The sequence below is a fragment of the Enterococcus raffinosus genome (assembly GCF_019175485.1).
GTDB lineage: Bacteria > Bacillota > Bacilli > Lactobacillales > Enterococcaceae > Enterococcus_A > Enterococcus_A raffinosus.
This window is the reverse complement of sequence record NZ_CP072888.1, coordinates 1,038,699-1,096,369: the sequence shown is the minus strand read 5'-3', so window position 1 is coordinate 1,096,369 and position 57,671 is coordinate 1,038,699. Positions and strand designations below refer to the sequence as shown.

Here is a 57,671-nt window from a genome sequence, read left to right as displayed (position 1 = left end):
CCTTAACTAGTAGACCCATTGCACCAGCTTTCTTCCATTCTTCTTCTCCGCCAACAATGCTTTTATCTGCAACGGATACCCGTAACCGAGTCATACAAGCATCTACATCCGTGATGTTTTTCGCACCACCTAAAAGGTTAATAATTTTCACAATTTGAGAATCGGCAGAAACAGAACCGTCTGCTGTTCCTGTACTTTCTTCTTCAGTATCTACTTCGTAATTCCCATTTCTTCCTGGTGTAGCATAGTTGAATTTTTTGATCATAAAATTAGCAAAGAAATAAGTAAATACACCGAATACGATACTAGTCAATACAAAATTCAGTAGGTCTCCGCCTAGTCCCGCTTTCAACGTCATCGGTACCCGAGTCAGCAGTTCAATGTTACCGAATGAATGGACACGTAAATTAATGACATCCGCCATTGCAAAAGCCGCCCCTTGAATCACTGCATAGCACGCATACAGCGGTACCGCGACAAACATAAACATAAACTCTAGCGGTTCAGTTACTCCTGTTAAGAAGACAGCGACTGCTGCTGAAAGAAACATAGATTTGTATTTTTTCTTTTTGTCTGGATCAACATTACGATACATAGCAATCGTTAATCCCATCAGAATGCCGCTCGAACCGATCATTTGTCCAACTTTGAAACGCGCTGGTGTCCACTGAGTTAATACTTCTTGATATTGAGACATGTCACCACTGTTTTTCAAGTTAACTAAGTCCGTTGCCCAAGCTAACCATAAAGGATCTTGCCCGAACACTTGACTTCCAGCTTGTGCGCCAGTCAAGATATCGTAGGTTCCACCCAATTGTGTATAGTTCATTGGAATCGTCAGCATGTGGTGCAAACCAAATGGCAAGAGCAAACGTTCCAATGTACCGTAAAGGAAAGGCGCTAAGATTGGCGCTGTTTCCTGTGAATTTGCAATCCACTTACCAAAATCATTAATTCCTGTTTGAATCACAGGCCATACAAGTGCCAAAACTAACGCAACTATTACTGATCGTAAGATAACTACAAAAGGAACGAAGCGTTTTCCATTAAAGAAAGTCAAAACTTCTGGCAGCTTACGGAAATTGTAATACTTATTATAAGCTGTTGCACCCACGAACCCGGCAATAATACCGACAAATACTCCCATATTTAATGCAGGAGCCTCCAAGACACTTGTGAAATAACCATCTACCATTATTTTTTGTCCAAACAATGTATGAGTTACTGCACTCGGATCTGCAAGCATATCTGAGGAAATCCCAAAAATCGCACCGGTGATTCTATTAATCAAAATGAATGATAGCCCTGCCGCAAATGCACCACCAGCTCGCTCTTTCGCCCAACTTCCGCCAATTGCCAAGGCAAACAACAGATGTAAATTTCCAATGATTGCCCAACCAATATTCTCTACTACTCCACCTGTCGTAACTAACCATCCGAGATTCTCATTAATCAAAGGTAAGGATTTCCCTATACTAATCATTAACCCTGCTGCCGGCATTACTGCAATTACCACCATTAGGGCCTTCCCGAACTTCTGCCAAAACTCAAAACTAAAAATCTTTTTTATTCCCTTCATCTTTGCTCCTCCTACTTTTTTTCTGTTGCTTACAACAACGCAATCGGTTTCGTTGATTCATATTATATACTTTTGCTTTTGATTTGTAAACTCTTTCAACGAAAAATATTAAAAATCACAAAAACCTTTTCAAATAGCCTTATTGCATTAAGCAAATTAACGCTTGACTTGCGCAACCGATTGCGTTTATTATAGTATTAAGAAATGAATGATGCAAGTAAAGTTTTTAGTTACAATAGAAAAAAGAGCTATCTAAAGTACCTCTATCAAAAAATTAACTAAACGACTATCCATACAAGCATCAAATCTATTAATAGGAAATAAGGAGGACTATCATGAAAAAAGTACAACGTCTTTTTGAGATTGACCCTTGGAAAATTCGCACGACTAAGTTAGATAAAGAAAACCGACGTCTACAGGAATCTCTAACAAGTATCGGAAATGGGTATATGGGGATGCGCGGGAATTTTGAGGAAAGCTACACAGGAGATCATCATCAAGGAACCTACCTAGCAGGCATCTGGTATCCTGATAAAACACGTGTTGGTTGGTGGAAAAATGGGTATCCTGAATATTTCGGGAAAGTCATCAACGCGCTTGATTTTATTCAAATGAAACTGTTTATAAACGAGCAAGAGATTGATCTGGCTACAAATGACATTGAAGATTTTGATTTAGAGCTTGATATGAAAAATGGTGTGCTCTCTCGTACTTTTGTTGTAGCTGTTGATGAAGTGAAAGTTCGCTTTACTTTTGAACGATTTTTAAGTGTTGTTAAGCAAGAATTAGCAGTTATTCGACTTACAGCAGAAACTTTGGTTGGCGATGCACAATTAAAAGTTGTTTCTAAATTAGATAGTAATGTTCAAAACGAAGACAGTAATTACGAAGAAATGTTCTGGTTAGAAAAAGAACGTGGGCATCAGGAAGAGATCAGCTTTTTAACGACACAAACGATTCCAAACAATTTCGGCATTGAGCAATTCTCAGTGACCGGTGCAATGAAACATATTGGCTCCGTACCTGGGCTGCAACAGGACGATTTATTAGAAGTAGCAGAAACGTTTACCTTTGATTTAAAAGAGGAACATCCTATCCAATTAGAAAAACGTGTGGTTGTTTTAACTAGTCGGGATATTCCTGAATCGGAACAAGCTCTAAAAGCCATCGACTTATTGACAGAATACGATGCTTCTTTTGAAGATTTATTGGCTGAGCAAAATGCTACTTGGGCAAATCGTTGGGCGCTAGCGGATGTCTTAATCGACGGAGACGATGAAGCTCAACAAGGGATTCGCTTCAATATTTTCCAATTGTTCGCTACTTATTATGGAGAAGATGAACGCTTGAATATCGGACCAAAAGGTTTTACAGGAGAAAAATACGGCGGTGCTACTTATTGGGATACAGAAGCCTACGCAGTCCCTATGTATCTTGGAATTTCTGAGCCAAACGTCACTAAAAATTTATTGAAATATCGACATAACCAATTACCACAGGCTCAGCACAACGCGCGGCAGCAAGGATTAAAAGGCGCATTATACCCAATGGTTACCTTTACGGGTGTAGAGTGCCATAATGAATGGGAAATTACTTTTGAGGAAATCCATCGAAATGGAGCAATCGCTCATGCCATTTATAACTATACAACCTATACCGGCGATGAAAGCTATATTCAAAAGGAAGGTTTAGAAGTCTTAACTGAAATCTCACGTTTCTGGGCGGACCGCGTGCATTATTCAAAACGTCAACAAAAATACATGATTCATGGTGTAACAGGGCCAAACGAATACGAGAACAATATTAACAATAACTGGTATACAAATTATCTAGCGACTTGGGTTCTTTCTTATACTTTGGAAAATTACAAAAAATTCCAAACGTTGGCAACTGTTACAATCTCATCAGAAGAACAGGCGAAATGGCAAGACATTATCGACCATATGTACTTCCCAACTGATGAAGAGTTAGGTATTTTCGTTCAACATGATACGTTCTTAGACAAGGACTTAATGCCTACTTCTGAACTTGATCCAGCAGATCGGCCCCTGAATCAAAATTGGTCTTGGGATAAAATTTTACGTTCTTGCTTCATTAAACAGGCAGATGTTTTGCAAGGTATCTACTTCTTCAGTGATCAATTTACACAAGAAGAAAAACGAAAGAACTTTGAATTTTATGAACCTATGACAGTTCACGAGTCTTCCCTTTCCCCTTCAATTCACGCTATTTTAGCGGCTGAATTGGGGCTAACGGACAAATCAATGGAGATGTACCAACGTACCGCTCGTTTAGATTTAGACAACTACAACAACGATACGGATGACGGTCTTCATATTACTTCTATGACCGGCAGCTGGTTAGCGATTGTACAAGGATTCGCTCAAATGAAAACAAATACTGGAAACCTTAGCTTCGCACCAGTATTACCAACTAACTGGGAACAATACGCTTTCCATATCAATTACCGCGGACGCTTATTAGCGATAGCAGTGAATCAAAAAGAAATGCGAATCGACTTGAAAGATGGACCAGCATTAGATATGATGCTTTATGGAAAAGAAATTTCCTTAAGCAGCTCAATAAGCGTTCCCTTAGAACAGGAGGAACAGCATGTTTAAAGGAGTTTTATTTGATTTAGACGGCGTCATTACTGATACGGCCGAATATCATTACCTCGCATGGAAGAAATTAGCCGATGACCTAGGAATCTCGATTGATCGCGAATTCAACGAGAAGCTAAAAGGCGTCAGTCGCGAAGATTCTTTACGCCTGATTCTAGCTCACGGAAATCGCGAAAACGATTTTACCGAAGTTGAATTCAATCATTTAGCAAAGATGAAAAACGACAACTACGTGGAAATGATTCAAGCTGTCTCACCGAAGGATGTTTATCCAGGTATTTTAGAATTGTTGAAGGCTCTAAAGAAGGCTAACATTAAAATAGCTCTAGCATCGGCTAGTAAAAATGGACCGTTTCTTTTGAAGCAAATGGCACTTACAGAATACTTTGACGGCATTGCCGATCCAGCAGCAGTAAAAGCTGGGAAACCAGCGCCAGATATTTTTATATTAGCTGCGCAAGTCGTAGGTCTATCCCCTGAAGAATGTCTCGGAATTGAAGATGCGCAGGCAGGTATCACTGCAATTAAAGCGAGTGGTGCTATCCCAGTGGGTGTCGGAAATCCTGAGCAACTAGGAGAGGATATCCCCTTAGTAGATTCTACTGACAAATTAACTTTAGAATTTTTAGAAGAACAGTGGCATAGATAGCCACTTAGGAAGGAGAGAAAGATGGTATTTACAGTTAAAGATGTCGCAAAAAAAGCAAAGGTCTCTCCTTCTACTGTTTCTCGTGTAATAAATGATCACCCTAGTATCTCTGATGATACAAAACAGAAAGTGCGAAAGATCATGGATGAGATGGGATATTTTCCCAATATCACAGCTCGAAATCTTGGAAAACAACGGGCCAATTCTGTGGGGGTGATTTTACCGCCCCTTGACTCACGGGAACGGTTAGGCAACCCCTTCTATTTAGAAATATTGACTGCTGTAAATGAAACAGCCGCAGAATTCCAAGTGACAACAGCAGTCGCCTCTGCTGACAATAGCCAAACGTTATTAGAAAATGTCACGCGAATGCATCGGCAAAAACAGGTGGATGGCTTTATCCTCACCTATTCTGAAAAGAAAGATCCTGTGGCAGAGTATCTGTATAGCAATCAAGTTCCCTTCACATTGATTGGGCGTCCAGCAAAAAGAGAAGCTGACATCGTTTATGTTGATAATGACAATCAGCTATTAGGGAAGCAGGCTACGGAGCACTTAATTGAAAAAGGGCACAAAAATATCTTGTTCGTATCAAACGTGAATCAAGAAGTCATTTTCTTTGAACGTTATTTCGGTTATCAAGAGGCTATGATGCTGCAAGGGTTGCCTACTCATCCACCGTTGACGATGCTTCAGCCAGAAGATTACACAGATTTCCCTGAAGTCATCAAGGAAACGGGTGCGACAGCCTTAGTTGTTATCGATGATATCTTTGCTTTAAGAATGATCCAATTAGCAACACTGCATGGCTATAAAGTACCGGACGATCTATCCGTTATCAGCTTCAACAATTCAATATTCGCAACACTTGTTCACCCTTATCTGACAACGATTGATATCGATATTTCTGATCTTGGTCGTCTAGGGACACAAAAATTAATGGAACAAATTGACCAGAAACAATCTAGCGGCGTCCAATTAGTCGTACCGCATCATCTTATCCAACGAGAAACTGTCCGTACGATTTAAATTATCCTTAAATACGACCTGTCCAACTTGTGACAGGTCGTTATTTTTTATATACTAGCAAAAAATCAGAAGGAAAATGGTATAGATGATTCTACTTTTAGGTATACTGCTGGTGCTCTTTCTGATCTATTGCCGTTACGCAACCTACCAATTGATCGAAAAGCACTTTCAACTCATAAGAAATGAACAATTGACAATTAAACCCGGAAAAAAAGTTGGCTTAACTATCGCACAAATCAGCGACAGCCACTTCTCACCGTTTTATTCTCCGAAACGGTTTGATAAAATTATCAATAAGTTGAATCAGACACAGCCTGATATTGTATTATTTACCGGTGATTTGATCGAAAACTATCGTTATTGGCAAACTCGCGATTGTACAGCTATTAGTCAACAACTAGCAAAAATCAATGCCCCAAAAGGAAAATTCGCAATTTTAGGAAACCATGATTATCGTTCCGATGGACAATCAGCGGTAGGTCAAATGCTGAAAGATGGCGGATTTGTCCTGTTGAAAAATCAGAGCTTACAAGTAGATCAACTTAGTCTGACAGGAATCGATGATGGGCAAGAAGGACATCCTGACTATGATACGCTTCCTAAAGAGGCAGCTTTCTCTATCTTAATGGTTCATGAACCTGATCAAGTCAGACACTTGCCTCAGCTCGATCGTTTCGATCTAATTTTATCTGGTCACAGTCATGGTGGACAGATTCGTTTTCCAATTAAACCTTATAAAAATTTGGGGTCGAAACTCTACGATCAAGGTATTTATATGCTGACACCTCAAACAGGGCTAGTCGTCAATACTGGATTGGGGACGACAGGACCTCCTTTACGCTTTCGAGTAACGCCAGAAATCCTGTATTTCCATCTATAAAAAAGAGTTTGGAAGCTTTTCTACTCAGAAAGTCTTCCAAACTCTTTTTCATGCGCGAATTCTTTGTTTAAGATACGGGACTATGATCGGCACCAAGGAAACAAAAACAATCAGCAGCATAATTAATGAAAAATGATCGCTGACAATCGGGATATTTCCTAAAAAGTAGCCCGCTACACTGACAACCGTTCCCCAGACAATCGCACCAAAAATATTGAAGCTAGAAAAAGTCCTCCAATTCATTTTACTCGAACCAGCAATAAACGGGATGAACGTACGTACAAATGGCATAAATCGTCCTAAGAAAATCGTCCACTTTCCTCGTTCATTAAAAAAGTTTTCAGCCTCTCGCACTTTGTCCTCTTTGATAAAACGAGATATCGGGCTATGATATAACGCCCTAACACCTAATGTATGACCAATCCAGTAATTCATCATATCTCCTAAAATCGCTGCAATCACACAAATTCCAATCACATAGGGTAGATGAAGAACGTTTCCTCCTAAAGCAGTTAATGCCCCTGCCGCAAATAAGAAAGAATCTCCAGGCAAGAATGGAAAAATAACGACACCCGTTTCAATAAAAACAATTGCAAATAAAATGGGGTAAATCCCAAGACCGTATTGATGAACTAAAGACACCATGTGCGCATCAATATGCAAAATAAAATCAACTAAAGCCATACATCCTACTCCTTCTGACATGTTTCCATTCTTATCATACGACTTTTTTAGAAAAAGGAAAGAAGGACCCATTGTTTTATAGAAAAAATAAAATTATACGGAAAATGGTATAATAGTAAAAAAGAGGAAAAGGAGTATTTTATGAGCGTTCTTTCTCACATGAAAAGCATGCAGAAGGAAATGTCTGCAGCCGAAAAAAAAATCTACTGCTTCATTCGTGATAACAGTGAAAAAGCCGCCAGCATGACAGCGAATGAAATCGCAGAAGCTTCAGGAGCCAGCGCGCCTACCGTTGTGCGCTTCTCAAAAAAAATGGGCTTTAATAGCCTAACTGATTTCAAGATTGAACTTTCTGCTGAAACGATGCAGGAACGTAGCAATAATACGTATAGTGATGTGGATCATGATGAATCCTTCCATAGCTTGAAAAATAAATTAGCAAGTAATGCTCGCTACACAATCGATGAGACGACCGCCTTGTTTAACGAAGAGGAATTTCTTGAAGCCTGCACATTACTTGAAGAAAAAGAATTCTGTTATGTCTTGGGAATCGGAGCATCTAACTTAGCAGCAACCGATATTGTTCAAAAATGGAGCCGCTTAGGAAAAAATATTATTAGTGAGCCGGATTATAACACGATCCTACCACAGCTTGTTTTACACCAAAAAGAAGCCGTTATTTGGTTGGTTTCAAATTCTGGCTTAACTTCTGAATTGATCGCATTAGCTGAGACCGCGAAAGATTTAGGCATTCCAATCATTACGTTGACTCAGTTTGGACAAAACCCGTTGGCAAAACTTTCCGATGTTTGCCTTCAAACTTCTCGACCTACCGAAGCGACTTATCGAAGCGCTGCGACGGACTCGATTTTAGCGCAATTTATTACAATCGATTTATTGTTTTATGTCTATATCAGCCGTAACAAGGAAAATGCGGAGAAAATTTATACGACCCGCGCGATTGTCCAAGAATATCGAAAAAAATATTTTTAAAAATACCCTGAAAGGAGACAACTCCTTTCAGGGTATTTTGCTTAATACTGTATCCAAATATTGACTGTTACAATCGACTCTTCTGTGATCTTTTCTTTTTTTCTAACCACCGCTTTAAGAGGAAGCAAATAAGTGTCCTGCTTCGTATCGAACCAAATAGCTGTTTGCCACTCTGTCTTCCCAATTTTTGCCGTCACTTTCATCCTTCCCCATCCCTCTTCTAAAGATTTGAATGCCTCTCGGATAGCTGACGAAAGATTTTTAGGAAGCGAGACCATCGTCCAACCAGTCATCTGAGGTGACGAAGAATAATAATAAACACTTGAGGAAAACTCATAATTGATCCCTTTATTATCCATATCTTCTCCTCCTGATCCATTTTAATTAATTGTAGCATAGAGTAATCGTTGGAAACTCTTAAAGTCTTATATTGCAAAAAAGAGCAGATCAAAAGGATCTGCTCAGTATACTCTTTATTTTGTCGTTGCCTTAAAGACTTCTTCTGAAGCACTAACAGCACCAGTTTTTTCAAGTACATGCGTTTCTACATCATTCATATTAGTGATTAGTACCATCATAGATGTGCCTTTACCAGCCTCTTTAATTGCTGATAAGTCTACAGAAGCAAGCTGTGTTTCAGGCGTAACCTGTTGCCCTTCTTTTACTAGCACTTCAAAAGGCTTCCCGTCAAGTTCTACCGTATTGATTCCCATATGAAGCAGAACTTCTAATCCACTAGCAGTTGTGATGCCAATCGCGTGTTTTGTTGGAAAAATAGTTGAGATTTTTCCAGCTACTGGAGCAAAAATCGCTCCATCTGTTGGCTCAACAAAGTAGCCTTCCCCCATCATTTTATCCGCAAAAACCGGATCCGCCGCTTCTTCTAGCGGATGAACAGAACCATTAGCAACTGAGGTGAAAACAGTTGTTTCATGTGCTGATACTGTTGTATTGTTTGCTGATTCTTTTGAATCGATGATTGTTTCCTCAGCCAACTTTTGTTCTGCTAATTTATCTTTAGGGATACCAAAGAAGTACGTTGCAACAAAACCGCCAACATATGCAGCTAACAAGCCAAGCACATACCCCCACCAGCGTCCATCAGCAATTAATGGGATCAAGGCAACACCAGAAGGGCCAATAGCGATCGCACCAATGCCGCCTAATGCGCCAAGCACGCCACCACCGATACCACCGCCGATACACGCAGTAATAAATGGACGACCTAATGGCAATGTAACCCCATAGATCAATGGTTCACCGATACCTAAGATACCAACAGGCAGCGCTCCTTTGATCATTTCAGTCAATTCTTTGTCCTTACGAAGTTTCATCCATAATGCGAAAGCGGCACCCACTTGTCCAGCACCAGCCATTGCTAGGATTGGTAACAATAGTGTTTTACCTGTTTCCCCGATCATTTGGATATGAATCGGTGTCAAAATCTGATGCAAGCCAAACATAACCATCGGCAGGAACAACGCTCCTAAAACAAAGCCAGAGAACGCTCCACCTACTGATAATACCCAGTTGATTCCACCGACCATTCCATTAGAAATGAAACCTGCTAGCGGCATAATCAAGAAGATTTCCAGTAAGCCTATTACTAACAAGGAGAGCATTGGAGTGATAATAATATCTACCGCATCCGGAATAATTTGATGTAATTTCTTTTCAACGATTGATAGTAACCAAACGGCGAAGATAACACCGATAATCCCGCCTTGCCCAGCAGCTAAGGCATCACCAGTGAATAAATTTTTAATCGGCGCTTCCGGGTTCATTCCCGTTAACAATACCACCGCACCAATTACTCCACCAAGCGTCGGGTTAGCACCAAATACTTGTGCCGAATTTACCCCTGTAAAAATGACCAAATACGTAAACATCCCATTTTTTAAGATGTTCATTACATCGATGATTTGTTGCCAATTCGCTGCATCAATCGTGCCCGCAGTCACCAAGTTCGTTAGGATCGCTGCGATACCAGCGACTAATCCAGACCCAACGAATGCCGGGATCATCGGAACAAAAATATTTGAGATATCTTTTAAAATAGCTTTAAATGGAGAATTTTTTTGTTTTGCTTTTTGTGCGGCTTTCATTTCAGCAGCCTTAGCATTCACTTTGTCCTTCCCAGAACCGTGAGGTAATTCCTCTCCTAGACCAACTCCAGCGATATCCACCATTTCTTTCGCAACCTTGTTCACTTTACCAGGACCAATGATTACCTGAAGTTGTTCATCATCAACAACGCCAAGGACACCAGGGATACTCTTTAATTTTGCCTGATCGACTTTACTATCATCGCGAACACTCATGCGCACTCGCGTCATACAATGGACTACGCTCTGAACGTTCTCCATCCCACCGGCACCTTCATAGATCTCTTTAGCAATTTGATTTAAGCTTAATTCTTCTTTCGCCATAGTTCTTCCCTCCTAAATTGTCTTTTTAACAAATCCATCGGCTTGGATTAATTTTTCAGCTGCTTCGTCTTTCGTACTGTTCGTCAAAATCATCACGATTGCCAATTTAACATTTTGTTCAGCCTCTTCAAAGTAATGAGCTGCAGTTTCATAATCTGCGTCTGTGGCTTGCATGATAATTCGTTTTGAACGTTCAACAAGTTTTTCATTGGTTGGTTTTACATCCACCATTAAATTGTTATAAACTTTTCCGATTCCAATCATACTGATAGTAGAAATCATATTCAGAATCAATTTTTGAGCTGTCCCTGACTTCAAACGAGTTGAACCGGTTAGGAACTCTGGTCCGCAATCAACTTCGATTGGCAGTGCCGCATGCTTGCTGATTTCGGCTCCTTTATTACATGAAATCGTTCCAGTTGCTGCACCGATTGAACGAGCATAATCCAATCCACCTATGACGTAAGGAGTACGACCACTTGCTGCAATACCGATCACCATATCATTTTCGTTTAATTTTAGATCTTTCAAATCTTGCGCACCTAATTCTGCATCGTCCTCAGCGCCTTCCACCGCGACAGTCATCGCTTGTTCGCCGCCTGCAATCAAACCAACCACCATTTCAGGTTCAACACCAAACGTTGGTACACATTCCGCAGCATCTAAAACACCTAAGCGACCGCTTGTACCCGCGCCCATATAAATCAATCGTCCACCATTTTTAAACGCGGTGATCGTTGCTTCAACTACTTTTTCAATTTGCGGCAATTGTTCTGCTACCGCATCTGGAACCTTATGGTCTTCTTGGTTCATTAGCTTAACTGCTTCTGCTACACTCATTTCATCTAAACCAAAAGTTGTTTCATTACGTCGTTCTGTTGTTAAGTTTTCTAAATTAATCATTCTTTCTCCACACTCTCTAAGCTAAATTTCTGTCCTGCTTTAATATGTTCTATCAAAGCTTGATCCTTTTTCGTTATTCGTCCAACGACATTTACCTTTTCATCTGCCGCTAGCTTTCGTTTTACTATTTGAATTTCCCCCATGTAACGCAAGTAGTTCGCATTATCAATGGTTACGCTCCCGACAGTTCGTTCTTGTGCCGGCAATGGGCGAACGTGAGGAATTTTCTTAAACCGAGCCTCCGCACTACGTACCACATCACGCGCCTCGTCTTGACGATTGATATGAGCTCCTAAGACGTACTCAATTTGCTCATCATATGCTTCGACACTTAGTTTTAAACTTTTTTCTTTAATATAGAAAGAAAATTGCTCCAGTACTTCTTCGGATAACCCGCTGTCGCCGATATAAACTTTGTCGGTATCATTTAATAGATCTAACGCTGCTGCTAACGGGTGCATCCCACGATGTTCTTCCAGCGTCGGCAGACCTTTGAATAGCGGGCCTCTAAATTTTTTATCTCCCGGAACAAATCCTTGAATTGTAAACCCCTGTGAACGCAACCAGAGATTTTTTGTATGATACCAATTTTTATCTAGCCCAGTTTCAGGTCGTGGATAATAATTGTGCCACGCTTCTAAATGATCGAAATCCGCTCCTGCTTTTCGTAATTCCTGAATGTCCATTTCCGTAATCGTTGATGCATTTAAAGCAATTGATATCTCTTGAGATAGTTCAGCAATCTGCTGGTTGCTGATATGATAATCCATTCGTAGTCCGGTAACACCAATCTCAATAAGTTCCTTTATTTGATGAAAAGAAAAACCGGCACGAGTCAGAGCATCACCTGAAATATCCACCATTAAATCTAATTGATATTTTTTGGCAATATCACCTAAATCAGTCAAGCGCTTTCGATAATGCGAGGCATCATCTTCAGGAATATGTAACGAAGTAAAAATACCTGAAAAACCTGTTTGTGCCATCTCTGCTATATATTGTTTTGTTTCATTGGTTAGGCTTTCATTTAGAAAAATTGAAAATCCAAACATGGGCTTCCTCCTATCTCATGGCAATCACTAGCATTTAAAGTAAAGAATTTTTCTAAGATACTCTCATTCTTATAAAAGTAAAAATTAAACGGTTCGTTAATGAAAACCATTTCAACTTTACGAGATGATTATAAACGCATCCACGACAAAATGCAACACTATTTCATAATTATTTTATTTTATATGAAATATCATTTCTTGCAAGAGCACATAACCCGCCTTTTTAGGCTTTTTTATGTATACTGTCTATGGAACTTGAAAGGGGAAATCTCACTATGAAAATCGCAATTGCTGGAGCGGGTGCAATGGGGAGTCGCATCGGATTAATGCTCCATCAAGCAAACAATGAGGTAATACTAATCGATCGCTGGCCGGATCATATTCAGGCTATACGTGAAAAAGGATTGATCGGAGAGTTTGAGGATCATGAAGTCGTCGCTCATCTACCCATCTACTCACCAGAGGAAATCGTGGAAGATCATGCAAATGTTGACCTAGTTATCGCATTGACTAAATCTATGCAGCTTGAATCAATGTTTCAAGATATCCAACCGATTATTGGTAAGGATACTTTCGTCTTTTGTCTATTGAATGGGCTGGGTCACGAAGAGACACTATCAAAGTTCGTACCAAAAGAAAATATTATTTTTGGTACCACAACTTGGACTGCTGGACTTGCTGGACCGGGACACGCAAAATTAGTTGGCACTGGAAGTATAGAGATGGAGAATTTAGCCTCTGAAGGAAAGTCCTTCACATTGGAAGTGTTAAACGTCTTCCAAAAAGCTGGATTAAATCCTATTTATAGTACCAATGTTCGATATTCCATTTGGAAGAAAGCTTGTATTAATGGGACACTTAATGGTTTGTGTACAATCCTAGATTGCAACATCGCTGACTTCGGCGCATTAACCGGAGCCAAGAATTTAATTGAAACAATTGTTGAAGAATTTGCTTCAGTTGCCAAAATGGAAGGAATCGAATTGGATCAGCCGCAGGTTATTCGCGCTATTGAAGCAACTTATGATGTTAAAACTCAGGGATTGCATTTTCCATCAATGTATCAGGATTTGATCCGCAATCATCGAAAAACAGAAATTGACTATATCAATGGAGCTGTTTGGCAAAAAGGGAGAAAACATCAAATTGAAACACCTTACTGTGCCTTTTTAACCCAACTCATTCATGCAAAGGAAGAATTATTGAATGCAAAATAAAAAAAGCGCCTAGGCGCTTTTTTTATTTACGGATGAATAATTACTTTCTTCCAATAAAGAATGAAACTACTGCAACAACAATAACTGCACCAATAATAGAAGGAACTAGTGCCATACCTGCTAAGCTAGGCCCCCATGAGCCAAGTAACGCTTGACCAATTGCAGAACCGACTAAACCAGCAACAATGTTTGCAATCCAGCCCATTGAACCGCCTTTTTTTGTAATTGCACCTGCAATCACACCGATTAATGCACCAATGATTAAAGTCCATAACCAACCCATTCTTCTCTCCCTCTTTCTATATAAAATAATTACATTATTATGTTACAAATAAGCTTCAAATTTTCCCATTAATCTGCTCAAAGATTGTCGGAAATTTTCTTTTTTAAAGCTAAAAACATTGAAATGAAGAGCTTTTTTGCCTATGATAGTCCAACTCCAAAAATTTCTCATAAAAAGAAAATCCTGAAGTAAAAAAACATCTTTTTACTAGTAAAAAAGAATTTTTATCTCACATGGTTAACATTTTTTATTTTTTAGCTCTTTTTAATCACATAGTAAGAATTTTTTTATTAAAATAACAGAACACTAGCTGATTATAGTGATTTAGTGAAAAAGGAATGAAAAATTTTTCACTAAAATTGAATTGTCAGAACATTCTGCTATTATTGACAAATAATTATCAGAATATTTCAAATCTACAAATTATTCTCTCAATTTAGAAACGAGGCAGCTTTATGGAAAATAAATTACAAAAACAAATGACTTCACGCCACATTATGATGCTCGCGCTTGGCGGTGCAATCGGTGCGGGATTGTTCAAAGGAAGCGGTGAAGCAATCGGCATCGCCGGTCCTTCTGTCATCTTGGCCTTCTTACTTGGAGGCTTAGTACTCTTCATTGTAATGAATGGTTTAGGTCGCTTAGTTTTAAACAGCGACAATGTTCAAGGCTTATCTGGTATTATTAAACCCTTTCTTGGTGATCGTACAGCAGATTTTATTGACTGGTTATACTGGTCTTTATGGATGGTTAATATTATTGCTGAGGCGGTAGCCGCCGCTAGTTTCATGCAACTATGGTTTCCCAACGTCCCTTCATGGATTTTCGTGTTGATCCTAGCGATACTTACGACAATGATTAATTTGTATTCCGTACGATTGTTTGCCGAGACTGAATACTGGCTAGCATTTATCAAAATAGCGGTCATTATCATTTTGATCGTCTTTAGCGCCTATCTAGTCGCGCATGAGGTCTTTAATATTGGCTTCGTTGATACGATTTCTCGTATGAATAGTCATGGAGGATTCACTCCTCATGGTCTTCATGGTTTAGTAAGCTCTCTTTTAGTTGTTATATATTCCTATGGCGGTTCTGAGTTGATCGCCATTACAGTGAGTGAAACGGAAGATCCAAAAACGGCGATTCCTAAAGCAATCAAAGGAGTTATGGGACGCATCATTTCATTTTATATCGTACCAATGACCTTACTGCTGATTATTTATCGTTGGGACACTTTATCAGCAACAACGGTTAGTCCGTTTGTCATGGTTTTTCAAAAAATGCATATCCCTTTTGCAACTGATATCGTGAATTTTGTTATTGTGCTGGCATTGTTTTCTTCAATTAACTCTGGTGTGTATGCTTCATCCAGAACGTTATACTTCCGTGTTAAAGACAATGACGGTTTTACGTCTAAACTAGCAGCACTGAACAAACACCAAGTGCCACAAAGAGCCGTTTTATTTTGCACAGGCACACTTTATCTAGGCGTTATCCTTTCATATTTCTTAGGGAACAAGCTGTTTAATTATTTAGTGGGCTCGTTGTCCTATTCTGTTCTATTGACTTGGTTATTAATCAGTATAGCGGCTTTTGTATTAGCCTTAAAAAAAGGAACATGGTCAGAACGCTTCTTCAGCGGATTAGTCATTTTAGTTTTAGGATTGATCTTCATCGGAATCCTTATGAACAACCCAATCGGTGTAACACTTTTCACTGCCTGCATCTATTTAGTTATTCTATTCAGCTACCGTAAGAAACAAACCAATCCTGTTTCAGAACAAATTTAAACGAGCAACGCATCAATCCACGGATGATTGATGCGTTTTTTCACGGAAAGCAAGCTTTACATTTGTGAGATTATCTTTTATACTATAAATGAGATGTAAAGCTTACTTTCCTTTTGGAGGTTACCAATGAAAAATCGACTAGAAGAAATTCGTAAAGAAAGAGGCATTAAACAGGAAGATTTAGCGACTGCTTTAGAAGTTTCGCGACAAACAATCGGCTCTTTGGAAAACGACCGTTATAATCCATCCATTGTATTGGCATTTAAGATCGCCAAGTTTTTTGATATGACAATTGAAGATATTTTTATTTATGAGGAGGAGTAAAATGAAGAACAAAAAGGATCTACTTATTGCACTATTCGGAGTACTGTTGATTTTAGCAGGTTTTTATTTGATCAAAGCAATCGAAGATCCTCAAAATGTCATGAGGTCATTGCCATACCTTTGCATCGGTATAGGTTGCGGCGTATTTGGAAATGGTTTTGGTGAATTTATTAGCAAGAAATCAATGGAAAACGACCCACAACTGGCAAAGCAAATTGAAATTGATACTAAAGATGAACGGAATGTTATGATTGGTAATATGGCGAAAGCAAAAGGCTTTGATATGATGCTCTATGTTTACTCTGCCCTGTTGCTCACATTTGCGCTAATGGGGATATCTTTCAATGTTCTCATCCCACTAGTTGTTGCCTATTTATTTGTCATTGGTTATTCTATTTATCATCGAGGGAAGATTGAGAAAGTACACTAAAAATAAAAAAGGCGATCCCAATAAACCAAACTTTATGAAGTTTGATCATTGTGGATCGCTTTTTTAATATTATTTTTCTTCGCTACCCATAAACTTAGCAACAAAAGCTGCAATGACTGCACCTAGAGTTGGTGCTAAAAGGTAAACCCAGTAATGTGATAGAGCACTACCGCCAGCAAAAAGTGCGGGCCCTAAACTACGTGCAGCATTCAATGAACCACCTGTCAAATTCAATGCAACGATAATCAAGAAAGCTAATGTAATCCCAATAGCTAACGGAGCCATTTGAGCGTTACCGTATTTCGCACTCGTTACCATCAAGATAACAAACACGAATAAGAAGGTGATCAATGTTTCTACACCAAAGGCTTGAGCTGCACTAATATTTGGAAAATCCGTTTGACCAAAACCGTCGCTAGGTAATTTTAGCGCATGAACATAACTATATAAAATTGCTGAAGCTACAATTGAACCTAACGCTTGGGCGATGATATAAAAAATACCATCCTTCACAGCTAAACGCTTGTTAATCATCATAGCGATAGATACGCCAGGATTGAAGTTCCCTCCAGAAATACCACCTACTGCATACGCCATGATTGTAATCGCCAATCCAAATGCTAACCCAATGGTTAATACGCCGCCTTTAGCAATAACGACTGTACCAGTTCCAAGAAAAACAAGCATAAAGGTACCTATGAATTCTGCTAAATATTTTTTCATTTTCATTCCACATCCTTTACAAAATAGTTGAGAGTTTAGTTTATTTAACTCTTTATTTTTTGTAAAGCAATAAGTAATCCGTCTTATTTTCTTCTCTTTTTCACTAAATCCCAAAAATATTTTTTATAATAAAGAACGTTATTTCACTGATAGTTCTTGTACTTACATTTCATTACATAAATTGTTGAAAAGAAAAACCCCTCAAAATTTGAGGAGTTTCTAAACTATACCAATACTACTTCTACATCGATGTTACCACGAGTGGCTTTTGAGTATGGGCAGAATTCATGAGCTTCTTCTACAATTTTTTGCGCTTCTTCTTTTTCAACACCTGGCAATGAAGTTTCTAAGATCACTCCGATTTGATAACCGCCATCATCAAGCTGATATAAAGAAACTCTTGCTTTTACTTCCGCATCAGATTCAATATTATGCTCTTTTAACATATGGTGAACTGCACCGTTAAAACATGAAGCGTAACCCGCTGCAAACAATTGTTCTGGGTTCGTTCCTTCTGCATGAATTGAAGGTGGTTCGATCTTCATTTTCATGCTTCCGTTCGGCGCTTGTACATCACCCGTACGTCCGCCATGGTTGATCATCGCTGTTTCATACATTTTCTTCAAATTCAATCAGTCCTTTTCTACTTCTTGATTAATAGTCTACGCGTTATTCATTATCTATACAAAGATATTGCTCATTAAAGAAAATTTTTTGACGTCTTATATCGAATTTCATCCACTTTCAAGCAGTTTGTGCAAACGATTACAAATTCATGTTTTTTTGCTATAATCTAGTATGAAGGGGGGATTGTCTTTGAAAAAAATTTTTGTAGCATTTTTAGTTACAGCTTTCTTGCTAGTTGGATGTTCTCGTGATTCATCGCAACAAACGAACGAATCCTCAAGTAGTGATCCAGTTTCTGAAGAAAGTTCAACATCAATTAGCCAAGAATCATCCAGTATTGATCAGACGTCTGAATCATCTGCATCCAAACATTCAACAAATCATTCAACAGTCTCTGAGTCCACTTCCTCAACGGCACAGCAAACAGTTGACACTGTATCCAGCAGTGAATTTGGCGGTTACGCAACCTTTTACTTCACTGGTATGAATGTTCCGGATTCCATCAATATAAATACTAATACAAGTCAGGTCACTTTTAACGTAGATACGCCTAGTGAAGCAGTTTACAATTTGACAATGCAAAATAATCCTGTTAAATCGATTCGTGTTTTTTCAGCAAATACAAATGATATTAGAACCGTTAAAGTAAGTACTACCTTGACTGTTGGGCAACAGCAGTCTGGTGCCATCAATTCAAATAATCAATCTGGAGTTTTGTATCTGTTTCATAATAAACAAGGCGGGCTATCTTTAGCCACTCCGAATTATGCGGGAAATGTAACTGAAGAACAAAGTGATGTTATGATCGAGGTTTTACAATAAAGTAAATAATAGAATTCATCCGGGCCCAACTTATCGGCTCGGATTTTTTGACTTCTAAACAAAAAAACAGGGATCTGAATTCAGATCCCTGTCGTAATAATCAATAGTGATTATTTTAATGTGTTGATAAATCAGGTACCTAGTAGCCTCTGATGCTGATTAAAATGGGATTTCTAGAATTTTCTGATTAATGAAAAATTCTGATATAGTCCCATAAAATCTACAAAGTATGGTCAAAAAGATAGTCAAAAAATCGCCAGTATGTCAAAATTAAATCTAAAGCTTTAAAATAACCCTAGAATACAGGGAGCTTGATTAATACTGTAAATGATTACTTACCAAAAATCCCTATTTCTCGGTAATGGTAAATCAGCTTCACCATCAATCTCACCTGCAAATGTATATCCATCATGTATTCTATAACCGTAAGATTGATAACCTAATGACCTAGCACAATTATCAAAATCATCCTGATTGACGGGTATTCCTTCATGACAGATATACTCTGTCAAATCTCTTGATCCATATTTGACCCTCTTTTTACTAACGTCAAACAATTGATATAGATATGGATTAATTATAAAACTTTTATCTCCTGTTTCATTGTCAATTTCGAAAACACCTAGAATATTGTGTGGAAAGATACCATCTTTGATAATTATCTCTGAATGTATATCTTGATACCAATCAACGTCTAACATTCCTAATTTTTCAGAGAGTTTCTTTGTTAAAATGTAGTTTGCCACATTAGTTTTTCGAATAAACCCCATAATTATATATGAATATCTACTTCCATTTCGGCTTTGTGCAAAATTAAGTGCTTTTTTATACCCATCTCTTCCGTATGCTGCAGATACAAATGGACTTCTACATTTATTATCCCATCGACCACCTATGTTATGAACTAAATTCAACAAAAACATATAGATACCCACAATATCTTCTTTTATATAAGGAGAGATTGTTTCAATCTCAATACTTCCAAAACCATTTTTTCTTAATATTGAATTGATTAACTCAAGTAACTCATTTATATCATCCATGCACGGTTCTCTGTTGAAATATGGTTCGATTCCTTCACTTAGAACATTCTCTCTTATTATCATTAAAATTAATATCAGGAGTAAATCCTCTAAAAAAAGAGATCGTATCTAATTCGTCCTTGTATAAATCTCTCGAACTACCAAAATAACCATACCTTTGTTTCCCTAAATGAATATTGTTGAAAACACTGTGAATTCTAGATACTACTCTAGAGTCTACATTGGTAATTTTATATTCACCTTCAAAATCCAATTCCACTGTTTTTAAAGATGCTTGACGTAAAAACCATAACAAAGTTCATTCCCCCTTTTAAAAAAATTACTAAACTGTACTAAATCCACATCTTTTTCGTGTTTTTAAAATATTTCTTTTGATTATCCTATTAGACTTTCCATTCACACGTCTAATTTTCTCTTTTGGTTTATATTTTAACAGAAAAAGTGACTCGAAGAACCCATATGACAGAATAGCCTTCTTAGCCATTATTTCGTTGACTTCAGAATCATCAACAAATCCGTGTAGAAACAAATTTCTATTTAACGGATATTCACCCTGCTTATTTTTATACTCCATACCTTTAACAAACCTATCAAAAAGATGGATTTTTTGATCAATAGTAATTTTAGAGACCAAATTATCAAGATAGTCACTTTCTTCTTTAAGTACATTCATGTAATAATCATATCCACCTTTTCCAACCTTCAATTTGGAATACTGTATCTTGGAATTCTCATTTTGTTGCATTTGTTTTATTCGATTTTCGATTCTCTCAAGACAATATATTACAGTCAATTTATACATTTGAGCATCCAAAAGATAGTCTATTTGTTTTAACTCATTGTATGTTTTCAAAGATTTAGGAATGAGGTCATTTAAATCATACCCATGCTCATCTCTATAATAATCTAACAACTCCACCGCTGTGCTATCTGCTTCTGAAGCCGATTCAAACTCAAAAATAATAGGTAGATCTTCCAATAAAAAAATTGGAAAATACCAATCATATTGAAGGAAACGTGAGAGTTTTCTTTTCTCTGACTCCTTCATGTTTTTTGCCAAGCTTTCAAAATCTATAGATAATAATGTCCTCGTAATAGATGCTGTAATAACTTTCATTTGTTCTATAACTGGATCAATAGATACTTTAAAGTTCTTAACCATTTTTCCAGCTGCAGAAATGATTTCATCAAATCTATGAAAATTTGGGATTTGAAAACTCTGTGAAAAATTATTAATCCTTTCAATACTTCTCAAAATATCAGGACTTACTTTAGGTATTTCAATTTTTTTGAGCTCATGTAAATTTTCGATTTTAACCATGTCATTGTTCTTAGTTTGCCAACTATCCAGCATTAGAGATGAAATAACATCACCAATAATTTCGATTTTCTCCTGATATCCTTCAACTGAACTTATTAATATTTCATCGAGAGGAAAATTTTTAACATCGTGGATACTTTCTACCCCTTTTTTGATAATTAATAGTTCATATTTCTTACATGCATCTTTTTTATTTATGACTATTCTTACTGTAAGATTTAGATTATCATTTAAATCTACTTGATTTAAATATTCTTGAAATGAATTAAGCTTTTCTTTTATGTCTTGCAAGGAATCTTCATTCATGTATTCTTTTTGAAGGTATTTTACAGTGTCTGATTTTATTAATTTTATAGAAAGAGAGTTCATCAAAGCATCTTTCAATAGTATAGTCATAAACGAGTTTCTCCTTTATCTTATAAAGTTTTTTCTAAGTTATCGAAATAGAAAAAATTCGTATAGGCCTTACCCCAGATATTGAACTTCATAATTAAATTTATGTTATTAGAACGTTCAACTAAATCAATGATTCTGTTAAGCGTATCTTTTTGCAATCGCCACGCACTTTTTTGCTTAATCGCTTGAATTTGTATATCCAAATATTTATCAACATTTTTTTCAATATCTAAGAAGTAATGGTTTATTAACATTCCAATACTACTCACTTGCAACCCAAATTCCTCTTTCCCAATGATTTGTAAAGCCTCATCTTCATTTAATAGAACGTTTTCATAATCAATAGCCGCTTGAATGTTACTTTCGTCAAATCGAATGATACTATTTATTTTGGAGGCAATCTTACCGATGTCATTACGTCTCAATTTTTTTGTTGCCAAAACAATTCTTCTGTATGTGTTTGTTAACGTCCTCTTTTGTTCTTCTGTTTCTTCGTTCAAAAATAACTCATCATCATTCAGTAAACCCAATCTTCCAAAATGTTTACTATTCAATTTTTTTGAAAATATGTTTTCAATCCAATTTTTCTGGGTTTTTTCAATAAAAATATTCTGATATTCCTTTAATATTTCAAGCAAATCTAAACTGGCCAAAAACGCAATAGAAGAGATGCTTATTTGATAGTTAATATTTGGGTAGTAAGAAAGTTCATCACCAACATAGTATATAATACTAGTGTCATTAAAAATTTGAAAATAGAATTCAAACATTTCTTCTTCAGAAACCATATGGGAGTAAACAAACGGTGCGTGAAACTGATTATAGAAATTCTTGATTTCATTATATTGCTCAGTTCTATCAAATTCTTTTAATACTTTGGTGAGCTCGTCTAAAATATTTCCCTCTAAATCCAAAGTAATTGAAGTAAGTGGTTTTCCACTACCAATTCCTCCACTTTCTCGCTTCATTACTCTGTGTATAATAAAAACTGAGAGCGGTTTTTCTTCTATTAGAACAACTGATTCATCTTCGAATTCCACATAATCACCAACAGAAATTCCTTGCACCATCAATTTAAAATCTGAATCAGTTTCCTGAAATTCTAGATTATCAAAATTATGGATATTCCATTTACTAGGCACCAAAACAAACTCTCGATACCCTTCTTCAGTTTTAAACTTAAACCACTTAAGCTCAACATCAAGATAAGTATCTAAAGATGTATCTTCCTTAATTTCAATTAAGGCGCTCTGAATTATAGAAAGATTCAATTGCCTATTATTAAACTGATTTTTTAAAACATATTTCTCGAGTATTTGAAATCCTCTTTTTACATCTAAAGCAAATTTTATTTGCGCTAGAGCGGCATTTACTTCAAAATTTGTATTGTCAGATTTCATACCTTGTTCAACTATTAAATCTATATCTACAGAGTCGCCCATAACTATTTTAGCAATCAATACTTGTATTAAGTACTCATCGAACTTCTCATTTCTAATTTTATAAAGTTTCAAAGTCGCTCTATATTGATCCGTTCTATTATATGCTTCAGCCTTATATGCAAGCATTTTTTTTGAAAGCTCAGTATCAGAATAGTCTTCCAATACTTCCAAACACCTTTCGCTTTTATCGTTAAACAGATATAAAGCTGCTATTATTTCATCTGCAATCGGTTTATTGACTTTACGCATATCAAAATATAAATTTTCTGCTAACACCAACTCATTATTTTGCAGTAGAAATGCAGCAATGTCATCTATCTTTCTTTCATCTGGATACTCGTTAAATCGATTTTTAAAAAATTCAAAGGAACTTCCATAATTCTTATAGCCAAGTTTTTTTCGAGTATTTTCCAAATCGATCAAAAGAGGAAAATCTAACTGATACTTACTTACCAAAAATTGAATGAAATTCTCGAAATCCTTCTCATTAATATCTTGGTAGTCTCTTGCACTTTTTAAATACATATATGTCATAAATCCGAATAATCTCTCATTACCCTCACTATCATTTGAACAAATGAAAGAACTTATAAACTCAAATACATCTTTAGGAGAAGGATTTCGAATCAACAATAAAATTTTAAACATTATTACATTATTATTTTGAATGTCACTTGGTAACAGATTTATATAATTCAATGCTTCGTCATACTTGCCTAACAAAAAAAGAGCTCTGATTTTCCATTCACGAAGATACTGAATGTTATAATCTTTTTCTTTGTTGGATAGTGAATCATTTATAATTTTTAGTCCTTCTTCTGGATTAAGTAGAATTTTTATTTCAAAAAATAATTCTTCCAATGCAGGCATTTCAATGTGTTCTAACTTTTCTACTTTTCTTCTTAATAACTCAATTTCATTCAGCAATAAATTAAGTTTATTAATACTTGCCTCAGTTCGCTCTTGAGAAATGAAAAATACTTCACTTCCTATCAACGTAAACCTTGAGAATAATTCTTTATATTTAAGTTCCACCATGAATGATTCCTCACTAAGTTGATAGAATATTTCAGACGCGGCTTCGGAATTACCGATATATAAAAAATATTCTGCTCTCAAATATTTCCAATCCCTATTATCCTCTAGATTAGAAAATAGAATCTCATGAAATTGATTTATATCCTTTTTTATCAAGTAATATTTCCCTTTATATAAATTCCGTTCCTCACTAGATAAAGTTGTTTTCGTTAACAGCTTCTCTAAATCATTATTATCCAAATTTGCCTCTAGGAGTGCTCTCTCGTATAATTTTTTTATTTTTTCTTGGGGATCACCTATGCTTTTCAATACTTCTCTAGCTGACTCAAATTGCCCATTCATAGCTAAATATCTTACTTTAATTAACAAAGCTAAGTATCTAGTTTCTTCCGGTAAAACTTCGAGTAACCCTAGCCTCACAATTTTTCCATAATTTTCAGCAATAGTAAAAGTATCTAACAGAATATTTTGAGATAAAACTTCTATCATTCTTTTTTTTAACTCGACATTAAATTGTGAACTAGGATTCTTATATTCATATAATTCAACTTTTTTTCTTGATTCTTCGACAACGTTTTTGTCAAAATCATTTTGAAATACTTCAATTGAAGAACCTTTTTTTAAAAAAGTATCTAGTTTCGCATCTTTAAACCCGTACACCTTTCGTCTGATTGCAATTTTTCTAAACCTCTCATCTAAATCTACTTCAGGAGTCAACTCTTCTAATTTAATAACTTTAGTATTATTTCCATTATTCTGTAATTCATTCAAAATTTTTTCTAAATTTTCTGCATCTAAGAAACTAGAAAACACTTTAGTTTCGTGAGAATTTTCTTTTAGAATTTCAACAAGAAAAACAACTACACCATCTTCGTGTAGAAAATTTTTAAAAGTTTCCTTATCGAAATCATAATAATTAGCTACTGATTCTGAAAATTCACTTACCTCCGTGCCTTTCACCTGAACAGGTATACTACTTAAATATGATGATTTAGTAATTTCTTCATTTGAAAAAAGAATTGCATTTCCATCAAATGAAATTCCTTTATCACCAGATGCAAGATTAGGATCAATTTTCTTAGAATGGTTTAGAAACAATTCATTTACTGTACTTACTGCCTTCTTTTCTACTCGTGTATTACTCATTTTTTATTCACTTCCTAATAACTCATTATTATTAATTATCAAACCACTCATAAACTTCATCAACCGACTTCTCTGAATACAATTTCATCAACGCTGGTCGCATAGATTGAAATATCTCAATTAATTCTCTACCACCAAAAAAAGCGGAAAAACGCTTATCTGTCATCATTTGAGATATATTAGATATCATCTTCACCGTCTCCTCGTCATCATCAAGTACATTGATTAATTTTCCGATCAAGTACTCTTCGGAAAATTCAATCGTTCCTTTTCTTTCTAAATTGGTGATCCAACTATTTACCATCTCGGCAATTCTATCTTTCTCACCGAACTTTATTTCGCCACTCATTTCAATATAACCATTTATATCAGAAATAATAATTACCACTGCTTCTTCTTTTTCTTTGTCGGTCAGCCCTATCAATTTTTCTGATTTAGTAACTTGTTCATTAACAATATCAGATACATAGCAAGTCATAATTCTCGGCAAAATATCCGCAAAACAGTCATCAATAAATTCTTCTTCTGGATAACCGACTTCATTTTCCCAGCCTGGATTTTTAAAATCGCCAGTGAAGAATTCTTCCTTGATCTGGTTCACCACTTCTGGATAGCCTTTGATCAATTCACCCTGACCTTTTAAGGTAAGATAATCCGCAATATATTCCTCTATACCTCCAAAGTAAAACCAGCCCACCGATCGTCCACTGATTTTTGAAATTTTCTCGATCACTTCGATTGGAGCTAAGTTATACCCTTGGACATACGAACTGATCGTTGGCTTCTTTAATCCTAAACGGCTGCCAAACTCAGTAAACGAAATGTTCATTTCATCTTTGATCTGTTTCAGCCGTGCGCCAACTTTCTCTTTATTCGGTTGTAGTAATCCAAACATTTCTATCTCCTCCTATATGATTTCATATACAGCATAACACACGTATATCAATTCGTATATATTTTTTTACAAAAACTATTGACTACGTATATCAAAACGTATATTAATTCGTATATCAGGAAGGGAAATATTTATGCCAATCAAAATCAGTGATCTCATCTTACCAAGAGAAAAACTAGAAAAAGAATACCGACTCGTCAATGTCGCAAGATGGCAAAAGGAGGGTGAAGCCTTAGGATGGAGCTACGAATGTGTCTTATCCAAACTTCGCTACGAAAAAATCAATGTCAAAGTAGCTAGTGAACATCCAGTCTTAACTAAAAAAGAACTTGAAGCGGACAGTGAACGATTTGTTTCGTTTGAAAATCTGATCGTTTCACCTTGGGGTCGAGCCAATGGACAATTTGTAAACTATGGACTCTCAGCGAACGCCGACTCTGCAAAGTTAATCAATCAAAAAACGAATAACAACGCCAATAACCAAGTTAACAAGCCTGCTAGCTAAATTTCCTGCTTGTTTGTTGGGTGGTTTCGAAATGGGCGGCTGGCCCCAGCCAAAGCCGTTCATTTCGATAAAACCGCACAATAAATAAGCAGGCTAGCAGGGCGGCGCAGCCGTTCTGCTCCTTTACTTGATCTATAGGACAACATCTGTCGAAAGATGGATTTGTTCTCGCTCATTGAAAACTGAATAAAAAAGTAAGGAGCGATGATGATTGCTGAAATCTTACAATCAAAAAATCATTGAAACTCCTACGTATATCGAAATTTGGGAATATGAAAAACCAGTCATTTACAAAATCGATGAAAAGATAGCCTTTGAATATGAACATGAATCTCCTGAATGGATCAAAAAATTAGAAAAGAAAAAACGAAATAGAAAATTTGATGACTTATCTGCAAAAGAACAATATGACAGTCTAAAACGAAAATCAAAACATTATCGGAACATGCGCTTTGAAATTGCACGATTAGTTGACGAAAACTTTGATAAAAACACAAAATTCTTAACACTCACCTTTAAAGAAAACATCCAAGACATTGCTACTACGAATGATGAATTCAAGAAATTTATAAAACGATTAAACTACCAAATTTATAAAACGAAAAAATCCCGAATCAAATATCTCGCAACGTGGGAAAAGCAACAACGCGGAGCGATCCACTATCACATCATCCTGTTCTCCTTTCCTTTCGTTCCCCATGAACGATTGATGGAGATTTGGGGACATGGATTGGTTTGGATCAATAAAATCGATGTGGACGCTGCCGAAAATCGAGGAAGATATGTCAGTAGGTATTTTGATAAAGATTTGGATATCAAAGAGCATAAGAAAAAAGCCTTTTTCAAATCTCAAAATCTGAAACTTCCGAGAGAAACGAAAAGACTGACAGAGAAAAAAATCAACAAAGAGGATTTCGATGTGCTGTTCTCAACGAACTACATTCGCAAAACACCTAAATTTTTAACAGTACTGAGTGAAGAAAATCGTTTTGAACAAGTCGTCGAATTCGAAGAGTCAAAGGTAACCTATATAAAAATTAAGAAAGACAAGAAACCAATTGCTGATTGAATTCATCATTCGTGGTAGCAACGTTCTTGTATATGAGGTGTGTGATGAAAGTAGATATTCCAATTGAGTACGATGACATTCTCATCGAGATTGTCACTCAAAATGTGATTCAAGCATTACAAAAATCAAAAAAGCTTGATTCTAAGCTTGATGAACTTCCACCTTATCCAAATAGAAAACAAGTTAAAAGAGTTCTAAAAATCGGAGATGAACGATTAAATCAATGGATTCATAGAGGTTTAAAAGTGATCCCATTCGGTAAAGAAGTACGATTTGACCGTGACGATATTCAAGAATTCTTAAGCAGATTAAAAATTTAAGCCTTGATTGTCTTCATAAAGCTGTCTATGATTACGACAAGAAAGGAGAAAAATATCCTTTGATATACTGGCGAATTACAAAGGAGAAATTATGATAAAAAAATATCAAAAGAAAAATGGCGATACTGCCTATATGTTCAAAGCCTATCTAGGGATTGATCCCCTAACTGGTAAGAAAATGTCCACGACTCGACGTGGATTCAAATCATCACAAGAAGCGAAAATTGCGTTAGCACGATTAAAAGTTGACGTAAAAGACAATAAATATACACCCGAGAAAAATTATACATTCACTCAGATCAAAGATTTATGGATCAGGCAGTATAAACATACTGTCAAGGAAAGCACCTATCAACGAGTGAAATTTCTCTTTGATAAAAATATCTCAGAAAAATTTGGTGACAAACGGATTTCCAAATACACCGTTCCTTATTGTCAAAATACCATCAATGAATGGAAAGAAAACTATGCGACTCATCGAGCTTTAAAATCTTATGTATCTAAAGTGTTCGACTTTGCGATCAAAATGAATGTTTTAACGGATAACCCAATGACCTATGTTTCCTTCTCTACAGGAAAAAATAGTCTTGAAACTAAAAAAGAAGTTTATTTGGAAGCAGATGAGTTAAAGAAATTTCTTACCTACTGTGAAAATGACTCTTTTCCCTTAACTTTTCCATTCTTTAGACTACTTGCTTTTACAGGAATAAGAAAAGGTGAAGCCTTAGCGCTAACTTGGAATGATGTAGATTTTAAAGATAGGCAGCTCACCATCAATAAAACGGCCGCCTTAGACGAGAAAAATAAAGTTGTCGCCACTTCACCAAAAACTCCAAGCTCTAACCGAACGATTTCATTAGATCAACGGACTGTCGATATATTAAGACAATGGAGAAAAGATCAAAGAAAATATTTATTAGCATATGGTCAAAATGCAATGCAACCAAATCAATTAGTCTTCGCGTCAAAAAATAATAACTATATCGCGTTAACAAGATTCAACAACGTTTTAACTAGAATTTGTAACAATCATGACTTCCCTCGCTTAAAGATTCATGGGTTTAGGCACACACATTGCAGTTTGCTTTTCGAAGCCGGCTTATCTGTCAAAGAAGTTCAGGATCGATTGGGTCACAGCGATGTGCAAACCACACTAAATATCTACACCCATGTTACCAAGAAACAAAAAGACATAGTGGCAGAAAAGTTCTCAAATTACGTCAACTTTTAAGGGGGTGGCCAAAAGTATGGTCAAAAAAACAAAAAAAGAGCTAGAACCCTTATCTGACAAGGATTCTAGCCCATAACAATCAAAAGTGATTATTTTAATGTTACAGATGCGCCAACTTCTTCTAAAGCAGCTTTAAGTGCTTCAGCGTCTTCTTTAGATACATCTTCTTTAACTGGTGCAGGAGCGCCATCAACTACAGCTTTAGCTTCTTTCAAGCCAAGACCAGTTGCTTCACGAACTGCTTTGATAACTTTAACTTTTTGGTCACCTACAGCTGTTAATTCAACTGTAAATTCAGTTTGTTCTTCAGCAGCGCCAGCAGCAGCTCCGCCAGCAACAGCAGCTACAGGAGCAGCAGCAGTTACGCCAAATTCGTCTTCGATAGCTTTAACTAAGTCGTTTAATTCTAAGATTGTCGCGCCTTTAAGTTCTTCGACAATGTTTTCAATGTTCAATGCCATTTTAAATTTCCTCCGTTTAGGTAAGTTTTTTTGTTTTATATTTTATGCAGCGATTAAGCTACTTCTTCTTCTTTTTCTGCGACTGCTTTCACAGCGTAAGCCACGTTGCGGACTGGCGCTTGAAGGACAGATAATAGCATAGAAAGAAGTCCATCGCGGTTCGGTAGTTTTGCAAGAGCAGTAATTTCTTCGATAGAAGCTACTTTTCCTTCAATAATCCCGCCTTTGATTTCTAGTTTGTCAGCTGTTTTAGCGAATTCATCGATAATTTTAGCTGGGGCAACTACATCCTCATTACTAAATGCAACAGCAGTAGGTCCTGAGAATACTTCTTCTAATCCGTTCAAACCAGCTTTTTCAGCTGCACGAACCAAGATAGAATTTTTGATAACTTTCATTTCAACGTTAGCGTCGCGTAATTGTTTACGTAATTCAGTCACTTGTTCTACTGTTAAACCACGGTAATCAACGATAACGGCTGAAGCTGCTGCGCTGAATTTTTCAGTGACTTCATCAACGATAGCGGCTTTTTTAGCGATTGCTACTTCACTCATTATATATTTCACCTCCTGATTTTGATGGAAGAGCATTTTTTGCTGAAAGCAAAAAAATACCCTATGCCACCGTAGACATAGAGGGACTATTGAATGTTCTCAATAAACGTCCTCGGTAGGAAATTAAGACTTGCGTCACCTACTGTCTTCGGTACAATTAATATTTAACCTTGACTAACTTACCATAGATAAGCTAGTCAGGTCAAGCTTTTTCTAAAATTAATTAGATAGCAGTTTGTTCAACATGGATACCAGGTCCAAATGTTGTAGTCATTGAAATGTTTTTGATGTATTGACCTTTAGCAGTCGCAGGTTTTGCTTTCACTAAAGTTTCGTTGATTGTGTTAAAGTTTTCAATCAATTTCGCATCGTCGAATGATACTTTACCGATTGGCACATGAACGTTACCAGCTTTATCAACACGGTAAGTTACTTTACCAGCTTTAACTTCTTCAACAGCTTTTGTAACATCCATTGTTACAGTACCAGTTTTAGGGTTAGGCATTAAACCTTTTGGTCCAAGCACACGACCTAATTTACCAACTGTAGCCATCATGTCAGGTGTCGCTACAACAACGTCAAAGTCGAACCATCCACCTTGGATTTTTGCAACCATGTCGTCATCACCAACGAAATCAGCGCCGGCAGCTTCTGCTTCTTTTGCTTTTTCGCCTTTAGCGAATACTAAAACAGTTTGAGTTTTACCAGTTCCGTTTGGAAGCACAACTGCTCCACGGATTTGTTGGTCTGCTTTTTTAGGGTCTACGTTCAATTTGTAAGCAACTTCAACCGTTGCGTCAAATTTCGCGAAGTTAATTTCTTTTGCTAGTGCTACTGCTTCCGCAACTGGGTAAGCTTTAGTAGTATCAACTTTTTTTAATGCATCTTGCATTTTTTTGCTCTTTTTAGCCATTTTGTTTCCTCCTTGATGTGGTTATAACGGTAGAACCTCCCACGTGTTCCGTATCTTTAGATAGGGAGCCAACTGAGAAGCTACTTTCTTGGGTTCATCGAAAATTATTCGACAGTGATACCCATGCTTCGTGCAGTTCCTTCAACCATGCGCATTGCTGACTCAACGTTAGCTGCGTTTAGGTCTTGCATTTTCAATTCAGCGATTTCTTTTACTTGATCGCTAGTAACTTTTGCAACTTTGTTTTTGTTTGGTTCGCCAGAACCTTTTTCAATTTTCGCTGCTTTTTTCAACAATACTGCAGCTGGCGGTGTTTTTGTGATGAATGTAAATGAACGGTCTTCATATACAGAGATCACAACTGGAATGATCAAACCTGCTTGATCAGCTGTACGAGCATTGAATTCTTTTGTGAATCCCATGATATTGATACCCGCTTGACCTAGTGCAGGACCTACTGGGGGAGCTGGTGTTGCTTTCCCTGCAGGAATTTGCAGTTTAACTAATTTTTCTACTTTCTTTGCCACGAGACATACCTCCTTGAGTCCGTGATGTGGTTAATTGGAGATCAAAATTTCTCCTCCCACTTAAAACAGTGTGCACAAGACACACTTTGGTATCATAGCAGATTATTTATTTGAATGCAAGACTGATTTCTTACTGTTGCAATTTTTTGACAATAATAAAACGCTTCACAATCTCTTTAACTACTATGAGAATAACAAAATAAATTATTAATCTTACTATTTTCAGAAAGCGTATATGTTACACTATGGTCGAATTGATGAGGATTTTCATCGGATAAACTAGGGAGGTTTAAAATAATGGAAGTATTAAAATATCGAAGTGTTTTTGACATTATTGGTCCGGTAATGGTTGGACCAAGTAGTTCTCATACTGCTGGCGCTGCGCGAATCGGAAAAGTTTGCCGAATGATTTTTGGTGAACGCCCAGATTCAGTGGAATTCGACTTATATGAATCATTTGCTAAAACATATCGCGGACATGGAACAGATATCGCTTTAGTCGGCGGCATTTTAGGAATGGAACCAGACGATCCTCGTTTATCCGATTCATTGAAAATCGCTCATGAACAAGGAATGGAAGTTCTCTTTGTCCCCAAAAAAGAAATCGCTGATCATCCAAATACTGTCACCTTACGTATGATTAAGGGGGATCTTGAAATGTCTGTAACAGGTGTTTCGATCGGCGGCGGAAATATCCAGATCACCGAAATGAATGGCTACAGCATTTCACTTGGCATGGGAAATCCAACGTATATCATTATCAATAAGGATGTTCCTGGTCTACTCTCACGTGTCTCTACAATTTTTATGAAGCATGGCTTGAATATTGGTAAAGTAACGATGACTCGCAAAACCAGAGGCGAAAACGGGATCGTACTATTAGAAATCGACGACACCCCTGATGATCCAGAAGGCTTAAGACAAGAAATCAAACGTGAAGACGATGTCTTAAGCGTGACCTATTTTAAATAGCTTTTACTAGATGTGAATACTCATTTTTACTATCGATTATATGGATAGGTATTATTAAGGAGGAATTGTCATGTTTTACTCAATCCAAGAGCTTGTGGAACAAGCAAAGGATTATTCAAGCGTCGGTGAATTGATGATCGCGACTGAAATGGAATTAACTGATCGTACACGTGAAGAAATCATTGCGTTGATGGAACGCAATTTAGAAGTAATGGAAAGTTCTATTGAAGAAGGCATTCAAGGAGTCACTTCTGTAACAAAAATCACTGGTGGCGATGCTAAGCGTATGAATGAGTACATTGAGAGCGGCAAATTTATGAGTGGTGAAACTATCTTGAAGGCGGTTCGCAATGGGATTGCAGTCAATGAAGTCAACGCGAAAATGGGTCTCGTATGCGCCACTCCTACTGCAGGCAGCGCCGGTGTATTACCTGGTGTGTTGATGGCCGCACGTGAAAAATTAAATTTATCCCATGAGGAGCAAATTGATTTTCTGTTTACAGCAGGTGCTTTTGGATTAGTCATGGCGAACAATGCCTCTATTTCCGGTGCTGAAGGCGGCTGTCAAGCAGAGGTCGGTTCTGCCAGCGCTATGTCAGCAGCTGCTTTGGTTACTGCAAATGGCGGGACCCCGGAAATGGCGGCAAACGCATTAGCAATTACTTTGAAAAATGTCATGGGGCTCATCTGTGATCCTGTGGCGGGCTTAGTGGAAGTTCCTTGTGTGAAGCGAAACGCGATGGGGGCTTCTCAAGCATTTATTTCAGCCGATATGGCATTAGCAGGAATTCGCAGTGTCATTCCACCAGATGAAGTTGTTGAGGCGATGTACAAAGTTGGGCGAGCAATGCCTCAAATCTTCAAGGAAACTGCCGAAGGCGGCTTAGCGACAACGCCAACAGGCTTGCGTTTACAACGCCAAGTCTTTGGTGAACCTGAAAAAGCGACTGTTTAAATCCAGCAAAAAGCAGCTGACATGAAAATCAGCTGCTTTTTCTTATTTCATCAGACCTTCATGGATTTTTTCCAAATTCCATTTCATCATGCCATAGTAGCTATCTCCTGTTTCTCCCTTTTTCGCTAGGGAATCAGTAAATAGATCACTATAAATCGGCAGATCAACTTCTTTGGCTAAACGTTCCATACTACGCTTATCAACACTTGTCTCCACAAATAATGAGGGAACTTTTGACGCTCTCACCTTCTCAACGATTTGTTTCATTTGTTCAGGTGTTCCTTGACTTTCTGTGTTGATCTCCCAAATATATGCAGCAGTCAGCCCATAGGCTTTAGAAAAGTATTTAAAGGCTCCTTCGCTGGTAACCAACAGATTTTTCTCTGCTGGAATATCCGCAAATGCTTCTTTTGCCCGGCTATCTAACTCTTCCAGCTTTTTAATATAGTTATCAGCATTTTTCTTATAGACTTCTCGATGCTCTGGATCTTTTTCACTTAAAACCGTTTCAATCTGCTTCACGTATAAAATACCATTCGAAATATCCAGCCATGCATGGGGATCTTCCTGTTTGCTGTTTCCAGTTAAATGAATGGGTTCAACCTCTTTACTCACTGCAAAATAATCTTCATTCTCTTTTTTCTTAGCTGTCTCCATTAGCTTGTCAAACCAGCCATTTCCGGTTTCTAGGTTTAGACCATTAAAAAAAACAACGTCTGCTTCACTAGCTTTTTTGATGTCTTCAGGCAGGGGTTCATACTCATGAGGGTCTGTCCCTACTGGAACAATGCTGTGCACCTTCACTTCATCTCCGGCAACTTCTTTCACCATATCCGCAATAATCGAATTTGTGGCAACAACCTCTAACTTTTTTGATTCATCTTTGGCCGTTGTATTACTTCCTTTTGTTCCACAGCCTGCAAGCATTAATAAACCAATGATTCCCGCGAAAACTATTTTTTTATACTTCATTCACTTTCTTCCTTTCATAATTTGTAATCGTCCGAAATTTAAATTTGACTCTACTTTCCGCTTGGAAATGCCGTACGTGCATCCTTTCGCAATTGTTGAATCAATCCTTTAGAAGGTGAAAACAGGAAGGACGCAATAAAGAATACCGCCGCTGTTAATACAATCGTTGCACCAGAGGGAAGGTTGTAACTATAACTGAAATACAAACCGATGATCGCGCTCATGACGCCAAAAAGGGTTGATAGTCCAACCATCACGGATAGCTTGTTGGTCAACTGATAGGCCGTCGCTGCTGGTGTAATCAGCATAGCGATAACTAAAATTGTCCCCACCGTTTGCAACGAAGTCACGGCTACTAATGTCAACAGGAACATCAAGCCATAATTAATCAAACTGATATTCCAGCCGTAGGATTGTGCCATCGTTGGCGCAAAGGAGGTCAATTTTAATTGTTTATAAAATAGCAAGACCGCTAACAGAACCACCGCCATGACAACAGCCGTCAAGTGCATATCTGAATCACGAACTGCCAGAACATTCCCAAAGAGAATATGGTACAAATCGGTGGCGCTTCGAGCAAAAGAAATCAAAATGATTCCCAGAGCAAAGAATGAACTGAAGACAATTCCAATTGCCGTATCATTTTTCAATCGGCTGTGTTTCCCGACAAAACCGATTAACGCGGCTGAAAATAATCCAAAAAATGTCGCGCCGATAATATAGCTGCTCCCCAACATGTATGAAATCGCTACTCCTGGCAGCACTGCATGAGAGATCGCATCCCCCATTAATGACATTCCACGTAAAATGATGAACGAACCGATCACTCCCGCGGATATTCCTACCATAATCGAAGTGATCAATGCATTCTGTAAAAACTGATACTCAATTAATCCTTGAAAAAAATCATGTAGCAAAGTCAGCGCCTCCAATCTTTAACATCTGCGTAATTTCATTTCCATACGTCTTTTCCATATTTTTTGTTGTATACGTTTGATCAACAGGACCAGCGGCTATCAACCCTTTATTCAACAAAATAACTTCGTCGAAATAATCCGTGACCTTGTGCAAATCATGATGAACAATGACAATTGATTTTCCTTCATCACGCAGTTTCTTCAATAACTCGATAATAATTTTTTCACTTGTCGCATCGATACCGGCAAAAGGTTCGTCCAGTAAAATCCATTCTGCTTGCTGTGCCAATGCCCGCGCGATGAATACACGTTGAAGTTGACCGCCTGACAGCTCGCTGATTTGGCGGTCAGCGAACTTAGTTAAGCCGACTTTTTCAAGACATTCCAATGTAAATGCTTTCTCTTTTTTCCCAGGTCGCTGAAACATTTTTAAACGAGGATATGTACCAAACAGTACTACCCCAAACACATCTATCGGAAAACTCAAATCAATATCTTGCCGCTGCTCGACATATGCAATTTTTTGTCTCTGTTTACTTAACGGCTCTTCACCATAAAATATCCTTCCTGATTGTGTTTTTATAAGCTGCAGTATCCCCTTCATCAAGGTGGATTTTCCCGCACCGTTAGGACCAACGATGCCCGTTAGTTTTCCAGCAGACAACTGAAGGCTTACCTGCTGCAAGGCGATTTTCCCACGGTAAGCAACGGATAAATCTTCTACGCGAATCGTTTTCATAGATACCCCTCTTTTCTAATTTTAGGCAAACCTAAACTTTTGTTTAATCATAAACTAAAAAAAAGGAGTAAGCAAGATAAACGCAAAAAAAAGCTTTACCAAGAAATTCTTTTTCTCGGTAAAGCCTATATATACTAGTTATTTTGCATCATTTAGACGCGTATTTTTTACTTCATCAATCGTTTTTGTTCCTGCAAGCTGCATCGTGATTGATAATTCTTTGTTTAAATGTTCGAACACAGAGGTTACTCCTTCAGCACCTCCAAGATTTAACCCATAAATTACTGGGCGACCAATGGCAACTAAATCTGCACCACTAGCAAGGGCCTTGAAGACATGCTCACCGCGACGTACGCCACTATCGAAAACGATTGGCACTCGTTTGTTTACAACGCCTGCAATTAATGGCAATACATCGAAGGATGCTGGTCCACCATCTAATTGACGGCCGCCGTGATTTGAAATCCAAATACCGTCCGCACCAGCTGCAATTGCTACTTCAGCATCTTCTGGGGATTGAATGCCTTTGACGAAAACAGGTAAGTTCGTCAAGTCTTTGATTTTCTTAATATCTTCAGGAACTAATCCTTGTTTTGCTGCCGCATAAATTTCTGCGATTCCTTTGCCTTCACCGTCACCGCTGGCACTTTTTGCGCTATATGCTGCTAGGTTAGGCATTGGTAGAGGAAATTGGAAATTATTAATAATATCTTCTTCACGGTATCCACCAAGTGTAGAATCCGCCGTTAATATAATTGCTTTCGCTCCTGCTTGAACAGCTTTTTCTAAAATGAATTCGTTAAAGCCGTCATCTTTACTCATATATAATTGGAAAAATTGTGGCGCATCTTCAATTGTTGTATTGGCATAAGTGCTGATTGAAAAGATTGAACCAGCTGCCGCAACACCTTTAGCGGTATCTGCTTCCCCTTTTTCATGAGCCAAACCTTGTGCAGCAGATGGCGCTTGGATAATTGGTGTTGCCAAATCAATATCCCAAAGTTTCGTATGAAGATCCGCATGATCAATTCCACGTAATACTCTTGGCATGATCGTTTTATTATTAAATGAAGAAGTGTTTTCTTTCATTGTCCATTCGTCTTCAGAACCACCGCGAATATAGCCGAAAGCACCTTTTTCCATGCGTTCTTTTACGCGACCTTCTAATGAGGCAATATTTATAATGTCAATTGGATGTTCTTCGTTACTTGCTTGATAAGTCATGATAACTCCTTCTTTCTTTTGAATACATGAGTTATCATAATACTCTTACAAAAAGTAAGCAAGAAACTTGTCTTCCTATTTCCATAAAAATTCTGAAACAACTTTATCAACGCCAGCATTCTCATGCAATTGACTATGTTGAGCATTTGGTCCAGTAAAAATCTGATAGCTAACTGGATTACCATGAGCTTTCAGTAAAGAATAGGTTGCTAATGCGCTAGTTAATGGTACCGTCCCATCTGAAGTCTCATTCTCGCTCAATTTTCCGGCCAACAATAATATTGGCAATGAACTTGGCACATGACTGATTCCGTTGCTGTAATCCACATACCGACTAGCTTGCGGAGAAGGACCATTGTTCAGTAAATCATCGATGGACTGATTCTCTGCCGTATCGTTAAAATCATTGAAGGGCGCTCCAATAGAAACAAACTTATCAATCTTCGCTGCATCCGTCGGTTGTCCATACGTCGTTAAATAGCGCAAAGAACTTACGCCCCCCATCGAGTGCCCCACTAAATTGACCTGATCGATTCCTTGCTGCTTTAAGTATCTTAAAACACTATAGATCCAATCAGTTTGATTCCATTCATTGTCTTTGTTAGCGGCAAACAACACTTGGATACTCGGGTTATTTTTTTTATGGCTTAATTGTCCATCAACGTTTAAGGACCCGTCTGACTGGACAGTAATCAGCATTTCTCTTTTCGTTTCTCCTTCATTAGATAAACGCTGAATCATTCCGCCAAAGGAATTGATCGTCCCGCCATACCCGTGAATAAAGACAGTCGGTACTGTGCTTTTAACAACGTCCTTCTCATGAACGGTCGCTGTAGCTTGCGATTTCCCCGTCTTTTCTGTTTGCTTTGTTTCACCAGAACCGCAACCGACAAGCACCAAAATTGTCGCCGCAGCAACTAAACTGAGTAATATTTTTTTCAACCTTATAGCTCCATTTCCGTTTCTAGATTAAAGTAATGGCCATCACTTTTCGTTTCTTATCTTCTACTATAGGCACATCTTGTCGTTATCTCAATAAAAAGAGTCAAAAGTTTAAGAACCTTGTCCGTGAGTTTAATTATTGTCAAAAAAAGCCGAGACCTCTTGTCTCAGCTTAATTTGCTAGTTAAATTTTATCGATTTGGTCGAAGTCTAACTCGGTACTCGTTTCACGACCGAACATATCAATGTTAGCTTTGATTTTATCGCGCTCTTCATCAATCTCAGTAATAACACCTTCCAGTCCAGCAAAGGCTCCTTCGATGATTTTTACTGTTTCGCCTACTTCTACTTCAAGATCGTGCTGGCGAGTACTCATACCTAACGAGCGTAGGATATGATTGATTTCCTCAGGCATCAATGGCGCTGGCTTACTTCCGGCACCGTGTGAACCGACGAAGCCAGTCACACCTGGTGTATTACGAACCACATACCAAGAATCATCCGTCATGACCATTTCTACTAACACGTATCCAGGGAAAGTCTTATGGACGATTTCTTTTTCTTTACCGCCTTTAACTTCTGTTTCTGTTTCTTCTGGGACAACTACACGGAAAATATAGTCTTCCATCCGCATACTTTGTGCACGTGATTCTAAGTTTGCTTTTACTTTGTTCTCATAGCCGGAATAAGTATGCAGCACATACCATTGTTTTTCAAAAGATTCCATTTTCGCCATCGGCTCCTCGTTCTAAAATAAAAAAACCTCAGTAGTACCAAGGTTTTTTCTCTCAAACAGTATAACATGCTTTTTTTGAATTGGCTACTAGCGAATGATCAAATTGATCAATGCTTGAATCGCTGTATCCATGATGAAAAACATCAAAGCAAAAATGATTGCTGTTTCGATTACAACAAGCGAATCATGACGTAATTGTTTTTTTGAGGGCCATGAAACAAGTTTCATTTCCTCTCTAACACTGCGTAAAAAGTTCAATTGATTATCCTCCTAGTCAATTAATTATTTGGTTTCTTTATGTATCGTATACTGATTACAATGTTTACAAAACTTATTGATCTCTAAACGCTCCCCGCGTTTGCCTTCACTCACTGATTTTGTGTAGTTTCTTGAACCACAAACCGTGCAGGCCAGAGCCGCTTTCTTTGTTGCCATAGCGATCTACTCCTAATTCTTATTAATAGATTCATTTTTCTGTAGAAATGAGTCTGATTTTCATGCCTTATTTTTTAAATGTTTACTATTACAGATGGAAACTCGAAAAGTCACAGATTAACATTATCATCTATCTTTTTTTCTGTCAATCTTTCATTAAGAGCCGTGCCCCTTCAATTTGAATTGTTTCTAAAATGAATTTCTTTCTCTAGTAGAATATGATAATATGATGAAAGAATGAATAGCTTTATTGGAGGGTTATTGGATGTTATTAAAAAGTCTCGTTTATCCGAAAGATAATTTGACGACGATCAATGAATCAACGACATTACAAGAGGCGCTGGATATTTTAGAAGGCACCGGTTTCCGTTGTGTACCGATTCTAGATGAGAGCAATCAAATTTTCCGAGGCAATATCTACAAGATGCACATTTACCGGCACAAAGCAAATGGCGGCGACATGGATTTACCAGTCACTCACTTGCTGAAAAACGCAACAAAATTTATCTCTTTAGATACTTCCTTTTTTAAAATCTTTTTTACGATTAAAGAATTGCCATATATTACTGTTTTAGATGAGGATCACCATTTTTATGGTATCTTGACCCACAGTACATTATTGAACATGCTTTCCCAATCCTGGAATATTCAAACTGGCAGCTATGTCATCACTGTTGTTTCTACAGGAAAACGCGGTGATTTAGCAGCGATGTCTAAGATTATCTCTAAGTTTACGACCATCGCCAGCTGTATTACGCTTGATGTTGGTCAAGAATTTAAAGGACGTCGGACCTTGTTCACCTTGCCCGCTGGGGTCGATGAAAATAAACTAAATCATATCATTGATCATCTGGAACGAAAACACTTTGAGATTCAAGAAGTAGAATCCTTAACGATGCAAGACTAGATTAATTAAAAATGGTGACCCTAGTTTTAGGATCACCATTTTTTATATTTGCTTTGCGAAATGCAAACGGTTATTCAAATAATACATAATCGGTGCTGAAACAGTCATAATGATTGCTTCACTTAAGGCAGTCCAGCCGTAAGTTGGCCAAAAAGGCCATTGAGCGGTCAAATTCAGCATCAATGCAATGAGAAACATACTTGCACTAAAGAACAGAACGTTTAATGCTAAACGGATCTTCGTATTCTTTACGACATTCTGTAAAATCGCCGTTAAAGATAGAGCCAATAACGTTTGCCCTCCTCCGAAGACCACATCGAGCCAGCCCATACCAAAAATCGCATTATAGACGACGACTCCGCCAAAGATTCCCCATAGATATTTTCGATTAAATACGACCAAGTGATTCAAGCTTTCTGAGATACGAAACTGAATCGCGCCAGATGCTACCGGCGAAACTAAAACCGTCAGAGCCAAATAAAGCGCCATAATGATGCCATTCGTCACCACGACATTGACTCGCTTTCTTTCTACCATATTCATAATTTTCCTTCTTTCTCCGAGTTTTTTTAAAGCGGGATGGTTGATGAACCGCTGTAAACCTTATACAGCATACGTTGTTTCAGAATGTAAGTCAACTCTCGATTTTTATCGAAGGGCTTTACATTGAATTTTTCAAGCTTCCGATGATACACTCTTCATAGAAATGGCGTTTAAGTAGGAGGGGATTCATCATGATCGGTATAGACAGTGAATTAGAACAGCTGTATTTACAGGCAGAAAAAGAAGGGCAAGCAATTATCAAGGAACGCTGGACTCCTGGAAATTACGGTTGCTGCAGTACTCGCGCCCCATTAGTAGAAAAATATAAAATCGAAAACACGGAGAATCAATTGCTCTTTTCGATATGGGGAACGCTCGTCGTTACATTTGATAAGAGTATGCAAACGATAACTGTTAACAACGACTATCTCGCTTCAAACTACGAGAAAAAAATTATTGATTGGTTTATCCAGAAAGCTAAGAAAAACTAAAAAACAGCAGATTTCTTTCCCTTTTCCTTGTGAATAGCGATTTTTTCATTGTCTTGATTAATGAAAAATGATTCAATTTTCTACAGTTCCTTTCGTTACTCTGTTATAATCAATTTTTGAAAGGATCGAGAACATGAATTTTCATTATCATATATTAATTAATCCCGCAGCCGGCAGCGGCAATGCGGCAAAAACTGCAAAGAAAATCATCCAACTGCTAGATGACGGTGATTATACATACACGCCTTATTATACGGAAAAGCCAGGCGATGAAAGAGAAATTGTTGAACGACTCGTTGCGTTACTGAGCCCTTGGTCAAAAGACTGCGAGAAGGAACATATCGATCATTCGTTTCATCTGTTAGTCGTCATCGGCGGTGACGGGACATTGCATCAAGTTGTCAATCAATTTTACGCTATGGATATCCAGCGTCCAGTCAGCTATATTCCCGCAGGCTCAGGAAATGATTTTGCTCGCGGAATCGGCTTGTCACGTGATCCGGAAAAGGCCTTTGAGCAAATTACTTCTGCTTTACAGCCGCAACCAATCAACGTCTTTCATTACGAAGAAAAAATTCGTGAAGAACAGGGGATTATTTTGAATAATGTGGGAATCGGCTTAGATGCCTTGATCGTTGCGACGACAAATGCCTCTACTTCAAAAAAAGTATTGAATAAATACCACCTTGGATCAGCTTCTTATGCGTTGTACCTAGTAAAAGCAATCTTTACTCAAAAAACGTTTCCGATTCTTGTTGAATTGAACGGACAAAGCTTGAGTTTCCAGCGGACCTTTCTATGTACCACTACAAACATCCCTTATTTTGGTGGTGGGGTAGCTATTGCACCTATGGCTGATCCAAAGAAAGATGCGATCGATCTTGTGGTGGTTGAGAAGCCGAATCTGCCTGCAATTTTGCGCTTTTTACTTCAGCTTTTGCGGAAGAAGCATACAACGAACAAACACTATCAGCATTTTACCAGCAGTAAAATTCGAATCGTTTCTGTCGTTCCGCAGCATGGTCAAGCAGATGGTGAAGATATGGGGGAACGTTCCTTTGATATGAACTTCTCCACGGCAACCCAATATATCTGGTATGCCGACAAAAGGACTGAAAAATAAATCCGTAGATTTATTTTTCAGTCCTTTTTTGCTTACATAAACATTGCTGGCGTAACACCCTCCATCCCGATCATCGGGTCGATGGTTTGGGCAGCAATTAATTTTGGTGTTAATGTAGCGGGTTCATTCTTCGCTGCTTTTTGTTTTTCCTCTACAGCTTCAAAGGGCTCTACCTTAGGCTGTACTGGTGCTACGTCCACACCCTTCATGATCCGTTCGATCAGAGTGGTTTTTCGCACGGCGGACTCTCGGTTGACACAGGCTTGAAAAGCCTCTTCTTCCCCTAATAAGATCAACAAATCCTTGCTGCGTGTCACTGCGGTATAAAGTAAGTTTCGTTGCAGCATTCGAGAATATTGTTTTACCATGGGCAACAACACCATTTTAAATTCGCTACCTTGCGCCTTATGAATCGAACAGCAGTAGGAAAGTTTGATCTTGTTCCATTCTGTACGCTTGTAGCTAACTTCATTACTGTCAAACTGGATGACCAGTTCATCTACTTTATCATCCGATTCTTTCGCAGGAATAATTCCAACTATGATTCCCATGTCACCATTGAAGACGTTGAGCTCTGGATTGTTGACTAACTGAAGAACCTTGTCACCGATCCGATAAACTACATCGTTCCATTGAACCTCTTTTTTCCGTCCATCATTGGGATTGAAAATCTCCTGCATCATCTTATTGATCGCATCGATCCCAGCAGGACCACGATACATTGGCGCTAAAACTTGAACGTCTTGGGCCGTGAATCCTTTTTTCTTCGCTCGTTCAACCACCTGTTTAACAACTTCTTCCATTTGAAACGCATGGCAAGCAATGAAAGAGCGGTCCTGTTGGTTTTTTCTAAAATTCTGCGGCAACTTGCCATCTTTGATCTCATGAGCTAGTGGAATAATAGAAGAACCGTCTCCTTGACGATAAATATCCGTCAATTCCATCTTTGGGATGTCTGCAATTTGCAGCAAATCGTGGAAAACTTGTCCCGGACCAACAGATGGCAATTGGTCCTTATCTCCCACCAAAATCACCTGCATGTTATTAGGGATTGCCTTTAACAGCGTATTTGCCAACCATGTATCTACCATTGACATTTCATCCACTATCAACAAGCCGCCATCAAGTTCTTTGGCATCAATATCTGGCGTATCATCATTGGCATTCAAGCCCAATAAACGATGGATCGTACTTGCTGGCAGACCAGTCGTTTCATTCATACGTTTCGCTGCACGACCTGTCGGTGCCGCTAAAAGAATTGGAAAAACTGCGTTCGTATAATCTTTTGGGTCCAAAGACAAATCATTTAATTCAGCGAATAGCTTAACGATCCCGTTAATTACCGTTGTTTTCCCTGTTCCGGGTCCCCCTGTTAGGATAAACAACGGGGAGCGAATCGCTTCTTTAATCGCTTGATCCTGTGAGTCGCCATAAGTGATCTTTAGCTGTTTCTCAATCAAGCGCAGCTTTTTATCAATGGTCGCTTGAGGATAATTGATTTCTTTTTTACGAGCTAGCAGTCGCTCAATCGAAGAAGCAATGCCCCATTCACTATAAAACAAAGTATTCTCATAAATTTTGGTGGCTTCCTGCTGAATCTTTTCCTCCTCCACCAATTGGATAATCATCGTAGCAATTCGATCTGGCGCTATCTCCACTGGACGGGTTGTTTCTAGAAGCTGCAGAACTTCAGTCAGTAATTGCTGCGCCTCGACATATGTATCCCCGCTTTGATTGGCATCTTCATTGACCTGATGAAAAATCGCGGCGCGAATACGCTGCGGACTATCCGCGGCTATCCCTAACTGCTCAGCAAGACTATCTGCCTTTTTAAAGCCGATGCCTTCGATATCTTCAACCAGCTGATAAGGATTTTCGGCAATGATCTCCAGAGCCTCGTTTCGATAGGTCTGAAAAATCGCAAAGGAAAGATGACTGCCGAAGCCATAACGGCTCAAGCCGACGATGATTTGTTCCATCCCATGATTTTGACGAATCGTGTCTACGATCACCTTCTGCTTCTTCGCATTGAGATTAGGAACCTTTGCTAATACTGCCGGATTCTCCATAATCTGATCAATGGCCTCTTCTCCTAAAACCTCGATGATTTTCTCAGCGGTTATCTTTCCGATCCCAGGAAATTTTTCGCTGGAAAGGTAATTAATCAAACCGTTGGCAGAAGTAGGATGCGCCTGTTCATAGCTTTCTACTAAAAATTGTTTTCCGTAACGAGGATGATCAACAAAATGTCCGAAGAAGCGATAGTCTTCATCCTCTTGCACATCACCAAAACTTCCCGTAACAACGATCTCTTGTTCAAGATAGTCACTATTGGTTTCACTGACTTTAATCAGCAACACCTTATAAAAATTACTAGGATTTTGGAAAAAGATCGCTTTTAGTGTTCCTACAATGTATAGCTGTTCTTCCGACATTTCGCTCCTCCCTTCTACTTCCTATTATAATAGTGAATCTGGTTTGGCTCCGGTGCCTTCTAAAAAGCTGACGTCATTCCATTGGATCAATTCATACGGTGGTTTACTGCTCGTTGCTTCTAAAATTGTCAGGCTATTATTAAAAAGTCCGCCCATCTCTCTTAATTGACTTAACGGCTTTCCCATCAATGCTTGGATAGCCGCGGTTAATGCCGCTCCGTGACCGACAAAAAGAAGCGGTCCCTCTTCTGCTTCTGCGACTGCTTGTTCGACTAAATGATTGATGCGATTTAGCATATCTTCAATTTTCTCTCCGTCAAAGGGAGCTGGATCATACAAGTCCAAGTGATGACGCAGGTTGACCATATCTTTAGGGTAGCGTTCCTCAATCACTGGAATCAGCTGTCCTTCCAATTTCCCTAAGCCAAGCTCTCTTAAATCCTCTGAACGTACGATTTCCGTTGGCTGCGTTAGCTGCTTATTGATCCCTTCTGCGGTTAGGTATGCCCGCTTCAATGTACTCGTATAAATCTTCTCAAAGGGGGTATCCTTCAATTCTTTTCCAAGCATTTTAATTGCTTCTTTACTTTCAGGTAATAATGGAGAATCTCCCATCATTCCCTGGAAACGTTTCTCTTGATTCCATTGTGTTTTTCCATGACGAGTAAAATACAGTTTCATAAAAATCCCTTTCCGCGTCTAATCTCTAGTCTAACTTATCGTTATCATAATGATGCGTCAATTCTAAATTTGGAAAGCTTTGCTGACGTAACGCTTCGTATACAACTAAAGCCACCGTATTTGAAAGATTCAATGAACGAACATGTTCATCATTCATAGGGATGCGCAAACATTTTTCTTCATTTTCTCGCATAAACTCTTCTGGCAGCCCCGTAGTTTCTTTCCCAAACATAAAGAAATGATCCGCGTCGTCTGTATAATCGATTTCTGAATACGTCGCATTCGCAAACTTTGTGATCAAATGCAGCTGCTGATCGCCTAAGTACTCTAGAAATGCTGCTAGATTTTCGTGATAAGTAATATTTACATCATTCCAGTAATCAAGACCTGCACGCTTTAAATGCTTATCATCTGTTGAAAACCCCAACGGTTCAATCAGGTGCAAGGGTGAATTGGTCGCCGCACAAGTTCGTGCAATGTTCCCTGTATTCGCTGGAATCTGCGGTTCAAATAGTACAATATGGTTTGTCATGTTGATTTCCCTCGTTCTTATTTCAGTCTTTATTTCACAAAGCTATTCTATGATAGCTCCTTCATTGTTTTATCTACACAAATCTGTCTAATTCACAAACACAAGAAGCATGTTCAGGAATTCGCATAAAAAAAAACGTACCAACTCGGTGTCTAGCACGGCGAGTCGCTACGTTAGTGAAGCACTTTTCACTAACTTTTATCAGAACAGGAACCTGATAAAAACCAATGAAAAACAACTTGTTAGTACTATAACATCACGAAGTCACAAATGCAACCTTCTATTTTCAGGAATTTGAATGAAAGCGATTACTCTCATAACCTTTTAATATTTCGATATCTACTGTTATCTTCTTCAAAGGATTCGCCGCTAATTTCGCTTTTACAGCTGGAGAAACCTTCCATTCCAACGGTGACATCTCCAGTAAATCCAATCGATTTTCTTCTGGTATATCATACTCATAGGTCACCCGTTCCCGGTGGGCAATCGAAAGCTCCTCTGTGAAGCGCTGAATAACTGCTTCATTGGAGTACGTTTCCCCATCAGGATGGTACACCTCTCGCAATTCCTTTAAGTAGCCCGCTTGAGGAACAATTTTGACCACACAACCATCAGGCTTCATCACTCGCTTAAATTCGCGATAGTGTGAAGGCGAAAAAATATTTAGGATTGTATCAAAAGAATCGTCCGCAAAAGGCAGATTCGTCAAATCCGCGACACACCAAAAAGCCTCCATCGGTTGATTACTCGCAAGATATATGCCTTCCTTAGCAATATCAAAACCAATCGATACTGGATTTTCCTTTCGCTGGGTAATCTGCTGTAGGAAACTTCCTTCACCGCAGCCGACATCCAATAAATTCCCAGTCTGCATTAATTCCGCAATCTTTTCAATTACAGGCTGGTACATCCCAGAACGAATCATTCGTCCCCGTGGGGCAAACATTTCATTGTCATAGTCCGTCTTGATCTGATGATCTAAAAAATACACCGTACCTTTTTTTGATAAGTCAAAGCGATGGCCTTCACCACAAATCAAGCTCTTCTCTCGTTGGGTCATTTCACGGTGACATTTTGGACAACGAAACAATTCCTGCTGCTCAGCCAAAAATAATACTCCCCGATCAATTTTTTTAAGCATCTTTCCACTCCTTTTTTGCTCTCCTATCATAGCATAGTTCTTCTATTCCTACTATCGTCGAGATGTGCTAAACTATACGCGAGACGTTGATTCGTCAAACAAATCGGGAGAGATCCCTGAGCTTAAAAAGGCGACATCTCTTAGGCTTGATTTTTCAAAAATTAGGACACAATTGGAGGATTCAATCTTGATTAAAGAATTTTGTGCAGAAAATTATACGGATATTCCCAAAGCGATCCAAGCAGGTGCAGGACGCATCGAGCTATGTGACAACTTGGCTGTAGGCGGCACCACGCCAAGCATGGGGGTTATCGAAGAAGTCCTAGCTTACGCTGGTGAAAAGCACGTTCCTGTTATGACAATGATTCGTCCACGTGGCGGCAACTTTGTCTACAACGATATTGAATTGAAAATAATGGAAAATGATTTGATCCATGCTAAAAATGCGGGAACAGATGGTGTTGTTTTCGGGTGTTTGACCGAAGACAATGAAGTGGACGAAGAAGCTCTGGAAATGCTGATGGGCAACAGTGAAGGCTTATTAACGACTTTTCATATGGCTTTTGATGAGCTGTCAAAAGAAGAACAATTTAAGACCATTGATTGGTTTGTCCAATTAGGAATTGACAGAATCCTGACTCACGGCGGACCTTTATCGACTTCTATCGAGGACAATCTTCCTCATCTTAAAGAGCTCGTCGATTACGCGGCTGGACGGATTATCATCCTGCCCGGCGGTGGCATCACTGCGTCAAATGCAGAAAAAATCGCTCAAGCTTTAGGCGTCAGCGAGGTTCATGGAACAAAAGTCGTTCAATTTTAGACATAACTATTCAAATAAAAAGACCTGACGCAGCAACTAAAAAAGCTGTGTCAGGTCTTTTTGATTACGCTAAGTTCTCGCCATTCGTCGCAATAACTTCTTTGTACCAGTAGAAAGAATCTTTTCTCAAGCGGTCCAATGAACCATTGCCTTTATCATCTTGATCCACGTAAATGAACCCATAGCGCTTCGCCATCTCACTGGTGCTGGCGCTGATCAAATCAATACAGCCCCAAGGGGTATAGCCCATTAATTCGACGCCTTCATCAATCGCCTTCGCCATTTCGTTAATGTGGTCACGTAAATAATCGATTCGATAATCATCATGGATTTTTCCATCTTCTGTGACAACATCTTTTGCCCCTAAGCCGTTTTCAACAATAAACAGTGGGATTTGATAACGATCATACAATTTATGCAGTGTAATCCGCAAACCGACCGGATCAATTTGCCAGCCCCAATCACTTGCTGCTAAGTATGGATTTTTCTTAGAGCCTAATAGATTTCCAGTAGTTTCTTCTCCTGATTTCTCATGGGGAGCAATGCTGCTCATATAGTAACTGAAGGACATGAAATCTACGACACCTTGTCTTAAAATTTCATCGTCTCCGGCTTCCTTTTTGATCTCAATCTGGTGATCACGGAAGAATTTCTCCATATAACGAGGGTAATACCCACGAATCTGAACGTCAGAATAGAATAGATTCGTATGATCCGCCTCCACACTCTCCATAACATCCAACGGATTCGACGTTTCAGGATAAGCCTCCTGACGAGCAAGCATACAACCGATCTGCGCATCCGGCAGCATCTCGTGACAAGCTTTGACTGTTAGTGCACTGGCAATAAACTGATGATGGGCTGCCTGATATTGAGCTTGCAGCATATTATCCGTCTTATCTGCTAATAAGCCGCCACTTAAATATCCAGTCATGCCAATGATATTGATTTCATTAAAGGTCAGCCAATATTTTACTTTCCCTTGATAGCGCTTGAATAATACTTTCGCATAACGGACAAAAGCATCCACCGTTTCGCGACTTTCCCACCCGTTTTGTTTTAATGACAAAGCTAAAGGAAATTCATAGTGAGAAATCGTCACTAAAGGTTCGATTCCGTACTTTAAGCATTCGTCAAATAACGAATCGTAGAAAGCCAAGCCTGCTTCATTTGGTTCACGATCATCTCCGTTTGGAAAAATTCGCGGCCATGAAATCGACAATCGAAACGTTTTGAACCCCATCTCCGCAAACAATGCAATATCTTCTTTATAATGATGATAAGCATCAATCCCAAAACGCTTCGGATAGATTCCTTCCGTATCCTTCATAGCAAATTCAACTTTTTCAGTGGTCATAGGTTGAAGCAATGAAATATTTACTTTATCAGGATTTTCCTCAAAAAGAGCCGTATCCGCCGTTGACCAGCCTTTTCCGTCCTCTAAGAATGCACCTTCCCATTGATTCGCAGCGACTGCGCCGCCCCATAAAAAATTTTTTGGAAATTTACTCATCTTCTCATCCCTTCTGAACAATTAGTGTATAATTATCATTACTTTATTAGTCTAGCACAGATGAAACGCTTGCTGGTTTCACCTTTGCGAAGGCATTTTCTTTTTCGCTGTTTATTTTCATAAACATGAAAATGATCTCTAAAAAAAGGAGTCGTCCTATGTTCAATATTTATGAGCTGTTGAATTATTTAAATCGGCACAATTCTGATAAAACCTATTCAAAAATCATCGCCTATCTCTTTACACACCAAGAGGAAATTCAAAAATTAACAATCTCGCAAATCGCCGAACAGTGTTTTGTTTCTCCTGCGACGATGACGCGTTTTTGCCAAACTTTTGGCTTTTCGTCCTTTTCACATCTAAGGGAGGCACTTGATACCAACGAACGAATGAAAAGCTATAACTCTTTAAGAATGAAAAAAGCAGACTTTCAGCAGTTGCAGGATCAGCCAGAAGCTTTTCTGACAAATTATGCTGCTGAAATAAGTGCGGCATTAAAGGACATCCTGACGAATATGGATTATGGACTCGTTGATTGTTTGCTTGAAAAAATAAGGGACGCTGAAAGAGTCATTCTCATCGGCTATACAACCACTTTAGAGCTTGCTCGAAATATGCAGGTTGATTTTATCGCTTCAAACAAATTGACTCATGTTCCAGAAAATGAGGCGCTTCAAAAAATTGCGATTCAACAGGCGGATGAAAATACAGTGATCTTGGTTCTTTCCTCCTACGGGACCATCCTGACCAGCCATGTCGATTTGATCAATCAAATTAGTAAACGACCAGCCCATTCTGTTCTGATCACTCAGCACACACAAAATTTGATTACAAACCTTTTTGATCAGGTTTTAAACTTGACCAGTACCAACTATGTTCAAATTGGGAACTATCCATTAGAATTTTTCTGTGATTATTTTGTTCGCCGCTATGCCAGCCTAAATGAAAAAAGAAAATGATTCGCTTATGACAACTGCGAATCATTTTCTTTTTTCTTTGATGAATGATTTTAATTTAAAGAACCATTTATTTTCTTTTAAGCGAAGACGCACGGGATATCGTCCTGTCTTATAGTCCTTGATCTGTCGAAGGCGATCAGGAAAAATGTTCAACGGTAAATTCTGGAGATCAAAGAAATTGAACGCCACGTATTCATGGGAGTCCATTTTACTTTGGGAAACCGCTTCTTGGACCTTATAAACATAGGTAATATCATCATAATGCTCTTTTGTATAGATGCCAATCAAATCTTCAACGTTGCTGTCAAACGCCAGCAACTCCTTAACTAAACGCTGAATTCCCTCTCGCTCATTCTCATCAGGCAAAAGATCCCCGCCTGGTAAATCCCACACAGGTACCCCTTGACGTCGAACAAGCAAAATCAATCCATTGCGAATAATAACGGCATAAGCTTTTTTCAAAATTTTCTCACTACTTTCAGCATATGTCTTTTCAGTTACACTTAACTACCGATGAATCGTTCCATAAAGAGACTGGCAATATTAAAGTAAATCAACACGCTTGTCAAATCACTCAGCGTGGTAATGAATGGCCCACTGGCAACGGCTGGATCAAAGCCCAGCTTTTCCATAATCATCGGAATCCAGCTACCTGCCAAAGTAGCCACGGTAATTGCTGCCATCATTGCTGTTCCAATCACAAAGCCTAAAATAAAATTATGCTTCCAAATACCTACAATAATGAAAATCGTCACACCTGTCACAAAGCCCGTAACAAGTCCTGTCAAGATTTCACCCAAGACCAGTTTACCAAAATTTTTCTCATTGTCATCAGAAATCGCCAATCGACGTACAGCTACCGCTAGTGATTGGGTCCCGGCATTTCCGGCAGTCCCAGTGATCAATGAGATAAAGACAGCCAAAATACTCGCCTTACTTACCAATGCCTCGTAGTGATTGATCAAGGTGGCTGTGGTCATTCCTAAAAATAGCAGCGTAATCAACCATGGCAACCGTCTAGAAGCCGCTTTGACGGGATTCTCATCCACTTCTTCGACATTGACCCCGGCCAAACCAGAGTAATCGCTGGCCGCTTCATCATCGATAACGTCAATGATATCATCGACGGTAACGATCCCTAATAAATGATCTTCATAATCTGTGACCGGTAACGCCAGGAAATCGTAGTCACGGAAGGTCTGCGCTACATCCTCTTGATCATCACCTACGTGAACAGATATCACCCGTTCGCTCATGACATCAGAGACCATCGTATCATCGTCATTCACGATCAGATCACGTAGAGAAATAACTCCTACAAGCTGATTTTCATCATTTACTACATAAGTATAATAGATTGTCTCGGCAATTTGTGCTTCTTTTTTTAACACATACATGGCGGAACGAACCGTTTGATTCGCTACAATTGAGACATACTCCGTGGTCATCAATGAACCGGCAGTATCGTCTTCGTAATGCAGCAGCTCACGAATCTCGTTCGCATGCTCAGAATCCATTAGACTCAGGTACTTCGCTACTGGCTTTTTATCTAATTCATTCAGTAAGTCTACCGCGTTATCGGTATACATTTCAGACAACATGTCCGCTGCATACTGTGGACGCATCTCACTCAGGTACTCATCCATATGTTCATCGTCTTCTTCAATGACGTCAAACATATCGGCCAATTCTTTGGGTGATAGATAGGAATAAACCAGTTGACGCTCTTCTTGATTCAAAGATTGATAAAATTGCCCCTGATCATAGAAATGCATCTCTAGAAAATGATCACGAAAGGACTGCAGTTCATTCTGGTCCAGTTCCTCCCTTAATTGTTGGAAATGTATTTCTAGCTCTTCTTGGTTTTCATCCATCAATCTCACCTACCTCTTTTTTATGTAGCAATTTTCCTTAGAAAAATTGCCTCGATTTTCGTCACGGATATCCTTCTGCTATACTGCTTGTTTGGTCATTGTTCGACTCTTCTTAGTTTCGTTCTTTGACTCTGATTTTCTGGGAAAAGCAGAACTGACAACCTACCTCTTTTTTGTGTAGCAATTTTCCTTAGATAAATTGCCTCGATTTTCGTCACGGATATCCTTCTGCTATACTGCTTGTTTGGTCATTGTTCGACTCTTCTTAGTTTCGTTCTTTGACTCTGATTTTCTGGGAAAAGCAGAACTGACAACCTACCTCTTTTTTATGTAGCAATTTTTCATAGAAAAATTGCCTTGATTTTCGTTACGGATATCCTTCTGCTATACTGCTTGTTTGGTCATTGTTCTAATCTCTTTTGTTTCGTTCTTTGTCTCTGAATTTCTGGGAAAAGCAGAACTGACAACCTACCTCTTTTTTATGTAGCAATTTTCCTTAGAAAAATTGCCTCGATTTTCGTCACGGATATCCTTCTGCTATACTGCTTGATTGGCAATTGTTCTAATCTCTTTTGTTTCGTTCTTTGTCTCTGAATTTCTGGGAAAAGCAGCATTTTCTTTTATTTAAATCGTGGCTGCTATTGTTGCCATATCTTCAGCCAACGGCAGTTCAAAATGCAACGGTTCATTGTTGAAGGGATGGGGAAAGGTCAGTGAATAGCAGTGTAATGCCTGACGTTCAATGCCTAAATCTAGCGAACCATCATATAGCTCGTCACCCAAAAGCGGACAGCCGATTGCTGAAAAATGCACTCGTATTTGATGGGTTCGACCTGTGTGAAGCTGGATATCAACTAAAGCACACACCTGATTTCGCTTTTTCAACCAATATTCTGTTTCGGCTTTTTGACCCGTTTCAATGACCTGTCGTTTCAACAATGAGGATAGATCACGTCCAATCGGCATCGAAATATTCCCATGGCTCTGTAGGGAATCCACTTCTCCTGAAACAAGTGCTTGATATTTTTTGACAAATTGCTTCTTCTGCAATCCTTGATCCAGTTTGGCATGGGCGAAACCATGTTTGGCAAACAGCATCAAGCCAGAGGTATCTCGATCCAATCGAGTTACGACATGCACCACCTGATTGGCATAGTTTTGCTTCACATAGTATGCTTTGACTCGATTCGCCATCGTTCCTCGCGGATGGTATTGTGCTGGAATAGAGGCGATCCCGGCTGGTTTATTTACAACAAGGACATGCTCATCTTCAAAAACAATCTCGATCGGTACTTCGTCTGCCAGTAACGTTTCATGGGGCTCCTCATCTGGAATCACAACAGTTACAATATCATGGGTTTTTAGAGAAAACAAGACGTTTTGTTCTGTCTCATTTACTAAGATTTTTCCACCTTGAAATTTAATTTTTGCCAGCAATTTTTTCGAAATGCCCTGACGCTTTAAAAACGTCCGTACAATTGAGCTGGTCTGCTCTTCATAAGTCCATTTGAATTCCACAAAACTAATCCTCTCGAATAAAGGCATCTTTTACTCGATGCCAAAAATGCATATGCCGATAGGAAGCAAAGTGAATGCGCTCCTCGGCGATTTTGTATTTGATTGATGCAATTCCCTTTCGATTAATATCTAATTGATCGATGGTAATCAGATGTTGTTCATCGCTCTTCAACCGCACATCGATCCATTCATGGGAACCAATGATACTTGGCGAACCCAGAGTACGGAATACTCGATTGTTTAGTGACGCAATTTCAGCTAATTGCATTGCATTGATACTTGGATGAACGACTGCGCCGCCTACACTTTTGTTATAGGCTGTCGAACCAGTTGGCGTGGAGATCGCTAATCCATCACCTCGAAACCGTTCAAATAACTCTTCTTTAATGTAAACATCCGCCACCATCGTCCGACTTCCTTTACGAATCGTGGACTCATTTAGAGCCAAAAAGTGTTTTTGGTCGCCTTCTGCCGTCGTCAATAAAACATCTAACAGTGGGTAGCTGACGCTCTTTCCTTGCTCACAGCTCAAGCTGTTCACTAACTCAGGAAGCTCGTAATCACGCCAGTCAGTGTAAAAGCCTAGATGTCCCGTATGGACACCTAAAAAACGCACCTCATCTAAGCGATGATTGTAGCGGTGAAAGGCCGATAGTAATGTTCCATCGCCGCCAATCGTAATCACTAATTCCGGATCACGATCCACGATATGCAGGTCCTCTTTTTCTGCTAATAGGCCGCGCAAACGCTGCAGCACTCGAATTGATTTTTCTTCTTGATTATGAATGATTCCGATCCGTAGTCCCATGCCGACCCACTTTCTTTTTCTGTTCCTTACGATTAAATACATGCTGTGCTTCTTGAATCTCATCGCGAATGCTGGACATCTCTTCATCTAGCTGATACGCCGCTTCGGCTGCACGAAACAATCGCTTCTGAATATCCTCAGGAATTTGACCTTTATATTTATAATTCATGGAGTGCTCAATTGTTGCCCAAAAATTCATGGATAATGTTCGAATCTGAATTTCGGCAAGCAATTTCTTCTCACCCTCCAGCATCTGTACTGGATATTCGATCACTAAATGATACGACCGATAGCCGCTGGCCTTTCGATTCGTAATATAATCTCGTTCTTGAATGACCTTCATATCATTTCTACGTCGCAAAATTTCCACGACTAAAGGAATGTCCTCAACAAATTGACACATGATACGCATGCCTGCCATATCAGACATCTCATCTTCTAAACGCTCTAACGGGATCCCCCGCAGCTCTGCTTTGTTAAGGATGCTTTCTACTGGCTTCACGCGACCGGTGACAAACTCAATCGGCACATGATCTCCGCTTGTGCGGTATTGTTTTCGCAATCCACGTAATTTTATCTTCAACTCCGCTACTGCCAATTCATACGGAGCAAGAAACGAATCCCAGTCTCTCTCCATCGCCTATCCCTCACTTCATTTTTCCATTCTTTCTTATCTTATCACAAACCTTCTGCAGAAAGAATTATCATATTTTCTCAGTTTATCGAATATTACAAAATACTAACATTTTCATGGAAATGGTTCTAATTGTTTGACTATTCAGGTTATTCTATGTGAGGATGTCTTATATTAGGAATTTTCTAGGATCAGGAGTAGAATAAGTGTGAGTAAAGAAATTGAAATCGAATTCAAGAGTATGTTAACACCAGACGAATACATTGAATTGTTACGTTACTATAATGTTACAGACGAACAATTTGTAATGCAGACGAATCTTTACTTCGATACAGCGGATTTTCAACTAAAACATCTGGGAATGGGGTTACGGATTCGCCGCTTCACCAGCAAAGCAGAAGCGACTTTGAAGATTCCTCAAGAAATCGGTCTACTTGAGGTAACTGACTCCCTCACAGTGGATGCCGCAGCACAGGCAATCGAAAATAGGGCCTTCGCTTCAGAAGCGAAAGAAGTTTTGACACAATTAAACCAGTTAGCGATCGCTCGGTCTGACTTGCAATTAATTGGGAAATTAATCACAAAACGAGCGGAATTCGACATTCCAGAAGGAAAGCTGGCATTAGACGAAAGTTGGTATGGCGATCAGCATGATTTTGAGCTAGAGCTCGAAGTCCCTGATTCAACCTATAATGAAGGTGATTTTAATCAATTATTAAGCAGATTTCATATCACTTATCGCAAAACACAAAACAAAGTCGCACGAGCTGTTACTGAACAGCAAAGGCGAGAAAAAGAAATGGAGGGGCTCCAGTGATCGAAATTTATTTGTTTGTAAATCCAATTGGAAAAAAATGTTTATCGATCGAGCAACGGATCATTGATTTGATTAACAAGTATGACATGAAGATTCAGCTACGCCTGATTCCTATTATGAACTTAAAAACCGTTTCTGAGTTTATGCAGCGAATTGGCGCCTCCGAAAAAGACATCGAGCTGCGAACCGAGCTTTCACAAGAAATTCATTCTGCCGCTCTAGATGTCAAAGCCGCACACCTGCAAGGTAAAAAGCGTGGGCGTGATTTTTTGGTCGAGCTGCAAAAAACGGTTGGTGTGGAAAAGCAGCCCTATTCAAAAAAGCTGGCTATTCAATTATTCACCAAAATTGGTGGAGACATCGAAATGTTCTTAGAAGACCGTCACTCAGCATTTGTTCATGAGGCCTTTCTTACGGACCAACAGATCGCTCACGAGATGGAGATCACCTCGCATCCATCAGCAGTCATTTATAATTACGCGGATGATTGTGACGCGGGAATTCGCATCGAGGGGTGCGACACGATCCATCATATCCTAGATACATATAACACGAAGGAATCATTAATCGCGTTTTTAGAATCACAAAGTAAAAATACCGCTAGACAGTCCACGGATGACAATCACTTATCACTAATCTAAAAAATAAGCATCGCGCCTCATAAGGCAGCGATGCTTATTTTTTTATTTGTACCGCATTATTCTTCGTAAAGATATAGTTTTTCTGTTGCTTCGTTAAATAGAGATTGATTTTATTTTGCCGCAGTTTCTTTATCCCAACCTTAAAACCAACCTCTTTATTGTCCTTAATACAATACACGCCGCCTGGGATATTCTCAAAGCGAGCACGCCCTTCATCATCGGTTATTATCATCAGCGGAATCCCATTTCGTTGGACAGGGCGCTTGCCGTTTTTCGTGTACATGGCCAATTCGATTCCTGACAAGGCATTTCCCGTTGGGTCAGTTCGCAAGATGTTGAGATTGAATCGTCGTTTTCTTAGCAGATAGATATGAATCGCGCGATAAATTCCAAAAAGCAGAACCAAAATCGCGACACCCACCCCAATCAACGTCAGTAAT

Annotated in this window: 61 protein-coding genes and 1 other annotated feature (2 of these 62 cut by a window edge); of the genes, 23 read left to right on the top strand and 38 right to left on the bottom strand. The window is 38.6% G+C overall.

From position 1 onward, the window contains the following. Positions 1-1,579: the 5' portion of a PTS transporter subunit IIBC gene (locus tag J9537_RS05370; RefSeq protein ID WP_218257002.1), read on the bottom strand. Its footprint begins 605 nt before the window's first position; the window shows 1,579 of its 2,184 coding nt (coding positions 1-1,579); the start codon lies at positions 1,577-1,579; the stop codon falls past the left edge of the window. A 335-nt stretch (positions 1,580-1,914) separates the two neighbouring features. Between J9537_RS05370 and J9537_RS05365 the strand changes: the two genes are divergently transcribed. From J9537_RS05365 to J9537_RS05350, 4 genes are all read left to right on the top strand, one after another. After that, positions 1,915-4,200, top strand: a complete 2,286-nt coding sequence (locus J9537_RS05365; protein ID WP_218257001.1) for a glycoside hydrolase family 65 protein — start codon at positions 1,915-1,917, stop codon at positions 4,198-4,200. Then, complete coding sequence (gene pgmB / locus J9537_RS05360) at positions 4,193-4,852, top strand: beta-phosphoglucomutase (protein WP_218257000.1); 660 nt, start codon at positions 4,193-4,195, stop codon at positions 4,850-4,852. Before J9537_RS05365 ends, pgmB begins: the two co-directional genes overlap by 8 nt. Positions 4,853-4,873: 21 nt before the next feature. Further along, on the top strand, positions 4,874-5,881 hold the full coding sequence (locus J9537_RS05355) for a LacI family DNA-binding transcriptional regulator (RefSeq protein ID WP_010746451.1): 1,008 nt from the start codon (positions 4,874-4,876) through the stop codon (positions 5,879-5,881). A gap of 85 nt (positions 5,882-5,966) precedes the next feature. Beyond that, positions 5,967-6,761 (top strand): metallophosphoesterase, encoded by a 795-nt coding sequence (locus tag J9537_RS05350; protein WP_218256999.1) that lies wholly within the window; start codon positions 5,967-5,969, stop codon positions 6,759-6,761. Positions 6,762-6,809: 48 nt separating this feature from the next. Here the strand turns inward: J9537_RS05350 and J9537_RS05345 are convergent, their stop codons facing one another. After that, entirely contained in the window at positions 6,810-7,445 is a 636-nt protein-coding gene (locus J9537_RS05345; protein WP_218256998.1) for a VTT domain-containing protein, read from the bottom strand. A 141-nt stretch (positions 7,446-7,586) separates the two neighbouring features. Here J9537_RS05345 and J9537_RS05340 point away from each other — a divergent pair, with 141 nt between their 5' ends. Then, positions 7,587-8,438, top strand: a complete 852-nt coding sequence (locus J9537_RS05340; protein ID WP_010746454.1) for a MurR/RpiR family transcriptional regulator — start codon at positions 7,587-7,589, stop codon at positions 8,436-8,438. 41 nt (positions 8,439-8,479) lie between these two features. On the opposite strand, the gene J9537_RS05335 is transcribed toward J9537_RS05340, so the two are convergent. From J9537_RS05335 to J9537_RS05320, 4 genes are all read right to left on the bottom strand, one after another. After that, on the bottom strand, positions 8,480-8,797 hold the full coding sequence (locus J9537_RS05335; protein ID WP_218256997.1) for a DUF1905 domain-containing protein: 318 nt from the start codon (positions 8,795-8,797) through the stop codon (positions 8,480-8,482). A gap of 114 nt (positions 8,798-8,911) precedes the next feature. Beyond that, positions 8,912-10,867 (bottom strand): glucose PTS transporter subunit IIA, encoded by a 1,956-nt coding sequence (locus J9537_RS05330; RefSeq protein ID WP_218256996.1) that lies wholly within the window; start codon positions 10,865-10,867, stop codon positions 8,912-8,914. 12 nt (positions 10,868-10,879) lie between these two features. Beyond that, positions 10,880-11,770 carry an N-acetylmuramic acid 6-phosphate etherase gene (gene murQ, locus J9537_RS05325; protein ID WP_218256995.1) on the bottom strand — a complete coding sequence of 297 codons (891 nt, stop codon included), beginning with the start codon at positions 11,768-11,770 and terminating at the stop codon, positions 10,880-10,882. Continuing rightward, positions 11,767-12,822 (bottom strand): DUF871 domain-containing protein, encoded by a 1,056-nt coding sequence (locus J9537_RS05320; protein ID WP_218256994.1) that lies wholly within the window; start codon positions 12,820-12,822, stop codon positions 11,767-11,769. The genes murQ and J9537_RS05320 overlap by 4 nt, the downstream gene beginning before the upstream one ends. 275 nt (positions 12,823-13,097) lie before the next feature. Here J9537_RS05320 and J9537_RS05315 point away from each other — a divergent pair, with 275 nt between their 5' ends. Then, entirely contained in the window at positions 13,098-14,039 is a 942-nt protein-coding gene (locus J9537_RS05315) for a 2-dehydropantoate 2-reductase (RefSeq protein ID WP_218256993.1), read from the top strand. 40 nt (positions 14,040-14,079) lie between these two features. Here the strand turns inward: J9537_RS05315 and J9537_RS05310 are convergent, their stop codons facing one another. Then, complete coding sequence (locus J9537_RS05310; protein ID WP_010746460.1) at positions 14,080-14,322, bottom strand: GlsB/YeaQ/YmgE family stress response membrane protein; 243 nt, start codon at positions 14,320-14,322, stop codon at positions 14,080-14,082. 455 nt (positions 14,323-14,777) lie between these two features. Here J9537_RS05310 and J9537_RS05305 point away from each other — a divergent pair, with 455 nt between their 5' ends. The 3 genes from J9537_RS05305 to J9537_RS05295 all read left to right on the top strand — a co-directional run bounded on the left by J9537_RS05305 (position 14,778) and on the right by J9537_RS05295 (position 16,866). Continuing rightward, complete coding sequence (locus J9537_RS05305; protein ID WP_218256992.1) at positions 14,778-16,112, top strand: amino acid permease; 1,335 nt, start codon at positions 14,778-14,780, stop codon at positions 16,110-16,112. A 126-nt stretch (positions 16,113-16,238) separates the two neighbouring features. After that, positions 16,239-16,436 carry a helix-turn-helix transcriptional regulator gene (locus J9537_RS05300; RefSeq protein ID WP_010746462.1) on the top strand — a complete coding sequence of 66 codons (198 nt, stop codon included), beginning with the start codon at positions 16,239-16,241 and terminating at the stop codon, positions 16,434-16,436. A 1-nt stretch (position 16,437) separates the two neighbouring features. Continuing rightward, a complete protein-coding gene (locus J9537_RS05295) occupies positions 16,438-16,866 on the top strand; it encodes a hypothetical protein (protein WP_218256991.1) in 429 nt (142 codons plus the stop codon). A 69-nt stretch (positions 16,867-16,935) separates the two neighbouring features. On the opposite strand, the gene J9537_RS05290 is transcribed toward J9537_RS05295, so the two are convergent. Beyond that, positions 16,936-17,589 carry an MIP/aquaporin family protein gene (locus tag J9537_RS05290; protein ID WP_376713209.1) on the bottom strand — a complete coding sequence of 218 codons (654 nt, stop codon included), beginning with the start codon at positions 17,587-17,589 and terminating at the stop codon, positions 16,936-16,938. A gap of 224 nt (positions 17,590-17,813) precedes the next feature. Continuing rightward, complete coding sequence (locus tag J9537_RS05285; protein WP_010746465.1) at positions 17,814-18,215, bottom strand: organic hydroperoxide resistance protein; 402 nt, start codon at positions 18,213-18,215, stop codon at positions 17,814-17,816. Between the two features lie 190 nt (positions 18,216-18,405). Between J9537_RS05285 and J9537_RS05280 the strand changes: the two genes are divergently transcribed. Further along, a complete protein-coding gene (locus J9537_RS05280) occupies positions 18,406-19,038 on the top strand; it encodes a hypothetical protein (protein ID WP_218256989.1) in 633 nt (210 codons plus the stop codon). Between the two features lie 335 nt (positions 19,039-19,373). Here J9537_RS05280 and J9537_RS05275 read toward each other — a convergent pair whose 3' ends face one another. The 5 genes from J9537_RS05275 to J9537_RS05255 are packed head-to-tail and all read right to left on the bottom strand — an operon-like array spanning position 19,374 to position 26,319. Further along, positions 19,374-20,081 (bottom strand): hypothetical protein, encoded by a 708-nt coding sequence (locus tag J9537_RS05275; RefSeq protein WP_218256988.1) that lies wholly within the window; start codon positions 20,079-20,081, stop codon positions 19,374-19,376. Between the two features lie 34 nt (positions 20,082-20,115). Further along, positions 20,116-20,376 (bottom strand): hypothetical protein, encoded by a 261-nt coding sequence (locus J9537_RS05270; protein WP_218256987.1) that lies wholly within the window; start codon positions 20,374-20,376, stop codon positions 20,116-20,118. Positions 20,377-20,403: 27 nt separating this feature from the next. Continuing rightward, the gene (locus J9537_RS05265) at positions 20,404-21,798 is read right to left on the bottom strand and encodes a hypothetical protein (RefSeq protein ID WP_218256986.1); all 1,395 of its coding nucleotides are present in this window, start codon (positions 21,796-21,798) and stop codon (positions 20,404-20,406) included. Positions 21,799-21,818: 20 nt separating this feature from the next. After that, the gene (locus J9537_RS05260; protein ID WP_218256985.1) at positions 21,819-25,424 is read right to left on the bottom strand and encodes a hypothetical protein; all 3,606 of its coding nucleotides are present in this window, start codon (positions 25,422-25,424) and stop codon (positions 21,819-21,821) included. A gap of 31 nt (positions 25,425-25,455) precedes the next feature. Then, positions 25,456-26,319, bottom strand: a complete 864-nt coding sequence (locus J9537_RS05255) for a helix-turn-helix domain-containing protein (RefSeq protein ID WP_218256984.1) — start codon at positions 26,317-26,319, stop codon at positions 25,456-25,458. A 133-nt stretch (positions 26,320-26,452) separates the two neighbouring features. Between J9537_RS05255 and J9537_RS05250 the strand changes: the two genes are divergently transcribed. The 4 genes from J9537_RS05250 to J9537_RS05235 all read left to right on the top strand — a co-directional run bounded on the left by J9537_RS05250 (position 26,453) and on the right by J9537_RS05235 (position 29,444). After that, the gene (locus J9537_RS05250; protein ID WP_218256983.1) at positions 26,453-26,824 is read left to right on the top strand and encodes a hypothetical protein; all 372 of its coding nucleotides are present in this window, start codon (positions 26,453-26,455) and stop codon (positions 26,822-26,824) included. Positions 26,825-27,038: 214 nt separating this feature from the next. Then, positions 27,039-27,893: a rolling circle replication-associated protein gene (locus J9537_RS05245; protein ID WP_218257333.1), complete on the top strand. Its 855-nt coding sequence runs from the start codon at positions 27,039-27,041 to the stop codon at positions 27,891-27,893. A gap of 44 nt (positions 27,894-27,937) precedes the next feature. Beyond that, on the top strand, positions 27,938-28,213 hold the full coding sequence (locus J9537_RS05240; RefSeq protein WP_245001292.1) for a MerR family transcriptional regulator: 276 nt from the start codon (positions 27,938-27,940) through the stop codon (positions 28,211-28,213). Between the two features lie 91 nt (positions 28,214-28,304). Further along, a complete protein-coding gene (locus tag J9537_RS05235; protein ID WP_218256982.1) occupies positions 28,305-29,444 on the top strand; it encodes a tyrosine-type recombinase/integrase in 1,140 nt (379 codons plus the stop codon). An 89-nt stretch (positions 29,445-29,533) separates the two neighbouring features. Here the strand turns inward: J9537_RS05235 and rplL are convergent, their stop codons facing one another. The 4 genes from rplL to rplK all read right to left on the bottom strand — a co-directional run bounded on the left by rplL (position 29,534) and on the right by rplK (position 31,899). After that, positions 29,534-29,905 (bottom strand): 50S ribosomal protein L7/L12, encoded by a 372-nt coding sequence (gene rplL / locus J9537_RS05230; RefSeq protein WP_010746467.1) that lies wholly within the window; start codon positions 29,903-29,905, stop codon positions 29,534-29,536. A 53-nt stretch (positions 29,906-29,958) separates the two neighbouring features. After that, complete coding sequence (rplJ, locus tag J9537_RS05225) at positions 29,959-30,459, bottom strand: 50S ribosomal protein L10 (RefSeq protein ID WP_010746468.1); 501 nt, start codon at positions 30,457-30,459, stop codon at positions 29,959-29,961. A gap of 43 nt (positions 30,460-30,502) precedes the next feature. Beyond that, positions 30,503-30,629: a sequence feature (ribosomal protein L10 leader region), on the bottom strand. Between the two features lie 53 nt (positions 30,630-30,682). Beyond that, positions 30,683-31,372, bottom strand: coding sequence for a 50S ribosomal protein L1 (gene rplA / locus J9537_RS05220; RefSeq protein ID WP_010746469.1), 690 nt, complete (start codon positions 31,370-31,372; stop codon positions 30,683-30,685). 104 nt (positions 31,373-31,476) lie between these two features. Continuing rightward, entirely contained in the window at positions 31,477-31,899 is a 423-nt protein-coding gene (rplK, locus tag J9537_RS05215; RefSeq protein WP_010739820.1) for a 50S ribosomal protein L11, read from the bottom strand. A gap of 297 nt (positions 31,900-32,196) precedes the next feature. On the opposite strand from rplK, the gene sdaAB reads away from it, so the two are divergent. Continuing rightward, complete coding sequence (gene sdaAB, locus J9537_RS05210) at positions 32,197-32,871, top strand: L-serine ammonia-lyase, iron-sulfur-dependent subunit beta (protein ID WP_010746470.1); 675 nt, start codon at positions 32,197-32,199, stop codon at positions 32,869-32,871. 70 nt (positions 32,872-32,941) lie between these two features. After that, positions 32,942-33,826, top strand: a complete 885-nt coding sequence (gene sdaAA / locus J9537_RS05205) for an L-serine ammonia-lyase, iron-sulfur-dependent, subunit alpha (protein WP_218256981.1) — start codon at positions 32,942-32,944, stop codon at positions 33,824-33,826. Between the two features lie 42 nt (positions 33,827-33,868). Here sdaAA and efaA read toward each other — a convergent pair whose 3' ends face one another. The 8 genes from efaA to rpmG form a co-directional block, all read right to left on the bottom strand. Next, the gene (efaA, locus tag J9537_RS05200; RefSeq protein ID WP_218256980.1) at positions 33,869-34,798 is read right to left on the bottom strand and encodes an Mn/Fe ABC transporter substrate-binding lipoprotein EfaA; all 930 of its coding nucleotides are present in this window, start codon (positions 34,796-34,798) and stop codon (positions 33,869-33,871) included. A 50-nt stretch (positions 34,799-34,848) separates the two neighbouring features. Next, positions 34,849-35,715 (bottom strand): metal ABC transporter permease, encoded by an 867-nt coding sequence (locus J9537_RS05195; protein ID WP_218256979.1) that lies wholly within the window; start codon positions 35,713-35,715, stop codon positions 34,849-34,851. Next, positions 35,705-36,454: a metal ABC transporter ATP-binding protein gene (locus tag J9537_RS05190; RefSeq protein WP_218256978.1), complete on the bottom strand. Its 750-nt coding sequence runs from the start codon at positions 36,452-36,454 to the stop codon at positions 35,705-35,707. The genes J9537_RS05195 and J9537_RS05190 overlap by 11 nt, the downstream gene beginning before the upstream one ends. A gap of 138 nt (positions 36,455-36,592) precedes the next feature. Continuing rightward, a complete protein-coding gene (locus J9537_RS05185) occupies positions 36,593-37,678 on the bottom strand; it encodes a lactate oxidase (RefSeq protein WP_218256977.1) in 1,086 nt (361 codons plus the stop codon). Positions 37,679-37,753: 75 nt separating this feature from the next. Further along, positions 37,754-38,620 carry an alpha/beta fold hydrolase gene (locus J9537_RS05180; RefSeq protein WP_218256976.1) on the bottom strand — a complete coding sequence of 289 codons (867 nt, stop codon included), beginning with the start codon at positions 38,618-38,620 and terminating at the stop codon, positions 37,754-37,756. 184 nt (positions 38,621-38,804) lie between these two features. Continuing rightward, positions 38,805-39,347, bottom strand: a complete 543-nt coding sequence (gene nusG, locus J9537_RS05175; protein WP_028020861.1) for a transcription termination/antitermination protein NusG — start codon at positions 39,345-39,347, stop codon at positions 38,805-38,807. Between the two features lie 96 nt (positions 39,348-39,443). Continuing rightward, positions 39,444-39,614, bottom strand: a complete 171-nt coding sequence (secE, locus tag J9537_RS05170; protein ID WP_010746478.1) for a preprotein translocase subunit SecE — start codon at positions 39,612-39,614, stop codon at positions 39,444-39,446. Positions 39,615-39,638: 24 nt separating this feature from the next. Continuing rightward, the gene (gene rpmG / locus J9537_RS05165; RefSeq protein WP_010739830.1) at positions 39,639-39,791 is read right to left on the bottom strand and encodes a 50S ribosomal protein L33; all 153 of its coding nucleotides are present in this window, start codon (positions 39,789-39,791) and stop codon (positions 39,639-39,641) included. A 265-nt stretch (positions 39,792-40,056) separates the two neighbouring features. Between rpmG and cbpA the strand changes: the two genes are divergently transcribed. After that, positions 40,057-40,698, top strand: a complete 642-nt coding sequence (gene cbpA, locus J9537_RS05160) for a cyclic di-AMP binding protein CbpA (protein WP_010746479.1) — start codon at positions 40,057-40,059, stop codon at positions 40,696-40,698. A 42-nt stretch (positions 40,699-40,740) separates the two neighbouring features. On the opposite strand, the gene J9537_RS05155 is transcribed toward cbpA, so the two are convergent. Continuing rightward, positions 40,741-41,244, bottom strand: a complete 504-nt coding sequence (locus J9537_RS05155; protein WP_376713210.1) for a QueT transporter family protein — start codon at positions 41,242-41,244, stop codon at positions 40,741-40,743. Between the two features lie 188 nt (positions 41,245-41,432). On the opposite strand from J9537_RS05155, the gene J9537_RS05150 reads away from it, so the two are divergent. Both J9537_RS05150 and J9537_RS05145 read left to right on the top strand, forming a co-directional pair. Beyond that, complete coding sequence (locus tag J9537_RS05150; protein WP_218256974.1) at positions 41,433-41,732, top strand: hypothetical protein; 300 nt, start codon at positions 41,433-41,435, stop codon at positions 41,730-41,732. 133 nt (positions 41,733-41,865) lie between these two features. Further along, positions 41,866-42,855 (top strand): diacylglycerol/lipid kinase family protein, encoded by a 990-nt coding sequence (locus J9537_RS05145; RefSeq protein WP_218256973.1) that lies wholly within the window; start codon positions 41,866-41,868, stop codon positions 42,853-42,855. 32 nt (positions 42,856-42,887) lie between these two features. Here the strand turns inward: J9537_RS05145 and recD2 are convergent, their stop codons facing one another. The 4 genes from recD2 to J9537_RS05125 all read right to left on the bottom strand — a co-directional run bounded on the left by recD2 (position 42,888) and on the right by J9537_RS05125 (position 47,644). Continuing rightward, positions 42,888-45,290 carry an SF1B family DNA helicase RecD2 gene (recD2, locus tag J9537_RS05140; RefSeq protein WP_218256972.1) on the bottom strand — a complete coding sequence of 801 codons (2,403 nt, stop codon included), beginning with the start codon at positions 45,288-45,290 and terminating at the stop codon, positions 42,888-42,890. 24 nt (positions 45,291-45,314) lie between these two features. Next, positions 45,315-45,971 (bottom strand): histidine phosphatase family protein, encoded by a 657-nt coding sequence (locus J9537_RS05135; RefSeq protein WP_218256971.1) that lies wholly within the window; start codon positions 45,969-45,971, stop codon positions 45,315-45,317. A gap of 25 nt (positions 45,972-45,996) precedes the next feature. Further along, positions 45,997-46,503 carry a tRNA (uridine(34)/cytosine(34)/5-carboxymethylaminomethyluridine(34)-2'-O)-methyltransferase TrmL gene (gene trmL, locus J9537_RS05130; RefSeq protein ID WP_218256970.1) on the bottom strand — a complete coding sequence of 169 codons (507 nt, stop codon included), beginning with the start codon at positions 46,501-46,503 and terminating at the stop codon, positions 45,997-45,999. A gap of 286 nt (positions 46,504-46,789) precedes the next feature. Continuing rightward, entirely contained in the window at positions 46,790-47,644 is an 855-nt protein-coding gene (locus tag J9537_RS05125) for a methyltransferase domain-containing protein (RefSeq protein ID WP_218256969.1), read from the bottom strand. A 187-nt stretch (positions 47,645-47,831) separates the two neighbouring features. On the opposite strand from J9537_RS05125, the gene J9537_RS05120 reads away from it, so the two are divergent. Then, on the top strand, positions 47,832-48,467 hold the full coding sequence (locus tag J9537_RS05120) for a copper homeostasis protein CutC (protein WP_218256968.1): 636 nt from the start codon (positions 47,832-47,834) through the stop codon (positions 48,465-48,467). A 64-nt stretch (positions 48,468-48,531) separates the two neighbouring features. On the opposite strand, the gene J9537_RS05115 is transcribed toward J9537_RS05120, so the two are convergent. Continuing rightward, positions 48,532-49,980: a glycoside hydrolase family 1 protein gene (locus tag J9537_RS05115; protein WP_218256967.1), complete on the bottom strand. Its 1,449-nt coding sequence runs from the start codon at positions 49,978-49,980 to the stop codon at positions 48,532-48,534. 158 nt (positions 49,981-50,138) lie between these two features. On the opposite strand from J9537_RS05115, the gene J9537_RS05110 reads away from it, so the two are divergent. Continuing rightward, positions 50,139-50,939, top strand: coding sequence for a MurR/RpiR family transcriptional regulator (locus J9537_RS05110; RefSeq protein WP_218256966.1), 801 nt, complete (start codon positions 50,139-50,141; stop codon positions 50,937-50,939). Between the two features lie 21 nt (positions 50,940-50,960). Here the strand turns inward: J9537_RS05110 and J9537_RS05105 are convergent, their stop codons facing one another. From J9537_RS05105 to yjbM, 5 genes are all read right to left on the bottom strand, one after another. Then, positions 50,961-51,401 (bottom strand): NUDIX domain-containing protein, encoded by a 441-nt coding sequence (locus tag J9537_RS05105; RefSeq protein WP_218256965.1) that lies wholly within the window; start codon positions 51,399-51,401, stop codon positions 50,961-50,963. A gap of 41 nt (positions 51,402-51,442) precedes the next feature. Beyond that, positions 51,443-52,813 carry a magnesium transporter gene (gene mgtE / locus J9537_RS05100; protein ID WP_010746491.1) on the bottom strand — a complete coding sequence of 457 codons (1,371 nt, stop codon included), beginning with the start codon at positions 52,811-52,813 and terminating at the stop codon, positions 51,443-51,445. 624 nt (positions 52,814-53,437) lie between these two features. Beyond that, positions 53,438-54,331, bottom strand: a complete 894-nt coding sequence (locus tag J9537_RS05095) for an RluA family pseudouridine synthase (RefSeq protein WP_218256964.1) — start codon at positions 54,329-54,331, stop codon at positions 53,438-53,440. A gap of 4 nt (positions 54,332-54,335) precedes the next feature. Then, entirely contained in the window at positions 54,336-55,139 is an 804-nt protein-coding gene (locus J9537_RS05090; protein WP_218256963.1) for an NAD kinase, read from the bottom strand. Beyond that, on the bottom strand, positions 55,111-55,776 hold the full coding sequence (gene yjbM / locus J9537_RS05085) for a GTP diphosphokinase (protein WP_010746494.1): 666 nt from the start codon (positions 55,774-55,776) through the stop codon (positions 55,111-55,113). Before yjbM ends, J9537_RS05090 begins: the two co-directional genes overlap by 29 nt. Before the next feature lie 205 nt (positions 55,777-55,981). On the opposite strand from yjbM, the gene J9537_RS05080 reads away from it, so the two are divergent. Both J9537_RS05080 and J9537_RS05075 read left to right on the top strand, forming a co-directional pair. After that, positions 55,982-56,590 (top strand): CYTH domain-containing protein, encoded by a 609-nt coding sequence (locus J9537_RS05080; protein ID WP_218256962.1) that lies wholly within the window; start codon positions 55,982-55,984, stop codon positions 56,588-56,590. Next, entirely contained in the window at positions 56,587-57,231 is a 645-nt protein-coding gene (locus J9537_RS05075; RefSeq protein ID WP_010746496.1) for a DsbA family protein, read from the top strand. Before J9537_RS05080 ends, J9537_RS05075 begins: the two co-directional genes overlap by 4 nt. Positions 57,232-57,265: 34 nt before the next feature. Here the strand turns inward: J9537_RS05075 and J9537_RS05070 are convergent, their stop codons facing one another. Beyond that, positions 57,266-57,671 carry the final stretch of a class C sortase gene (locus J9537_RS05070; protein ID WP_218256961.1) on the bottom strand. 773 nt of this gene lie beyond the right edge of the window, so the window shows 406 of its 1,179 coding nt (coding positions 774-1,179); its start codon lies off the right edge, out of view — the gene reads right to left on this strand; its stop codon occupies positions 57,266-57,268.

What these genes read in the sequence shown, in the direction of transcription:
- J9537_RS05365 (WP_218257001.1), top strand. Translation starts at nt 1,915, where the DNA reads ATGAAAAAAGTACAACGTCTTTTTGAGATTGACCCTTGGAAAATTCGC.
- pgmB (WP_218257000.1), top strand. Translation starts at nt 4,193, where the DNA reads ATGTTTAAAGGAGTTTTATTTGATTTAGACGGCGTCATTACTGATACG.
- J9537_RS05355 (WP_010746451.1), top strand. Translation starts at nt 4,874, where the DNA reads ATGGTATTTACAGTTAAAGATGTCGCAAAAAAAGCAAAGGTCTCTCCT.
- J9537_RS05350 (WP_218256999.1), top strand. Translation starts at nt 5,967, where the DNA reads ATGATTCTACTTTTAGGTATACTGCTGGTGCTCTTTCTGATCTATTGC.
- J9537_RS05345 (WP_218256998.1), bottom strand. Translation starts at nt 7,445, where the DNA reads ATGGCTTTAGTTGATTTTATTTTGCATATTGATGCGCACATGGTGTCT.
- J9537_RS05340 (WP_010746454.1), top strand. Translation starts at nt 7,587, where the DNA reads ATGAGCGTTCTTTCTCACATGAAAAGCATGCAGAAGGAAATGTCTGCA.
- J9537_RS05335 (WP_218256997.1), bottom strand. Translation starts at nt 8,797, where the DNA reads ATGGATAATAAAGGGATCAATTATGAGTTTTCCTCAAGTGTTTATTAT.
- J9537_RS05330 (WP_218256996.1), bottom strand. Translation starts at nt 10,867, where the DNA reads ATGGCGAAAGAAGAATTAAGCTTAAATCAAATTGCTAAAGAGATCTAT.
- murQ (WP_218256995.1), bottom strand. Translation starts at nt 11,770, where the DNA reads ATGATTAATTTAGAAAACTTAACAACAGAACGACGTAATGAAACAACT.
- J9537_RS05320 (WP_218256994.1), bottom strand. Translation starts at nt 12,822, where the DNA reads ATGTTTGGATTTTCAATTTTTCTAAATGAAAGCCTAACCAATGAAACA.
- J9537_RS05315 (WP_218256993.1), top strand. Translation starts at nt 13,098, where the DNA reads ATGAAAATCGCAATTGCTGGAGCGGGTGCAATGGGGAGTCGCATCGGA.
- J9537_RS05310 (WP_010746460.1), bottom strand. Translation starts at nt 14,322, where the DNA reads ATGGGTTGGTTATGGACTTTAATCATTGGTGCATTAATCGGTGTGATT.
- J9537_RS05305 (WP_218256992.1), top strand. Translation starts at nt 14,778, where the DNA reads ATGGAAAATAAATTACAAAAACAAATGACTTCACGCCACATTATGATG.
- J9537_RS05300 (WP_010746462.1), top strand. Translation starts at nt 16,239, where the DNA reads ATGAAAAATCGACTAGAAGAAATTCGTAAAGAAAGAGGCATTAAACAG.
- J9537_RS05295 (WP_218256991.1), top strand. Translation starts at nt 16,438, where the DNA reads ATGAAGAACAAAAAGGATCTACTTATTGCACTATTCGGAGTACTGTTG.
- J9537_RS05290 (WP_376713209.1), bottom strand. Translation starts at nt 17,589, where the DNA reads ATGAAAAAATATTTAGCAGAATTCATAGGTACCTTTATGCTTGTTTTT.
- J9537_RS05275 (WP_218256988.1), bottom strand. Translation starts at nt 20,081, where the DNA reads ATGGATGATATAAATGAGTTACTTGAGTTAATCAATTCAATATTAAGA.
- J9537_RS05265 (WP_218256986.1), bottom strand. Translation starts at nt 21,798, where the DNA reads ATGACTATACTATTGAAAGATGCTTTGATGAACTCTCTTTCTATAAAA.
- J9537_RS05260 (WP_218256985.1), bottom strand. Translation starts at nt 25,424, where the DNA reads ATGAGTAATACACGAGTAGAAAAGAAGGCAGTAAGTACAGTAAATGAA.
- J9537_RS05255 (WP_218256984.1), bottom strand. Translation starts at nt 26,319, where the DNA reads ATGTTTGGATTACTACAACCGAATAAAGAGAAAGTTGGCGCACGGCTG.
- J9537_RS05250 (WP_218256983.1), top strand. Translation starts at nt 26,453, where the DNA reads ATGCCAATCAAAATCAGTGATCTCATCTTACCAAGAGAAAAACTAGAA.
- J9537_RS05240 (WP_245001292.1), top strand. Translation starts at nt 27,938, where the DNA reads ATGAAAGTAGATATTCCAATTGAGTACGATGACATTCTCATCGAGATT.
- J9537_RS05235 (WP_218256982.1), top strand. Translation starts at nt 28,305, where the DNA reads ATGATAAAAAAATATCAAAAGAAAAATGGCGATACTGCCTATATGTTC.
- rplL (WP_010746467.1), bottom strand. Translation starts at nt 29,905, where the DNA reads ATGGCATTGAACATTGAAAACATTGTCGAAGAACTTAAAGGCGCGACA.
- rplJ (WP_010746468.1), bottom strand. Translation starts at nt 30,459, where the DNA reads ATGAGTGAAGTAGCAATCGCTAAAAAAGCCGCTATCGTTGATGAAGTC.
- rplA (WP_010746469.1), bottom strand. Translation starts at nt 31,372, where the DNA reads ATGGCTAAAAAGAGCAAAAAAATGCAAGATGCATTAAAAAAAGTTGAT.
- sdaAB (WP_010746470.1), top strand. Translation starts at nt 32,197, where the DNA reads ATGGAAGTATTAAAATATCGAAGTGTTTTTGACATTATTGGTCCGGTA.
- sdaAA (WP_218256981.1), top strand. Translation starts at nt 32,942, where the DNA reads ATGTTTTACTCAATCCAAGAGCTTGTGGAACAAGCAAAGGATTATTCA.
- efaA (WP_218256980.1), bottom strand. Translation starts at nt 34,798, where the DNA reads ATGAAGTATAAAAAAATAGTTTTCGCGGGAATCATTGGTTTATTAATG.
- J9537_RS05190 (WP_218256978.1), bottom strand. Translation starts at nt 36,454, where the DNA reads ATGAAAACGATTCGCGTAGAAGATTTATCCGTTGCTTACCGTGGGAAA.
- J9537_RS05185 (WP_218256977.1), bottom strand. Translation starts at nt 37,678, where the DNA reads ATGACTTATCAAGCAAGTAACGAAGAACATCCAATTGACATTATAAAT.
- nusG (WP_028020861.1), bottom strand. Translation starts at nt 39,347, where the DNA reads ATGGAATCTTTTGAAAAACAATGGTATGTGCTGCATACTTATTCCGGC.
- rpmG (WP_010739830.1), bottom strand. Translation starts at nt 39,791, where the DNA reads ATGGCAACAAAGAAAGCGGCTCTGGCCTGCACGGTTTGTGGTTCAAGA.
- cbpA (WP_010746479.1), top strand. Translation starts at nt 40,057, where the DNA reads ATGTTATTAAAAAGTCTCGTTTATCCGAAAGATAATTTGACGACGATC.
- J9537_RS05150 (WP_218256974.1), top strand. Translation starts at nt 41,433, where the DNA reads ATGATCGGTATAGACAGTGAATTAGAACAGCTGTATTTACAGGCAGAA.
- J9537_RS05145 (WP_218256973.1), top strand. Translation starts at nt 41,866, where the DNA reads ATGAATTTTCATTATCATATATTAATTAATCCCGCAGCCGGCAGCGGC.
- recD2 (WP_218256972.1), bottom strand. Translation starts at nt 45,290, where the DNA reads ATGTCGGAAGAACAGCTATACATTGTAGGAACACTAAAAGCGATCTTT.
- J9537_RS05135 (WP_218256971.1), bottom strand. Translation starts at nt 45,971, where the DNA reads ATGAAACTGTATTTTACTCGTCATGGAAAAACACAATGGAATCAAGAG.
- trmL (WP_218256970.1), bottom strand. Translation starts at nt 46,503, where the DNA reads ATGACAAACCATATTGTACTATTTGAACCGCAGATTCCAGCGAATACA.
- J9537_RS05125 (WP_218256969.1), bottom strand. Translation starts at nt 47,644, where the DNA reads ATGCTTAAAAAAATTGATCGGGGAGTATTATTTTTGGCTGAGCAGCAG.
- J9537_RS05115 (WP_218256967.1), bottom strand. Translation starts at nt 49,980, where the DNA reads ATGAGTAAATTTCCAAAAAATTTTTTATGGGGCGGCGCAGTCGCTGCG.
- J9537_RS05110 (WP_218256966.1), top strand. Translation starts at nt 50,139, where the DNA reads ATGTTCAATATTTATGAGCTGTTGAATTATTTAAATCGGCACAATTCT.
- mgtE (WP_010746491.1), bottom strand. Translation starts at nt 52,813, where the DNA reads ATGGATGAAAACCAAGAAGAGCTAGAAATACATTTCCAACAATTAAGG.
- J9537_RS05090 (WP_218256963.1), bottom strand. Translation starts at nt 55,139, where the DNA reads ATGGGACTACGGATCGGAATCATTCATAATCAAGAAGAAAAATCAATT.
- yjbM (WP_010746494.1), bottom strand. Translation starts at nt 55,776, where the DNA reads ATGGAGAGAGACTGGGATTCGTTTCTTGCTCCGTATGAATTGGCAGTA.